This window comes from Streptomyces sp. NPDC058683, from assembly GCF_042716195.1.
Classification (GTDB): domain Bacteria; phylum Actinomycetota; class Actinomycetes; order Streptomycetales; family Streptomycetaceae; genus Streptomyces.
Genome location: NZ_JBHXSK010000002.1, coordinates 169,690 through 227,360 on the forward strand (window position 1 = coordinate 169,690; position 57,671 = coordinate 227,360).

Genomic DNA, 57,671 nt, shown 5'->3' on the forward strand with positions numbered 1-57,671 from the left:
GCGGCTGCTGGCCGCGGCCAAGGAGCGGTACGCCGAGCTGGACACCCCGCCGTTCATGCTCTACATCACGCGCTGCGAGGTGCTGATGGCGGCCGGGCTCGCCCCCGAGGCGCTGGCCGAGGCGGACGCGGCGATCGCGGTCCTGGACCGGATCGGCGGGCAGTCCACCCGCAAGGCCGAGCTGCTGCTGACCGCCGCCCGGGCCGCGCGCTCGGCGGGGGACGCCCAGACCGCCATCGCCCGTGCCGCCGTCGCCGTACGGCTCTTCTCGGGGCAGCGGCGCAGCTGGTGGGAGACGCATGCCCGGCTGGTGCTGATCGAGGCGCGGGTGGCGGGCGGGGCCGCTTCGGGGCGGCTGGTGCAGGACGCGGCGGCGGTCGCCGACCAGCTGGCGTCCTTCGGGGCGCCTGCCGCGCCGGAGGCCTCGCTGCTCGCGGGGCGGATCGCGCTGGCGCTGGGCTGGACGGCGGACGCGGAACGGCATCTCGCGGTGGCCGCGCGCAGCAGACACGGCGGACCGCCGCTGGCCCGGATGACCGGCTGGGCGGCGCAGGCGCTGAGCGCCCGGGCGGCCGGTTCGCGGCGGGGCGTGCTGGAGGCCTGCCGACGTGGCCTGGACGTCCTCGACGACCACCGGATGACGCTGGGTGCCTCGGAGTTGCGGGCCCGGGCCACCGCGCAGGGCGCGGAGCTGGCCGCGCTGGCCCAGCAGGCGAGCCTGGCGCACGGCGGACCGCGCCGGCTGCTGGAGTGGAGCGAACGCTGGCGGGCCACGGTCCTGTCCACTCCCCCGACCCGGCCGCCCGCCGACCCGGCCCTGCTCGCCTCGCTCACCGCGTTCCGTGAGATCGCGTCCCGCGCGGAGGACGCCCGCAGGCAGGGCCGCCCGGTGCCCGCCCTGGAGCGCGAACAGCGCCGTCTGGAAAGGGAGATCCGCTCCCGCACCCACCACATCGGCGGCGACGCCCCCGGCGCGGGCGACCGCTTCGACCCGGCCCGGCTGCTCGACCGGCTCGGCGACGCCCGCCTGGCCGAACTCGCCGTCCTGGACGGGCGGGTGCACATCCTGCTGTGCGGCCAGGGCCGGGTACGGCGCTTCGAGGGCGGCCCGCTGGCGGAGGCCGTCGCCGAGGCCGAGCACGTCCAGGCGGGGCTGCGGCGGCTCGCGCATCCGGGGGCGGAGGGGCGGCTCGCGGTGGTCGAGGCCGCCGGGCGGCGGTTGGAGGAGCTGCTGCTGGGCGCGGCCGCGGACCAACTCGGCTCGGGACCGGTGGTGATCGTCCCGCCGGGGGCGCTGCACCGGGTGCCGTGGGCCCTGCTGCCGTCCCTGCGGGAGCGGGTGCTCAGCGTGTCGCCGTCGGCGGGGAGCTGGCTGCGGGCCCGGGAGACCGAGCCGCCGCCGGGCGGCCGCCATGTGCTGGTCCGCGGGCCGGGCCTGGCGACCGGGGGCGCGGAGGTGCCCGAGGTGGCGGGCCAGTACGCGACGGCCCGGATCCTTGAACACGAGGAGGCCCAAGTCCCCCGTGTCCTCGACGAGTTGGACGGGGCGGCGCTGGCGCACATCGCGGCGCACGGCACCTTCCGCGCCGACAGCCCGCTCTTCTCCTCGCTGCGCATGGCCGACGGCCCGCTGATCGTCCACGACTTCGAGCGCCTGGCCCGCAGCCCCTACCGGATCATCCTCTCCAGCTGCGACACCGCCCGCCTCGCCTCGGTCGGCGCCGACGAACTCCTCGGCCTGGTCACGGCGTTGCTGCCGCTGGGCACGGCCGGCGTGGTGGCGAGCAGCGCGCCCGTCAACGACGCGGCCGTGGTCCCGCTGATGCTGGCCCTGCACAAGGGTCTGGGCGCCGGCCTGTCACTGGCGGAGGCACTGCGGGACGCCCGGGCCGCCCTGCCGGGCGACGCGGTCCACCAGGCGACGGGGTGGGCGTTCGCGGCTTTCGGGGCGGCCTGAGCGTCCGGAGCGCCCCAAAGGGGCGCGGGGAACTGCGCGACCAGCCACGAAGGCGCCGCACCCGAACGACGGCACTGCATTTCACGGCGCCCCCAGCGGAGCGTTCACGCGGATTTACGCTCGGGCTGCTCCACCAGCCACGGCAGCGCCGCCCGGTCGCTCCCGCCGAGGCGGGTGTACGCGCTGTAGAGGTGGTTGCCCACCGTCCGGACGGACAGGGTCAGCCGCTCGGCGATCTGGCGGTTGCTCAGGCCGGCCGCGGCCAGTGTGACGATCTGCCGCTGCCGGGCGGTGAGTTCGCCGAGGACCAGGCCGGACAGCGCCGGGGTGCGGGCGCCCTGGCAGCGGCGGGCGAGGGCGACGGCGCGGGTGCGGGACATCCGGGCGGCCCGCGGGTCCCGGTGCGCGCGGACCGCCTGGGCGTGCGCCTCCGCCGCGAACAGCAGCAGACCGCGCTCGGCCAGCGCCTCGGCGGCCCGGTCCAGGGCGGGCCCGTCGCCCCGTGCGAGGGCCTGCGCGTGCCGTGCCAGGACGCCGTCCAGCCGCCCGGCGGCCCCCGCCGGCTCCCCCAGCCGTACTGCGCCGTAGTGCGCGAGACCCCCGTCCCCGCGCACTACGGCAGCTTCTCCCGCCTCGGCGGCGGCACAGGCGAGTTCGGTACGGCAGGAGGCGTCGCCCGGCGCCGTCCGCAGTCCCTCCCTCGCCCACGCCGCCGCCTCTCGCAGCTCCCCCCGAAGCCGCGAGTACCGGGCACGCACGGCCGCGTACCCGGCCGGTACGGGCAGGCCTCCCGACGCCAGCCACTCCCCCACCGGGGCCGGCACCTCCCGCACGTCCAACTGGTCGACGGCTGTAGCGAGTTGCTCTTGCTCGTCCTTCAGGGCGGGCTCGCACTGGCTCGGGGTGCGGGCCAGGCGGCGAGACCGGAGCCGGCCCGCTCGGGCGCGCAGCGCGGGGCCGTGCAGCGGGTGGGCGAGGCGGACCGCGCCCCGGTCGTCGACCTGGATCAGGCCGTCCGCCTCCAGCCGTTCGAGGATGCCGAGGTCGAGGCCGTCGTCGAGGTGGGGCGGCAGCGGCTCGGCGAAGGCGAGCCGTTCGAGGGCGTCGCGTTCGCCGGGGTCCGGCCGGTCCAGGAGGGGCGCGATCCGGTCCCGTACGGTCGCGGTGAGCGGCAGCGGGCCGTGCCAGGCCCGTTCGCCGGTGTCCGGCACCCGGGTCAGCGCACCGGACTCGCGCAGGGCGCCGTGCAGCTCCCGCAGCAGCCGCAGATCGCCCCGGCACACCCGGTGCAGCCGGCGCACGGTGAGCGGCTCCAGGCCGCCGCCGGCGAGCAGCTGGGCCGTCTCGTCGTACGGCAGCGGCTCCAGGGCGAGATGGGTGAGCAGTTCCCCGGTCCACAGCCGGGAGACCGCGCCGGGGAGGGGGGCCCGGTCGGCGGCGGCCACCACGAGCCGGGTGCGGCCGTGCACGGCGAGCTGGTGGACGAGGGCGGCCGAGGCCTCGTCGAGGAGGTGGGCGTCGTCGACGACGAGGAGCCGTACCCCCGAGAGGTGCTGGATCGCGCCGGGCAGCGAGAGCCGGCCGGGGAGCAGGTGCGCGAACGCGGCGAACGGGAGGGCGGAGGTCTCGGGAGTGCCGGTCACGCGGGCGCAGTCGGTGCCCCGCACGGCCTCCGTGATCAGCCGGGTCTTGCCGCCGCCGGCCGGTCCGGTCACCACGACACCCTGCCGGCCGATGCCCAGCGACCGCCTGACCAGCTCCAGTTCGTCCTCCCGGCCGGTGAACGGCCAAGGGAGTTCGAGGGTCCGCGCGTCCTGTTCGTCACTCGTCACGTGAGTATGAGTCGCGTTACTCAGCTCTGATACAGGGGGACTTGAGTAGCTCCCGACTCAGGCGTCCGGTCGGGGGGAACGGCAGTCTGGGCGCATGACCCGACGCTACTGCTCGCTTCCGCGGCAGTCGGACCCGGCGTTCGCCCCGGGGCTGGCCGCCGAGCGGCTGAGCGCGCTGGCCGGCGGGCGGCGGATGTGGGTCAACGGCACCACCCTGCACTACTACTTCTTCGACGCCGACACCGACGCCTCGGTGATCCCGGTCCCGGGGACCGGGGAGACCCGCCGGGTGCCGTGGGCCGGTGCCAAGGAGCAGCGGGACGTGGTGCGCGAGTGCTTCCGGGAGTGGCGGGACCTGGGCATCGGGGTGATGTTCGCCGAGGTCTCCGACCGGTGCGAGGCCGAGTTGCGGATCGGCTTCCAGCTGGGCGACGGCTCCTGGTCGGCGGTCGGCCGGGACGCGCTCTCGGTGGGCGCGGGCGAGCGCACCATGAACCTGGGCTGGGATCTGACCGAGCCCGGCGAGCGCTGGACGGCCCTGCACGAGATCGGGCACGCGCTCGGGATGCGGCACGAGCACCAGAGTCCGTTCGCCGGTGTCCACTGGGACGACGAGGCGGTCTACACCGACCTCGCCGGACCGCCGAACCACTGGAGCCGGGACAAGACGGACTTCAACATCCTGCACAGGCTGGATCCGGCCGAGGCCAACGGCTCGGTGTGGGACCCGCAGTCCGTGATGCAGTACCCCTTCGGCCCGGGGCTGATCCTGGAGCCGGAGCAGTATCACAGCGGTCTGTATCCGCCGGGCTCGCTGTCCCCGGCGGACAAGGAGTTCGTGCTCCGCTGGTACCCGCCCGCCGCGGCCCCGGCCACGCTGGTGCCGTTCCGCTCGGCGCCGCTCGGCCTCGGCCCGGGCGAGCAGGCGGACTTCGCCGTGGAGCCGCCGGAGACCCGCGTGTACAGCGTGGGCACCTTCGGAGAGAGCGACTCCGTCGTCGTGGTCTTCGAGGAGCGCGACGGGGAACCGCGCTACCTCGCCGGCCACGACGACGGGGGCACCCCGCACAACACCGGGATCAGGGTCCGGCTCGTCAAGGGCCGCCGCTACTTCGTCCGCGTCCGTCTCCATTCCACGTGGGGGTCGGGGGAGACAGCGGTCATGTGCTGGTGACACCGGCACACGACCGCGACGCGGAGGTCGGACCACTGTCCGGCACCGGGGGAAGCGGTCGCGGCACGTAGCCTTCGGGGGAGGGATACGTGCCGCGGCCATACCGGTGCGCCTGCCACTCGCCGGGGATACTCCCCAGGGGCGCGGGACCCTGTCGCTGTGCGGCTCCGGCGCGTGGGCACGACCCGCCCGTGACCTGGACGTCTCACTGATTGGGCAATGACGTCCCATATTTCGGACACAGCTTGCGTGGCATACGGGATCTGCGGTTATGGTTTCGGCCATCTACGCGGGAGCCCCTCCCCGACCGGGCTGAGAGGGCGTCTGGGATCCGTTCGCCGAGCGCGGGCGCGATCCCCATGGGGACGCCGACCGCACCAGAAGCGCTTTGCGCCCCGCGTAGGAGTCCACGTGTCCACAGCAGTAGAGCCGCAGTCCCCGGTGCCCGACCGCGCTGCCCGCTCCTGTTGTTGTCGCACCTGCTGCCGCCGGTCCCGCTGACCGCCACCTCCCGCACCCCGCTCACCCCCGCGCGCCCGCGCACGCCATCTTCGGAGTACCCCCATGCCGCATATACGGGTCATGCTCGACTATTTCCATCCATGGCCCAATTCCGCCGGTCTCTACGTCGCCCGTGCCCGGCGCTGGTACGCCGCCGCGGGTCTGGACGTCGAACTGGTGGTGCAGGATCCGGGGCGCGGGGACACGCTGGAGTACCTGGCCCGGGGCGAGGTGGACTTCGGGATCTTCCCGCCGAACCGGCTGCTCGACCGCCGGGCGGCGCTCGGCCAGCCGCTGGTCGCGGTCGCCGCCATCAACCACCGTGGTCTGGAGGCGATCCAGACCACGACCTCGACCGGCATCCACCGCCCCCGTGACCTGGCCGGCCGCCGTCTCGCCTTCAACCCGACCCCGCGCGGGCGGGCCATGGTCCGCCATCTGGTGGCGGCGGACGGCGGCGACCCGGACGCGGTGATCACGGTCGACGCGGGCGCGCGGGAGCTGACGGTGGACGACATCGAGGCGGGCGAGGCGGACGCGACCTTCGGCAACTACTGGTCCTGGGACGCACTGCGCGGCGACCTGCCCGAGCGGCGGCGCCTGACCTGGCCGGTCGACGAGATCGGCGCACCCCGCTACCACAGCTATCTGCTCGGCACGAGCGAGCGGCTGCGCGACAAGCAGCCGGCCCTGGTGCGGGACTTCCTGACCGTGACGGCCCGTGGATACGCCACCGCCGCCGGGGAGCCCGACGCCACCCTGGAGATGCTGGAGCGGGTCATCCCGTACTTCCCGCGCCCGCTCATCGCCCGCTCCCTCGCCCTGATCGCGCCCACGTGGACCGATCCGCAGGGGCGCTGGGGCGTGATCGACGAGAGCCGTATGGGTCCCTACGCGCACTGGCTCGCCGAGAACGGTGCCATCGCGCACGACCACGACTGGAACCGGTCCTTCACCAACAGCCTGCTGGACGTGACCGCATGACCCTGCTCACCCGGCGGCTCGCCGTCGACTTCAAGCGGGTGGACAGCGCGCTGTGTCGGGCCTGACCGCCCCACTCCGCCGCCCTACTCCCCTCCCCGTACGAAGGACCCCTCCAGCATGCTCCGCCGCACCGCGCTGTCGGCCCTGGCCGCCACGACACTGTTCGCCGTCACCACCGCCTGCTCGGCCGATGCCGACTCCTCGGCCGCCGCCAAGGACGGCACCACCTCGGTCACCCTGGCCCTGGACTGGACCCCCAACACCAACCACACCGGCATCTACGTCGCCCAGGCCAAGGGCTGGTTCAAGGACGCCGGCATCAACCTGAAGATCATCCCCTACGGTTCGACCGCGCCCGAGACCCTGATCGCCAACCACAAGGCCGACTTCGGCATCTCCTACCAGGAGGGTGTCACCACGGCCCGCGCCGCCGGCCAGGACATCACCTCCGTCTACGCCGTCACCCAGAAGACGGACGTGACCGTCTCGGTGCGCGCCGACCGCTCCGACATCACCTCGCCGAAGGACCTGGACGGCAAGACGTACGCCGGGTTCGGCGCCCCCTACGAGAAGCCGCTGCTCCAGAAGGTGATCAAGAACGCGGGCGGCACGGGCGACTTCAAGCAGGTCACCCTCAACACCTCGGCCTACGCGGCGCTGTACGCGGGCAAGGCGGACTTCGCGATGCCGATGCCGACCTGGGAGGGCCTGGAGGCCAAGCTCAGCGGCAAGCCGCTCAAGGACTTCCAGCTCTCCGACTACGGCTTCCCGGCGATCTACTCCACGCTGATCGCGTCCTCCGACCAGTTCCTGAAGAAGAACCCGGCGGTGGCGAAGAAGTTCCTGGCCGCCGTCGACAAGGGCTACCGCTTCGCGGCCGAGAACCCCGACCAGGCCGCCGACCTGCTCATCGCCGCCAACAAGAGCGTGCTCACCAACACCAAGCTGGTGAAGGAGAGTTCGGAGCTGCTGGCCAAGGAGTACTACAAGGGCGCCGACGGCACCACCGGCACCCAGAGCGCCGCGCGCTGGAAGGCCTTCGCCGACTTCGAGTACGACGCCGGGCTGCTCGTCGACGCGAACGGCAAGAAGCTCACCAAGGCTCCGGACACCTCCACGTTCTTCACCGACGCCTATCTCCCGGACACCAAGTGAAGTCCGTACTGCGGTCGTTGTGGCCGCCCCTGCTGGTGCTCGCCGTGGTGGTCGGCGGCTGGCAGCTGTACGTGACGGCGGCCGGGGTCGATCCGACCACCCTGCCCTCCCCCGCCCGGGTGGTGGAGCAGGGCTGGCTGAACCGCCAGGACCTGTGGGACCAGACGCTGCCCACCCTCCAGGAGACGCTGCTCGGCTTCGCGCTGTCGTTCGCGGCGGCCTGGCTGGTGGCGGTGGTGCTGGACTTCTCCGCCGCCGCCCGCCGGGGTCTGTACCCGCTGCTGGTCGCCTCGCAGACGATCCCGATCGTGGCGGTCGCCCCGCTGCTGATCATCTGGTTCGGCTTCGGGCTGCTGCCGAAGATGCTGGTGGTGACGCTCACGACGTTCTTCCCGCTGGCCGCCAACCTGGCCGCGGGCTTCGCGGCGACCGACCGGGAGGCCATGCGGCTGCTGCGCTCGCTGGGCGCCGGGCGGTGGCGGGCGTTCCGGCTGGTGCGGGTGCCGAGCGCGATGCCGTACTTCTTCGCCGGACTGCGGGTGAGCATCACGTACGCCGTGGTCGGTGCCGTGTTCGCCGAGTACGCGGGCGCCGAGTCGGGGCTCGGGATCTACATGCAGGCGCAGAAGAGCGCGTTCCGGACCGACCTCGTCTTCGCGGCGGTCGCGGTGACGGCCGTGCTGAGCATCGCGCTGTTCGGGGCGACCTATCTGCTGCAGCGGCTGGTGCTGCCCTGGGAACGGAAGGAGCGGCGGCCATGAGCGGTCTCAGCGTCGCAGGGGTGAGCAAGTCGTTCGGGGACCTCGAAGTGCTGCGCGACCTCGACCTCACCGTGGAACCGGGCGAGTTCGCCGCCGTCATCGGGCCGAGCGGCAGCGGCAAGAGCACCCTGTTCAACCTGGTGTCCGGCCTCGACCGGCCCACCTCCGGACAGGTGCTGGTGGAGGACGAGCCGGCCGGGGTGGCCTCCGGCAAGGTCGCCTACATGCCGCAGAAGGACCTGCTGTTCCCCTGGCGGACGGTCCTGGACAACACCGCGCTGGGACTGGAGGCGCAGGGGGTACGGAAGAAGGCGGCGCGGGCGCGGGCCGACGCACTGTTCGCCGACTTCGGCCTCGACGGTTTCCAGCAGGCGTATCCCTCCCAGCTCAGCGGAGGCATGCGGCAGCGGGCCGCGCTGCTGCGCACGGTGGTCCTGGAGCGGCCGGTGCTGCTCCTCGACGAGCCGTTCGGCGCACTGGACTCCCTCACCCGCACCGAGATGCAGCTGTGGCTGGCCGGCATGTGGCAGCGCCACCGCTGGACGATCGTCCTGGTCACCCACGACATCCGGGAGTCGGTGCTGCTCGCCGACACCGTCCACGTCCTGTCCCCGCGCCCGGCCACGGTGGTCGACCGCGTCGAGGTCCCGCTGTCCCGCCCGCGTGGCGCCGACGACTTCACCGCACCGGAGTTCGTGGCGACGGAACGGCGGATCCTGGGCGCCCTGCGGGGGACGACGGCGGTGACGGCTCCGTGACCGCGCATCTCGCCCACGGCCTGGGCACCGAGCCGGTCGAGCCGGACTGGCCGCCGCTGACCGACGCCGAGGTCACCGCCGTGACCGGCCCGGCCCGGGTGGTGTGGCGCAGTCCGCGTCCGCTGTCCGCGGCGGCCGTGGTGGAACGGGACGGGCGGCGGCTGTTCGTGAAACGGCACCACGTCTCCGTACGCACCCCGCGGGGCCTGGCGGAGGAGCACGCCTTCCTGCGCCATCTGCGGGAGCGCGGAGCGCCCGTGGTGGAGGTCCTGGACCTGGTGGAGCGCGGCGAGTGGACGTACGAGGTGCACTCGGCCGGGAGGGGCACGGACCTGTACCGGGACGCGCTGTCCTGGTCGCCGTTCCGCAGTACGGCCCACGCCCGGGCGGCGGGCACGGCGCTGGCCCGGCTGCACCTGGCGGCGGAGGGCTTCGCGGCACCGCGTCGCTCACCGCAGCCGCTGGTCGCCTCGTTCACGGTGTTCGGGGCCCCGGACCCCTGGACCGCGCTGCAGACGTACACGGCCGAACGGCCCGGGCTGGCGAGGGCGCTGGCGGACCTCCCCTGGCACGAGGACACCCGCCGCGTGCTGCTGCCGCTCCACGAGCGCCTGGCCCCGCACCTGTCGGGGCTCGCCCCCCTGTGGACCCACAACGACTGGCATGCCTCCAACCTCCTGTGGGGCGAGGACGGCGAGGTCGCCACGGTCCTGGACTTCGGGATGAGCGACCGCACCACCGCGGTGCACGACCTGGCCACGGCCCTGGAACGCAACACCGTGCAGTGGCTGGACCCCGACCGCCCGGTCCAGGAGAAGCACGCGATCGGGCTGCTGCACGGATACCAGTCGGTACGCCCGCTCACCGCCGCCGAATCGGCGGCCCTGCCCGCCCTCCTGCCGCTCGTGCACGCCGAGTTCGCCCTGTCCGAGCTGGACTACTTCCACGGGGTCACCCGGTCACAGGAGAACGCCCGGCTGGCGTACGAGTACTACGTCGGCCATGCCGAGTGGTTCTCGGCAGAGGCGGGCCACCGGCTGCTGGAGCTGGTGGCCGCGCAGGTGTGAGCCTCAGCGCCGACGCCATTCCGCCGCGAGGAGTTCGTACGAGCGGACCCGGTCGGCCTGGTCGTGGGTGATCGTCGTGATGAGCAACTCGTCGGCGCCGGTGGCCTCCTGGAGCTGTTCCAGGCGGTCGGCGACGTGCTGCGGGCTGCCCACGAACTGGGTGTCGAGGCGGTCCTGGACCAGCTCCCGGTCCTCGTCCGTCCAGACGTGGGCCCGGGCCTCGTCGGGGGTGGGGAAGGGGATGGCTCCCTCGGCGGTGCGGATGCTGCGGACCCAGGGGCCGTAGCCGGTGGCGAGTTCGCGGGCGGTGGCGTCGTCCTCGGCGACCACGACGTCGGCGGAGACGCTGACGTACGGCTTGTCGAGGTCGTCCGAGGGCTGGAAGTACGACCGGTAGCCGTCCACCGCCTCCAGGACCGTGGCCGGGCTGACGTGGTAGTTGGCGGCGAAGCGCAGGCCCCGGGCACCCGCGACCTGTGCGCTCTCGCCGCCGCTGCTACCCAGGATCCACAGTTCGAGGTCGGCGCCCTCCCCCGGGACGATGTGCGCCTCGGCGCCGTCCTCGGTGCGGTAGGTGCCGGCGAGCAGCGCGAGGATGTCGTCGATCTGTTCTGCGTAGTCCTGGGACTCGGCGCCCGGGAGCAGGAGCAGCTTGCGGTGGAGCGCGATCCGCGGGGAGCCGAGGAGGCGGGCGAAGGAGATGCGGGGCGGGACGACCAGGCCGTTGGGTGCCCGGCCGTCGACCACCGGGGTCGCCGTCGGGCTCTCCGTCTTCTCCCCGGGCGGGCGGCCGCCGGAGCGGCCCAGGCCCAGGTCCAGGCGGCCCGGGTGCAGGGCGTCGAGGAGGCCGAACTCCTCGACGGTGGCGAGCGCGGTGCGGTGTCCGAGCTGTACGGCGCCGGAGCCGAGCCGGATGGTGGAGGTCGCGGCGGCGGTGAGCGCCAGGACGACCGCCGGGGACGTGCCGGCCACGCCCGGGTTGAGGTGGTGCTCGGCGAACCAGTAACGGGAGTAGCCGAACTCCTCGGTGCGCTGCGCGAGTTCGAGGGAGTTGCGCAGGGCGTCGGCGGCGGTGGCCCCGCTCGGGACCGGCACCAGGTCGAGGACGCCGAGCGGGATGTCAGACATGTGCGGGCTCCTCGGCGGCCGGGAGTACGGGTGCCCACGGGAACGGTGGGTCGGGGATGTCCTTGCGCAGGACCGGTGCCACCGCCGACTGGAACAGCTCCAGCGAGTCGCGGTGCTGAATATCCGTCAGCCCGCCTGCGTCGGCGTGCAGATGCTGGACCGTGTGCCCGAACTGCTCGTGGTAGCGGTGCACTTTCTCGATGACCTGCTGCGGGCTGCCGATCAGCGCCGAGCTGCGCTCGACGAAGTCCTCCAGGGTCTCGAAGACCACCGGCAGCCCGGCCCGCCGGAAGAAGGCCAGGTTCGCCTCGAACACCGGGCGGTAGGCGGCCAGCGCCTGCTGGGTGGTGGGCGCCACCAGGAGGCCGGCCGTGCCCGCGCCGACGGCGATGTCCGCCGGGTCGTGGCCGTAGTGCTCCCAGCGTTCCCGGTAGTAGCGGATCAACTCGGCGTACGGCTCGATGGGGTTGGTGACGTTCGCGGAGAACAGCGGGTCGCCGTAGCGGGCGGCGAGGTCGACGGACTCCTTGCTGGTGGCGCTGCCGTGCCAGACCCGGACCGGCCGCTGGTAGGGGCGCGGCCAGACCTCGGCGTCCGTCAGCTCCGGCCGGAACCGGGTCTTCGCCGTCACCTTGTCCTGCCGCCACAGCTGCCGGAACACCTCGTAGCTCTCGGCGTTGCGGTCCCACTGGTCCTCGGGCGTGACGTGGAACAGCTCGCGCTGGGCGGTGCCGTTGCCCTTGCCGATGATCAGGTCGAGGCGGCCCTCGGAGAGGTGGTCGAGGGTCGCGTAGTCCTCGTAGGCGCGGACCGGGTCCAGCAGGCTGAGCGTGGTGACGGCGGTGAAGAGCCGGATGCGCCGGGTGAGCGCGGCGACATGGCTGAGCACCACCGTCGGCGAGGAGGAGATGAACGGCCGCTCGTGCCGCTCCCCCACCCCGAACCCGTCGAAGCCCAGTTCCTCGGCGAGCACGGCGTTGTCGAGGACCTCCCGGAACCGGTCGTGGGTGGACTTCTGTGTCCCCGTGACCGGATCCGGGCGGTGCACGATCAGGGTGATCGCCAGGAATCTCACGACGCCACCCGCTCGCCCCGCGGTGCGTCGGGGTGCGCGAGGCCCAGGTGGTCGCGCAGGGTGGGGCCCTCGTAGTCGGTGCGGAAGACGCCCTGTTCCTGGAGGAGGGGGACGACCTGGTCGGCGAAGACGTCGAGGCCGCCCGGGGTGATGTGCGGGACGAGGATGAAGCCGTCGCTGGCGTCGGCCTGGACGTACTCGTTGATGGTGCGGGCGACGGTGGCCGGGGTGCCGATGAAGTTCTGCCGGTTGCCGGTCTCGATGACCAGGTCGCGGATCGACCACTTGTTGGCCGCGGCCAGCTCCCGCCACTCCTGGGCGATGGCCAGCGGGTCGCGGTACATCCGCACTTGCGCCCGGCCGCGCGAGATGTGCTCCGCGCTGACGTCCGGGTCGATCTCGGGCAGCGGGCCCTCCGGGTCGTACGACGACAGGTCCCGGTTCCAGACGAACTCCAGGTGCTTGAGAGCCGTGGCCCCGCTGACCTGCTGGCGGCGCACGTGACGAGCCAGCTCCGCCGCCTCTTCGTCGGTGTCGCCGAGGACGAAGCTGGCGGCCGGCAGGATCAGCAACTGGTCGGGGGTGCGGCCGTACTTGGCGAGCCTGGACTTCACGTCCGTGTAGAAGGCCTGGCCGCCTTCGAGGGTGGCGTACCGGCTGAAGATCGCGTCGGCACCGGCGGCGGCGAACTCCCGGCCCTCGTCGGAGTCGCCGGCCTGGAAGATCACCGGGCGGCCCTGCGGGGAACGCGGCACGTTGAACTGCCCGTGGATGTCGAACTGCTCGCCCTGGTGGACGAAGGAGCCGGCCTTGGCGTCCCGCAGGAAGGTGCCGGTGACCTGGTCGGCGAGGATCTCGTCGCCGCGCCAGGAGTCGAAGAGCTCGTGCGCGGTGGCGAGGAACTCCTTGGCGCGGGAGTAGCGCTCGTCCTGCGGCAGGTAGCCGCCGCGCCGGAAGTTCTCGCCGGTGAAGGCGTCCCAGGAGGTGACCACGTTCCAGGCGGCCCGGCCGTCGGAGAGGTGGTCGAGGCTGGCGAACTGGCGGGCCACCTCGTAGGGCTCGTTGAACGTGGAGTTGATGGTGCCGGTCAGCCCGAGGTGCTCGGTGACGGCGGCCAGCGCGGTCAGCACCGTGAAGGTGTCGGGGCGGCCGACGACGTCCAGGTCGTATATCTTCCCGCCCTGTTCGCGCAGCCTGAGCCCCTCGGCGAGGAACAGGAAGTCGAACTTGGCGCGTTCGGCGGTCTTCGCGAAGTGCACGAAGGAGCTGAACTCGATGTGGCTGCCAGCGGCCGGGTCGCTCCACACGGTGGTGTTGTTGACGCCGGGGAAGTGCGCGGCCAGGTGGATCTGCTTCAGGGGCTTGCTCATGTCGGGTGCGGTCCCTTCCGGCTCAGGCGGCGGCATAGCGGTTGGCGGGGCGGGCGAGCCCGAGCAGGCCGCGCAGGGTGTCGGCCTCGTAGGCGGTCCGGAAGCGGCCCCGGCGTTGCAGCTCGGGTACCAGGCCCTCGGTGATGCGCGGCAGGTCGTGGCCGAGGACGGCGGGCCGCAGCCGGAAGCCGGTGAGCCCCTCCGCCGCGAACTCCTCGAGGAGGTCGGCGAGTTGGGCCGCCGTACCGGCGAAGATCCGGGCGTCGCCGGTGTACGGCGTCCCGGCCAGCTCGTCCAGGCGTTCCCGGCGGGCTGTCGCCTGGGCCTCGGTGTCGTCGAGGAAGACCACCAGGTCGCCGAAGACGTGCAGCGGCTCGGCGGCCCGGCCGGCCGCCGCCTGCTCGGCGCGGATCTCGGCGACGATCGCGCGGGCCTGACCGGTGTCGTGCGGGGTGACGTAGCCGAGGTCGGCCTGCCGGGCCACCAGCCGGTACGGGATCGTCTGGTGGGCGAGCGCGGTGACCAGCGGCTGGCCCTGCGGCGGGCGCGGGGTGATGGAGGGGCCCTTCACGCTGAAGTGGCGGCCCTCGAAGTCGATGTAGTGCAGCTTGTCGCGGTCGATGAAGCGCCCGGTGGCCGCGTCGCGGATCTCGGCGTCGTCCTCCCAGCTGTCCCAGAGACGGCGCACGGCCTCCACGTAGTCGGCGGCCTCGTCGAACAGGTCGGCCACCACCGGGCTGTCGTAGGCCTCGGTGCGCGGGATCGTACGACGGCCGAAGTGGCCGGCCTCGTTCGGACGGGCGGTGATCTGGACGCGCAGCCCGGCGCGGCCGGTGCTGACGTAGTCGAGGGTGGCGATCGCCTTCGAGATGTGGAACGGCTCCGTGTGGGTCGCCACCACCGTCGGCACCAGACCTATGTGGTGGGTGAGGGGCGCGATCCGGGCGGCGATGAGCACGGCGTCGAGGCGGCCGCGTACCTGGTCGGTGCGCTCGTCCGGCTCCAGGAAGTGCGAGGACTGCGGGCCGAGACCGTCCTCGATGGTCACGAAGTCGAGCAGACCGCGCTCGGCCTCGGCGGCCAGGTCGGCCCAGTAGCCGGCGGTGAGCAGGTCGCGGGGGCGGGCGACCGGCTCGCGCCAGGAGGCGGGGTGCCAGCCGATGCCGTCGAGGGCGACGGCGAGATGCAGGGGAGAGGGAGATGAAGGAGATGCGGACACAGTGGTGCCTTCCTGGAGGTCCGTACGAGGGCGCGCGAGCAGAGGGGCGCGGCGAGGACAACGGGTCAGGAACAACAGAGCGCGCCGGCCACGCGCACCAGGTCGATGTGCGGCCGGGAGTGCAGGACGGTACGGCGGCTGGGGCTGAGGACACGTGTCACGTCCCGCACCTCCCGGCCTGCTGCGTGTACATCTCGTCGTGACTCACAACAGCCCGGTGTCCGTGGTTGTTCCCGGGCTGCGCACCAGCAGGGTGCGGGTGCGCAGCCGCTCGGTGAAGCCGAGGGACTGGTAGAGCCGGATCGCCGTGGCGTTGCCCGGAGCGGCATGCAGGAACGGCGTGTCACCGCGCTCCCTGATGCCGGCGGCGACGGCCCGCACCAGCCGGGTGGCCAGACCCCGGCCCCGGTGTCCGGGGTCGGTGCAGACCGCGCTGATCTCCGTCCAGCCGGGCAGCCGCAGCCTCCCCCAGCCTTCGGCCGGGGGGACCCCCATCTCGCTTCGCTCGGCGAGGTGGGCGTGCGGACCGGCGAGTGCGGACCAGACGGCGTTGTCCAGGACGCCGCGGGATGCTGCAACGGTCATGGTGACGTTCTCCGCCGGCGACCGGTCAGGAGTTGTCCAGCGGCAGCCCGGGCGGGTTGACCTCGGACTTGGCGACGGCCTCGTTGGAGAGGTTGTAGGCGGCCAGCCACTTGGCGTACTGGCCGTTCTCGATCAGGTAGTTGATGGCGTCGGCGAGCGGCTTGGCAAGGCCGCTGTCCTTCTTCGCGGTGGCCGCGATCAGACCCTGGAGGCTGGCGCCCGCGCCGGAGTAGGTACCCGCGGTGCGGGTGGCGTTGGGCGTGTTGGCGGTCTGCCGGTTGTGGTACGCGATGCCGGGGTTGGGGCCGAGGTAGGCGTCGATCTTGCCGCTGTTGAGGGCCAGGTAGACGCTGTTGCTGTCCTGGTAGTACTTGACCGTGAGCTTCTTGTCCTCCTTGGCCAGCTTGGCCTTCCACTCCAGGAGGATCTTCTCCTGGTTGGTGCCGGCGCTGACGGAGACGGTCTTACCGGCGAGGTTCTCGTAGTTGCCGTCGAAGTTCCAGGTGCTCTTCTTCGGCACCGTGAAGGCGAGGTTGTCCTGCCGGTAGGACGCGAACTCGTACTTCTTCTTGCGCTCCTCGGTGTCGGTGATGTTGGAGAGGGCCACGTCGACCTTGCCGCTGTCGATGCCGACGAACATGTTCTCCCAGGTGAAGCTCTTCACCTCGGGCGTGAGGCCGAAGACCGCGGCGACCAGCCGGGCGAGGTCGGGTTCGGAGCCGGTGAGGGTCTTCTGGTCGCTGCCGACGTAGGCGAGCGGCGGGAATCCGGCGGGCAGGACACCCTCGCCGATGACGAGCTTGCCGCTCTTGCGGACGGCGGCGGGCAGTTCGGCGCTGATGGACTTGACCTCGGAGACCTTGACGGTGGTCTGCTGGGCGGCGCCGTTGGAGACCTGTCCGATGACGACCTCGCCGCTCTTGGCGCTGTCGGTCGTGGTCGCGGCGTCGCTGTCGCCCCCGCAGGCGGCGAGCCCGGTGGCGAGGGTCGCTACGGCGGTCGCCGTGGTGAGGCCGCGGATCAGGCTGCGTCGGGAGAGGAGCGTGGGCATGGCTGTCCTTCGTGTCTCAGTGACAGGTGAAAGGGGGGTGGTTCAGGGGGTTCAGGAGGGGGTGGTTCAGAGGACCTTGCGGAGGAAGTCGCGGGTCCGTTCGTGCTGCGGGTTGTCGAGGATCTCGGCGGGCGGGCCCTGTTCGACGATCCTTCCGGCGTCGATGAAGACGATCCGGTCGGCGACCTCGCGGGCGAAGCCGATCTCGTGGGTGACGATCACCAGGGTGGTGCCGCTGGAGGCCAGGTCCTTGATGACGGCGAGGACCTCGCCGACCAGCTCGGGGTCGAGCGCGGAGGTCGGTTCGTCGAAGAGGATGATGCCGGGGCGCAGCGCGAGAGCGCGGGCGATGGCGACGCGCTGCTGCTGGCCGCCCGACAGCTGCCGCGGGTAGGCGCCGACGCGCTCGCCGAGGCCGACCCGTTCGAGGAGTTCCTTGGCCAGCCGCTGGGCCTCGGGCCTGGTCAGCTTTCCGGTGGCGACGGGGGCGGCCGCGACGTTGTCGAGGACCGTCAGGTGCGGGAACAGGTTGAAGTTCTGGAAGACGAAGCCGATCCGGCTGCGCTGGGCCAGGATGGCGCGTTCGCTCAGCTCCTTGAGCCGGTCGCCGTGGCGCTTCACGCCGACCAGTTCGCCGCCGACGCTGACGTAGCCGCTCTCGGGCTTCTCCAGGTGGTTGACCACCCTCAGCAGCGTGGACTTGCCGGATCCGGACGGACCGAGGATGACGGTGACCTCGCCGGGGCGGACGGTCAGGTCGACGCCGTCGAGGACGCGGTGGGCGCCGTACGACTTGTGGACCTCGTGGATCTCCAGGGCGGCGGGCGCGATGTCCGGTGCGGTGGTCATGCGGCGGCCTCCCGGCGTATCCGTTCCCGCAGGTCGCCGAGGCCGGTGCGGAGTTTCTGGAGGGGGGTCGGCGGCAGCGTGCGGGTGGCGCCGCGGGCGAAGTGCCGCTCGACGTAGAACTGGACGACGGAGACGGCGCTGGTGAGGATCAGGTACCAGACGGTGGCCACCAGCAGCAGCGGCACGATGTCACCGGGATAGGTGCTGCCCATGGACTGCACCGAGCCGAAGAGGTCGAGCAGCGAGACGTAGAACACCAGGGACGTGCCCTTGATCAGCCCGATGAGCTGGTTGACGTAGTTCGGCACGATGGAGCGCAGGGCCTGCGGGAAGACGATCCGGGTGAACTGGTAGCTCTTGGGCAGGCCGAGTGCGGCGGCCGCCTCGTGCTGGCCCTGGTCGACGGAGAGGATGCCGCCGCGCACCACCTCGGCGGCGTAGGCCGCCTCGTTGAGGCTGAGGCCGATCACGGCGACCACCAGGTCGGTGGCGAGTTTCGTCTCGTCGAAGCTGACGAAGGACGGGCCGAAGGGCACGCCCAGGCTCAACGTCTGGTACAGGGCGGAGAAGTTGTAGAGGAAGATCAGCAGGACGATCAGCGGGATCGAGCGGAACAGCCAGGTGTAGGTCCAGCTCACCGCCCGCAGCACGGGGCTGCCGGAGAGCCGGGCGACGGCCAGCACGACGCCGCCGAGGAGGCCCAGCACGGCGCTGAGCGCGGCGACTTCGAGGGTGATGACGAGCCCGTCGAGGATGGTGGGCCGCAGGAACCAGTAGCGGAACCGGTCCCACTGGTAGAAGGGGTTGGTGGCCAGTCCGTGCGCGAACTGCGCGACGACCACCAGGACGACGGCCGTGGCGATCCACCGGCCGGGGCGGCGCAGCGGCTGAACTCGCTGTGTTCTAAAGGGTTTTGACGTCTCGTCAGTGGGCGGCGGTGCCTCGGCGAGGGACACGGTGCCTGGGGGTTCGGTCATGGCGGGCTCCGGCGGAGTCGGTCACCCCGGGTCCCACGGCCGGGACCGCACGACCGGGCCACCTGCGGGCGGGCGGCACGGTGCACGGGGGCGCGCGGGGCAGGGGGGCTGGGCGGACGGCGGCACACCGGGCGGCCGGTGTCTCGACGGGGACGCTGAGGCGCGAAGCTGCGGGAAGCCGGCGAAAAGCCTGGTCAGACCCGGCAGCGGGCACAGCCCGGTGCGGTACACGCGCTACACAGGGCGCTGTTGACACGGAGCAGGTCGACGACGCGGTCCGCGACGAGCGGGCTCGGATACGGGTGTACGCAGCCCGAGGTGCGGCGCTGGGCCGTCCCGGAAACTGCGTACATGTCCGTCACCTGTCACTGTCATGCTGGCCCCCCCGGGGGGCCTCGCGCTTACCGAATCGTCGCTTGCCGAAACGTCATCGGTCCGGTCGTCACCTGGGGCACCCCACCGCGATGCGAGGGTTGCCGGTCAGCAAGCCAGGGCTTGATGCTGACGCTCTTGACCGTTCTGGTCCGCAAGTAACGCAGTTGCCCGAACGAATGTCAACGCCTGTCCGACTGGCGAAACGGTTCGGACCGCTCTCACCTGCGCGGAGCGCCGGGAGCGTCCGCCGCGTGGCCCGCCCAGTCCAGGATCTGGACGGCCGCGCCGGCGGCTTCCAGGCCCTGGCAACGGCCGTGGTGGCGGCGGGCGATGCCGTCGAGGTCGAGGTGGGCGCCGAAGGCCGGATGGGCGGCCAGCCGGCGGGCGTAGGCCCACAGCACCGGGTGGCCGGCGATGCGGTGCACGGCGGAGGCGTCCAGGTGGTTGCGGTGCACGGTGTCGAGTTGTACCAGGGTCACCCACAACTCGACGTCCGCCGCGGTGAGTTGCCCGCCGACCAGGAACTCCGCCCCGGTCAGCCGGCGCTCCAGCTCGTCCAGGGCGGCGAGCAGCACCTCCAGCGCCTCCGGGTCGCCGCCCTCTCGGCCGGCGTGCTGGGCCGCCTGCTCGATGTCCTCGGCGCACAGCCGCTCGACCGCCTCGATCGCGGCCTCGGCACCGCACGGGTACAGCCGGGTGACGCCGTCGCCGAAGTGGCGGTCCAGGTCGCGCAGGATGTCGCGGCTGTGGGTGCTGACGATACGGCCGGACCAGTCGTCGCTGAGCACGGGTGCGAGGGCCGGTCCCGAGTAGTGGTGGGCGCTCGCCTCGTACAGCGGGCGCAGCGCCGTGTGGCTCCCGTCCGGACCGTCCGGGAGGGCGGGCAGATAGGTGACCGGACAACAGTCGTCGAGGGCCAGCAGGCTGTGACCGACGGCGATGCGGAGGCCGGCGGGACAGGCGGTGGCGAGGTGGAGCCGGTAGCGGCGCGGCACGGCGTAGTGGCCGCTGCGCGCGTCCCGGCCGATGCGCCCTCGGAAGGCGGGGGTGGTCCGGACGGACGGGAGGGCGGCGAGCGGAGTGATGGACATACGTCTCCCCGGGGGTGCGGACGCGCGGACGTACGCGCGGCGGAAGCGTTCGTCGGTGGGTGGGCGTTCGGCGGATGCGGCCGACGGCGGGCGCTCGGCCGGTACGGCCGGGAGCGGGGGTTCAGCCGGTACGGCTGATGGCGCTGCACACACGCAGCAGGTCGATGTGCAGGCGGGAGGTGAGCAGCGGGACGGGGCAGGGCGTACGGCTCTCTCGGCGCTGTCTGCCGGTGACCGTGCGCAGCCGACCCATCTTTCCCTACCTTTTCACTAGGATTCCCACCTGGAGTGTCGATCGGCCTCCGCGTGCCGTCAAGAGGGCGTCCACGCCTGGGACACCCGGCCCCGGCTTGCCGCCGGGCGGAAGCGGCGGTCCGCTGGAGACGCAGGCCGAGCGACAGGAGCCGGATGCGATGAGCGAGCCCCCGGGTCCCGGACCCGTGCCCGGTGCCGTGCCCGAGACCTTCGCGTTCGGCTGCGGGCGGTGCGGCGAGGCCTGGGAGGCGACCTTCCAGGCGGTGTTCTTCACCGACCCGATCGCCGACCCGGACCTGCAGAGCACCCTGGAGTACGTCGACGAGGCCGGCCGGGCCGTGCGGTCGCCGCTCACCGACGCGGTGTGCCCGCGCTGCGGCAGCCGGAAGGTGCGGATCACGGCTCCCGGATCATGACGCTCACCCGAACGACACGCGCGGGTGGTCGGCGGCGGTGCCGGATGGTGGCGTGGAGGGACGTACCGCCGTCGCCCGCGGAGTGACGCAGCACCGCTGCCCCGCGGAGCGACGGACCGCGTTCCCGAGGAGGCAGTCGCGATGATCCGTCCGTCCCGACCCGTGCGTGTTCTGGTCTCGGCCCTGGCGGTGGGGACCCTGCTCGCCACGGCGGCCTGTACGGACGGGAGCGGCAGCCCCGAGGCCGTGCCCGTCTCGCCGGCCGGCGAGCACTCCCCCGCGTCCCCGTCGGCGACCCCCGCTCTCACCGGGGCGGGCGCGCAGGCCGCGCTGATCACACCGGCCGACATCGAGGACAACTGGCAGCTGGCCACCGACGCGGCGACCTGGCGCAACACGATGCTGATCGGCAAGGTCGACGTGGCCGACTTCCTCACCGCCAAGTCCGACGCCGCCGACTGCCAGCACCTTCTGGACGGCCTCTACTCCGACAGCCTCCTCGGCCGCGCCTCCGGCGCCTCCGGGCTGCGCGGGTTCACCTCGGAGGACGCCCGGATGCTGTACCAGGTCGGCGACTACGGCTCGGCGAACCTGGACGCCACGCTGGCCTGGCTGAAGACGCTGCCGGACGAGTGCGCCCAGTTCACGGCCACGGGCAAGGACGGCGGGAAGAGGACCGTGCAGGTCGTCTCGGCGAAGGTGCCGAAGTCGGGCGACGCGCGCGAGGCGCTGACGGTGACCGTCCAGGGCAACGCCAACGGCCAGTCCGCCACCTACACCACGGACGTGGCGGTGCTGCGCATCGGCGCCTCCGGGGCGGCGGTCACCAACGGGGGCCTGTCCGGTGTCGACCACGACAGCACCGCGCTGGCCGTGCAGACCGGCGCCCAGCGCCTCAAGGACGTCCTGTCCGGCAAGACCCCGGCACCGCTGCCGAGCCAGTTCGACTAGCTCAGTGCGGCGTCGGGTCCTCGGGGTTGCGCTGGGTGGTGCCCGGCTCGCCGTTGTCGCGGTGCCACTCCACGAGGAGTTCGTCGCGGGCGCCGAAGCGGACCAGATGGCGGCCGACGACGCCCTCCAGGAGATCGAGGTTCTCGGGGTCCGTCTCCACGGTGAGCAGCAGGGCGCCCTCGGTGGCGGTGAGGGTGCCGGTGCCGTTCTGGAAGACGATCCCGCCGGTGCCGGTCTCCTCGTCCCAGCTGGTCCGGGAGCGCCGGCCGAGGTGTGCGGCGAGCTGCTTGGCGTAGCGGGCGGGGCGGTCGGTGGTGACGCGGGCTTCGGAGCGGGCCATCGGGGACTCCCGGTACTGCGGGCGGGCATACGGTGACGGGCTCACGCTACGTCGGGGTGGGGGGTGCGGCGCCGTACCGGAGTCCGCAAGCTATGCATGCCGGTCGCGTCACCTGAACCCCGTCAAGACGCTTGAACCTCATTCACTCGTTCGGATGCACCTCGACCCAACATCACCCTTACGAGTGAATGAGCACATTGATCTACATGTTGGGCCGAGGCTACGGTCGTCGCTCGGGGCGGACTCCCTTCACCCGGGCAGGAGCGGCTGGTGACCTCATCGAATCCCACTCCGGCACCGATCAGGCTGTTACGCGCGGAAGATCTGCTGGACCTGAGGTTCGCCTTTCCCGGGCTGCGCCTCGACGATCCCCTGCTCGGCAGGCGAACACTCCAGCGAGCCGACCCGGCGGTCGAGGGCTGGATCGTGGTCGACCTCGGCCCTCAGCACCTCACCGAGCAGGCGTTCTTCGAGACCTCCCCCGGACTGCCCGCCGAGGGCGGCCCGGTCACGGGGGAACCCCACACCGCACCACCCGTGCGCGCCCGGATCGCCGGGCGCAGCGCCCTGGTCTTCGCCGTCGGCGCGCAGGACCGGATCGACTACTCGGCCGCCGGTCTGCTGACCGCGATGCGCACCCTGCCGTTGCGCGTGGTCGACGCCGCGCGGGCGCCCGCCGCACCCGCCGCCACCGCACGGCTCGCCGAGACCCTGGCCGGCCGGCCTGCCGCACATGTCCTGCGAGCGGTCCGCACGCTGGCCGAACTCACCGCACGGTACGGCGCGGAGAACGCGCTGTCCGCGCTGACCGGAGCCGGCGGCCCGCCGACCGCCGCCCCGGCCCAGCCGCCGCCCGGCCCGCAGAACCCCCTCGCCGACCCCGCCGACCCGCGCACCGGCATCGAACTGCCGTACCGCCTGCTGCTGTCGCCGACCCAGGACGCCCGCTGGACGCACACCGTCGCGCTCGACCCGCCGCAGCCACAGGAGCGGGTCGCCCTCTGGCACACCGGGCTGCGCCAGGAGTCCGCGCGGGCCGTATGGACCCGGGACCCCGGCTTCGCTCCGGACCGGGTCACGCCGCCCCCGGCGGGCCAGTACGAGTTCCGCATGGCGCTGGACTCCCGCGACCGCCACCAACTGGTCCACCTCACCTCGAACTTCGCGCTCACCGGCGACCGGCCGCCGGAGCCGGTGGACCTGACCCGGCTGACCCTGTCCAGCCTCGGCGGCGGCCTGGACTCGACCGGCCGCTGGCCGAGACCGCCGGCCGGTCTCGACGTCACCCAGTGGCGGCACCGCGCGTCCCTCGGCCGCGACCACTACGTGCGGGTCATGTACGCCGGCCGGCTGTGCCCCTTCGGGCACCGGGCCGAACTGGTCAAGGTCACGGAGCGCAAGTTCGACCACAGCCGTCCGGACAACGGCGCCTATCTCTGCCAGCGGATGTACATCGTCGTACGCGAGCCGGTCATCAGCTACGACCGGGAGGTGCTGGGGCCCGGCGAGCCGCCCCGGGACCGGCTGCACCTGCTGTTCCCCTTCACCAGCGTGCAGTTGCTCACCTCGGTGACCCCGGATCTCGCCGAACCCGTCAACCTGGACGGCGTCCTGCCGGGCGAGCACGCCTTCTTCCCGGTGCCGGACGGCAAGGACCCGGAACGCCCCGAGGACGCCTTCCGGTTCTCCGTCAGCGCCGTGGACCGGGACGGCAGGCTGGTGGAGTTCCAGGTCCCGTTGCTGTTCCTGGGGAAGACGGCACACGAGTCCCCGGACGACGTGACCACCGTCGTCGAGCGCTACAACCGGCAGGACACCGGCCCCACCTCGGGGCCGCCGGACGGGACCGGGACGATCGGGCGGGTGACCGCGGCACTGCGCGGCCAGTCGGTGGCGATGGCCCCGAGCACCACACCGGGCGACACCGCGCTCGAACTCGCCGAGACCGTGTGGGGCATGGAGACCACCGCCGAACTGCTGGCCGGGGACAGCGAGGAGGCCCCTCGGTTCGTCCCCCGGCTGCGCTGGGCGCGCGGGGTGCTGCCGCAGGTGCGGTCCCTGAGCGGCTTCAGGTCGGCGCTGCCGCTGCGCTACCCGGCCCCCTACGCGAAGCACGCCTTCGAGGACGGCAACAGCGGTGAGCTCTTCACCGAACTCGCCCTCTACACCGCGCCCATGTCCTTCCACCACTCGGCCGACCAGTCCGGCGCACTGGTGACGCCGAGTTTCGACGTGGCCGGCGTCTCCCGGCTGACCGGCCCGGTCGCCGCCCCACAACTGCCCCGCGCGGCGGGCGCCGACGCATCGGACACCCTGGAGTACGACTGGTCCGCGATCGCGGACGGCCGCTTCGACCCGACGGCGTTCTTCGGCCAACTGCTCGGCAAGAACGCCCGGTTGTTCGGCGTCGTCCCGTTGGCGGACCTGCTCAGGGCGACCGGACTGGACAACCTCCAGGCACCCGGCTTCTTCTCCGAGACGGTCGACGCCGTCACCGGTTTCCTGGGCGATCTGCGCCGGGTGCGCGGACTCACCGCCGCGCTGGAACGGCAGTTCCCGGAGATCGCCGACCTGGTGATCAGAGCCACCGACGCGGCGGCGATCTTCGCCGACACCCTGGTGGACTTCATCGTCGGCCAGCTCAAGGGGGACGAGGAGGCATCCCGGCTCGAGGACGTGGAGAACGCGTTCCATGTCTTCTCCTCGGCGCTGACCGACCTCCGTACCAGCCTGCCCGCCGCCACCGACCCCGGCGTCCGCGCCGTCCTGCAACGGGTGCAGCAACAGGTGGCGACCTGGGACGACACCGTGAGCGGCGCCCTCGCCCTCAAGGAAGCGGTCCAACTCGCCGCCAAGGGGGCCAAGCTGGCCGAGGTGGTGAACGCCCGAATGGAATGGGCGCCCGACCTCCACGACTGGCCGGACGGCACGGACCCCGTCTTCCACCTGCCCGACGGACCTGCCGGGCACCTCACCCTGGTGGTGGACCGGCGCGGGGCGCTGAGCGAGGGCGTGCCCCAGGGCGCCGATGTCACCTGCACGCTCTCCAACTTCGACCTGTTCCTGGTGCCCGGTGTACTGACGGGCCTGGAACTCCACTTCGAGCTGATCCGTTTCACCATGCGGATCGGCAAGAAGCCGGACATCGAGGTGAAGTTCGGGCACGTCCGGTTCGTCAACGAGCTGTCGTTCGTGGAGACCCTGCGGCAGCTGATCCCGCTGGACGGCTTCAGCGACCCGCCGGCGATCGAGGTGACCGCCTCCGGTATCACGGCGAACTACTCGATGCCGCTGCCGAGCGCCGCGGTCGGCGTGTTCAGCCTGGAGAACATCGCGCTCAGCGCCTCCCTCCAAGTGCCGTTCGTCGGCGGCGCGTTGGAGGTCGGCTTCGCGTTCTGCCGACGCGAGGCGCCGTTCCGGCTGACCGTCTCCATGCTGGGCGGCGGCGGATACTTCGGCATCGTGCTCTCCGCCCAGGAGATCACGGTGCTGGAGGCGGCCCTGGAGTTCGGCGCCGCGGTGTCCATGAACTTCGGGGTGGCCAGCGGAAGTCTCTCGGTGATGGCCGGGGTGTACTTCCGGCTGGACGCCGAGAAGGGCGTGAAACTGGTCGGCTATCTGCGGGCCCGCGGCGAGGTCGACGTGCTCGGCCTGGTCTCCGCCTCCATCGAGCTGTATCTGGAACTCGGCTACAGCGAAGGCTACGCGGTCGGCCGGGCCACCCTGAGCATCAGCATCGAGATCGGCTTCTTCTCCGAGTCGGTGGAGATCACCTGCGAGAAGCGGTTCGCCGGCTCGGGTACGGCTCCCGCCCCGCTGCTGCCCTCCGACGCCGATCCGCCGCCGGTCGTCCCACCGTCCTTCGCCGACCTGATGACCGTCTACCCCGACCCGGTGACCGGAGAAGAACGGGACCCCGTGTTCGAGTACTGCACCGCCTTCGCGGGGGTGACCCCGTGACCGTACGACGCGACCTGCGCTGGACCGTGCTCCCCGACGGAGTCGCCGGCAGGGATCCGGCCGGCCAGGACCTCCTGCGCGTCTCCGTCCTGGTCACCCCGCTGCTCACCGGATCCGCACGTCTGGGTGACTACGAGGGGATGGGCGACTGGCCGACGGCACTGCGCGGTCTCCTCGACCACATCTCCCTCGACTTCTACGGCGGTTCGGGGGACTCGGTGATCGCCACGGTCACCTCCGTCACCCCCGCGGACCGGTTTCCGGCCGCGGACAGCGGCGCCTGGACCGCGCTGTTCCGCGACAGCACCCCGGTGCGGGCCCCGGGCCGGAAGACGGCCACCGCAGTCCCTGGCCGGCAGACCCTCCGCTCCTACCCGGCCGCCGCGGTGCACACCGAGGTCACCGGCCTGTACCGGGAGGTCGCGGTCGCCACCACGGCGCAGCGCCTGCGGCTGGAGGCCGCCGCGGAGGAGCTGAGCGAGTGCGGCCCGCCGGACCCGGACCTCGACCAGGGCTGGAAGTTCCCCTCGACCGGTGCGGTCCTGGACCTGATCGGCCAAGGGGTGAAGGACCTCGCGCTCGACCCCGGCGAGGCCTACCGGGCCCTCGACACCCTGCTCGGCGCCGGTCCCCCTACCGCCGCCGACGAGTCGCCGTACACCCCGAGGGTCATGCGGCGCACCGGCAATCCGGACTACGAGGCGCGGGCCAAGACCTTCGCGTTCGCCGAGGCCCACCGCTTCTTCGACCGCACACCGCCGTCGGCGGCACGCCCGGCCGCGCCGGAACCCGCACCCGAGCCGCACCGCGTCGACTTCCACGAGGCGTGCACCCTGCTCGCCGACTACCCCGAACTGCAGCGCAGGTTCGGGCTCGTCGTCGACCTGGTCTTCACCGCGCCGCCCGGCCTGGCCGACGAGGGGGCGGTCCAGGTCTCCTTCGCCGGACACCCGGACCAGGACCGGCTGCACGCCCCCGGGCTGCGCCCGGCGACCAGGGTGCGCTACCGGCCGGGAAGCCGGTTCGAGCCGCTGCCCGCCGACGAGGACGTCCTGCGCACCCGGATGCTGAACCTCGGCTCCGACGCCTTCCAGGTCACCGACCTCGACGTGGACGGCGCGGCCCTGAAGTACGTCGACTACGCCCGGGCGGTCCACGGCCTGGACCAGGGCGCCCTCGACGACACGGCCCCGGCCCGCAAACAGCTGGGCACCGGCACCCCGGCGGCGCGCGGCAGCGGGCTCACCGTGCTGTGTGCCGAGGGCGACCACCGGCTGGCGGGCCGGATCGGCGCCGACGGCGAGCGCGTCGCGACCGCCGCCGACCCCCGGCTGTACGCCGAGGACCTGGTGCGCGGCTACCGGGTGGATGTCGGTGTCGCCGACCCGACCGGGGAGGTGCACAGCTGGCACTCGCTGTGCCGGCGGCAGGGCACCTACACCGTCCGGCGGCCCGGCGAGGCGCCCGTGCCGCTCGCCGTCCGGCCCGACGAGGGCCAGGTGAAGACCAGCGCGGTGACCAAGCGGTCCCCCGGGGCCGACGAACTCTACGGCCATCAGGCGCTGTTCGGCTGGGAGGGCTGGAGCCTGGTCGCGGCCCGCCCCGGCAGGACGATCAACCTCCAGGACCAGCCGGAGGCGGTGGCGCCCGAGGTCTCCCCGGACGTGCCGCTGGAGACCCGGTTCACGGCCCGGCCCGGCAGCCTGCCCGCCCTGCGCTACGGGCGGACCTACCGGCTGCGGGCGCGCGCCGTCGACCTGGCCGGCAACAGCCTGGACGGTACCGACGAGATCCCCGACGAGCTGGCCACGCCCGCCCTCGCCTACCGGCGCTGGGAGCCGGTGCCACAGCCCGTGGTCGTACCGAAGAAGCCCTTCAACGAGGGCGAGTCCACGGAGCGGCTGGTGATCCGGAGCACCGTCGAGGACGACGGTACGGAGATCTCGGCGCTGTCGTACAGCGTGCGGCGCGCCCAGGTCCCGGACCATGGCACCGACACCGGTGTGGACCATCTGGACCGCGGTTACGGCTACCGGGACGAGCGGCACATCGCACCGCCCAAGTGCGCGCTGCGCATGGCCGAGGAACACGGCTGCTACGACCCGGCGTTCGGCCCGGACGTCGCCGAGGAGGTGCGCCGGCGCTACTTCGCCTCCGCCGCCCGGGAGTCGGGGTCGTTCCTGGACACCGTGGTCAGTGACCCCGAGGACCCCGACGACACCACCGACCTGCTGCGGTTCCACGAGATCCGGGTGGCGAAGCACAGCGTCCACGACACCGAGCCGTTGACCGCGCTGCCGCTCGCCCATCGGGGCGCGGGCCTGAAGACCGGCGAGTTCGTGATCCACGACCGCGACCAGCTGCTGCTGCCCTACCTGCCGGACCCGCTCGCCCGGGGTGTCTGCCTGCGCGGTCTGCCCGGCACCACCGGCAACTACCTCTTCCCGTTCACCGGCCCCTGGCCGCAGGCCAAGCCGTTCGTGCTGCGCGTCGAGGAGGGCGACGACGAACCGCGGGCCGAGGACACCCCGCTGTGGCGCCGGCTGACCGTGTACCTGACGAAGAGCGAGACCGCCCGTGTCTACCTCAGCTGCTACCTCGACCCCGCCGATCTGCCGCTGCTCAACCAGTGGACCCTGCTGACCCGCTCCGAGTACTGGGCCGGGCTCCCGCAGCGCGACCGGGACCTGATCACGCGGCTCAGCGCGGCCGGCGAGAACTGGCTGCTCACCCCCTGGGTACGGCTGGACCTGGTGCACGCGGTGGAGAAGCCGCTGCGGCCGCCGGAGCTGGACAGGCCGCACGCCGACCGGGATCCGGAACAGACGTCCGCGCTGATCGACGGCGCCCTGCTGGTGCACGGGGAGAGCACCGCCACGGTAGCCGTGGAGGGCACCTGGAGCGAGTGGGTGGACGACGTCACCCAGGCGGGGCCGCAACGCTTCGGCCATCTGGCCCATCTGGCGGACACGACCGTCCCGGCGGACTCCGACTTCGTTCCCGCCTCGGTCTCCCACGAGTTCGGCGACACCCGGCACCGGAACCTCACCTACACGCCGATCGCGATGACGCGGTTCCGTGAGTACTTCCATCCGACCATCACCGACGACCCGAAGCTGGTCACCCGGACCGGACCGGGCGTCGCGGTGCCCGTGCCCAGCTCGCGGCGCCCCGAGCCGCCCGACGTCAGCCATGTCGTGCCCACGTTCCGCTGGTCCACGGCGGTCGACCGGGACACCCGCACGGTGACCCGGACCCGGCAACCGGCCGGTCTGCGGCTCTACTTGAACCGCCCGTGGTACTCCTCCGGCGACGACGAGATGCTCGCCGTACTCCTGGATCCGGGCGGCCGGCTGCCGGACGAGTACGCCACGCGCTGGGGCATCGACCCCGTATGGGCGGACACCACGGCCATGCCCGCGCCCTCGGCGGCCAACTTCCCGAACCCCGCCGCCACGGCGACCGGCCTGCCGCTCGCCGAGTCCACCGGCGCCACCCCGCTCACCGTGTCCGTCGCCGCGTACACACCGCGATACGACGCGGACCGCCGCCTCTGGTACGTCGACGTCGACGTGGACCTGGCCGCCGCCGGGCCCACCGCCTACTTCCCGTTCCTGCGCCTCGCGGTCGCCCGCTACCAGCCCTTCGCCCTGCCGGGCCTGGAGCTGTCGAAGGCGGTGGTCGCCGAGTTCGGCCAGCTGCCGCCGCCCCGGACCGTCACCGCCACCACGGTCGGCAACCGGGCACGGCTACAGCTGTCCGGCCCGACCACCTGGAACGACGTCGGCCGGCGGACCGGCACGGGGCCGGCCGCAGTGGCCGGTAGCCGGCGGGTCCGGGCCACCCTGCAGAAGCTGGCGGCCGGCGGCGAACTCGACTGGGTTGCGGTCGGCGACCCGGTCGAGCTGACCTGCCGGCCGGACGGCGCCGGCTTCGCCTGGGCGGTGGACTTCCCCGACCGCCCCACCGAACTGCTCGTCCGCTACCGGTTCCTGGTCGAGGAACACGAGCTGCACCAGAGCGACCCGGACACCGCCACCGAGACCGTGACCGCGGGCGGCACATCCGTCCCGGTGGGCCGCCGCCTGGTGCACGCCGACTATCTGCCGGCCAAGCGCGGACTGCTCGGCGGCATCGTCATCGACATCGACATCGACATCGCATTGTGAGGCAGCCCATGCGGACGCGAGCACGCACCGCTTACGCCGTCGCCCTCGCCGCCGTGGGCTGCCTCAGCCTGGTGCCGTCGGCGCTCGACACCCCACGCCCGCTAGCCGATCCGCTGCCGTACGGCCGGGCCAACGACGTACAGCCGCACTTCGGCGGGGCCGCCCTCTCCGTCTTCCCGACCGTGCAGGAGAGCGACTACCACTGCACCTCCGGGTTCGCCGTGCAGCTCAAGGCCAACCCCAGGAAGAAGGGCATGGTGACCGCCGGGCACTGCTTCAAGCAGGACACCGATCTCGGCTCCGGCCACGATCGGACCGGCGGCGACATCGACTTCGGCACGGTCACGGTCGTGAAGTTCGACGCAGGTGTTCCCGACGGAAAACACGACATGGAGCTGATCACCGGTGTGCTCGGACAGTCCGGAGCGCAGACGTACGCCGCCACCATCTGGGTCGATCCCCAGGTCCCCAGCGCGGTGAGGGTGGTCGGCAAAGGCTCCGTCGCGCAGGGCGACATGGTCTGCTACAGCGGGATGGTCACCAAGGCGAACTGCGGATTCGAGGTCCGGACCCCGGACAAGGGCACGTTGTGCAGCACGGAGCCGGGGCACACCGACGACTGCACAACCGGCCTCGCCGCGGCCACCAAGCCGGTCTCGTCCGGTCCTCGGAAGGGCGACTCCGGCTCGCCGGTGTACCGGCTCGACGACCAGGGCAACGCCGTCCTGCTGGGCATGCTCGTCGGGGGCGGCCCCACCACGGACCAGCCCCAGCACCAGGACGCGGTCATGTACTTCCACACGCTCCGGCAGATCGAGTCCGCCGACGGCCTCGACGTCACTGCACTCACGCAGAAGCCGTAGCCGCGGCCCGTGGCCTACTCGTACCCGACGACCTGGAAGTCCTTGCCGACGAACACATGGTGCGGCCAGTTGACGCTGATGTTGTGCACCTCGTACTCGCCGTCGGCCAGTTGGACGACCCGGTCGTCGATACCGCCCGGGACGACGGCCTGCGCGGCCGCGACCGCCTTGTCCGCGGTCCTGCCGCCGATGATCGTCCCTTCGCCCTCGGTGTAGTCCGGGATCCGCCCGACCGACTTGTCCGGTGACGGGGTCCCCTGCTGGAAGGGGATCACTCCGGCCGCCTCGGCGGCCGCCGCTCCGCCGTCGCCGTGGCGCTGCACGACGACCCGGGTCGCCGTGACGGTCGCGCTGTCCACCGTGCCGAGGACGAGCACGCTCGCACCGGCCTTCACGGCCCTGGCCGGGCCGCCGACGGTCTTCGTGGCCGAGGTCTCGTCCACGGTCACCTTGACGCCGGTCGCCGTCGTCAGGGTGAAGCCCGACGAGGACGTGGAGTCGACGATGCCGGTCGCACCGCCCTCGGCCGGACCGGCCGCGGGGGCCGCCGAGGCGGACGTGCCGCCCAGCGTGACGGCGACCAGCACACCCGTCAGTCCGGCGGCCATGACCCATTTCCTGCCGTACGCGCCCATGTCGGCGCTCCCTTCGTAGGGGGTAGCTGCCACCGAGCCTGCGAGCCGTTCCTTTAATGACGCTCACGCGCGCCTTAAGACATCCTGAAAACAGGACTAGACCATTCCGCACATGGCACGCATGCCGCACACTCGCCTTGACCCCCCACCGACTTCGCCTCTTAACTCACGCCTTGAGCTATCCCCCCGGCTCAACCTCCCCCTTCTTCTCCCCCGTCTACGGAGTTCCCGCATGCCCAAGTCCCACCGCACCTCCCCCTGGACGCGCCGCAGGGTGCTCGGCGCGACCGCCGGCGGCACCGCGGCCGCCGCGCTCGGCACGTTCGCCGTCACCCGCACCGCGTCGGCGGCCACCACCGCGAGCGCTCCCGGTGACGTCGTCGGGAAGGTCACCGTCGGCTACCAGGGCTGGTTCGCCTGCAAGGGCGACGGGGCGCCGATCAACGCCTGGTGGCACTGGGCCCCCAACAGCGCCTCGACCCCCTCGCCGTCCAACAACGGCATCAAGGCCTGGCCGGACGTCCGGGACTGCACGAAGACGTACGCGACGGCGTTCGCGAACCTCGGCAACGGCCGCACCCCGGGGCTGTTCTCGTCGTACGACCAGCAGACCGTGGACACCCACTTCCTGTGGATGCAGCAGTACGGCATCGACACCGCCGCGCTCCAGCGCTTCAACCCGACCGGCGGTGAGGGCCCGACGCGGGACGACATGGCGCAGAAGGTGCGCAGCGCCGCCGAGGCGTACGGCCGGAAATTCTACGTCATGTACGACGTCAGCGGCTGGACGAACATGCAGTCGGAGATCAAGACCGACTGGACGAACAAGATGTCGGCGCACGCGGCGAGTTCGGCGTACGCGGTGCAGAACGGCAAGCCGGTCGTGTGCATCTGGGGCTTCGGGTTCAACGACGACAAGCACGCGTTCAGCGCGGACGCCTGTCTCGACGTCATCAACTGGTTCAAGGACCAGGGCTGTTACGTCATCGGCGGGGTGCCGACCTGGTGGCGGCTGGGCACGAGCGACTCCCGCTCGGGCTTCTCCGACGTCTACCACGCGCTCGACATGATCTCGCCGTGGCTGGTCGGCCGGATCGGCAGCTCCTCGGACGCGGACAACTTCTACACCAACGCGACCGTGCCGGACGTCGCCGACTGCGCCGCCAACGGCATCGACTACCAGCCGTGCGTGCTGCCCGGCGACGTCAACGAACGCCAGCGCGCTCACGGCGACTTCATGTGGCGGCAGTTCTACAACATGGTCCGGGCCGGGGTGCAGGGCATCTACATCTCCATGTACGACGAGTACAACGAGGGCAACCAGATCGCCAAGACCGCCGAGTCGCAGGCCTGGGTGCCGACCGACTCGGGGCTGCTCGCCCTCGACGAGGACGGCACCGCCTGCTCCTCCGACTACTACCTGCGCCTGACCGGCGACGGCGGCCGCATGCTCAAGGGCGCCCTGGCCCTCACCGCCACCCGCCCCACCCAGCCCTACGTCAACGGCGCCTCGGCCGGAACCCCGGCGACCGCCACGGTCACCCTCAAGGCGCGCGCCAACGGCAGGTTCGTGACGGCGGAGAACGCGGGCGCCGCCGCGCTGATCGCCAACCGTGACACGGCCGGCACCTGGGAGCGGTTCGACCAGATCGACCTGGGCAACGGCGACATCGCGCTGCGCTCGCGGGCCAACGGGCAGGTCGTCTGCGCGGACGACGGGGGCGCCTCCGCGCTGATCGCCAACCGCACCGCCATCGGCAGCTACGAGACCTTCCAGCTGGTGAAGAACTCCAACGGCACGGTCAGTCTGCTGGCCGCCGCCAACGGCAAGTACGTGACCGCCGAGAACGGCGGCGCCGCCGCGCTGATCGCCAACCGGACGGCGATCGGGACCTGGGAACAGTTCGACCTGGCGACGGTCTGAGACGGCGTGGAGGCCCCGCGGGTGCTCGCCCGCGGGGCCTTCGTGGCGTCGGGAGGTGTCAGCCGTTCACCGGGCCGCGCGCGGTGCGGGCCGCCTTCGCGAGGTCCAGGTCGGTGGTCTCGGGGGCGAGGAACTGGGAGACCAGACCGCCGAGCGCGAGCACTCCCGCGCCGATGAGCAGGACGAACTCCACGCCGAACCGGTCGAGGCCCATCGGCAGCAGGAAGGTGCCGACGGCCGCGCCGACCCTGCTCATCGCGGTGGCGAAGCCGACGCCGGTGGCGCGCAGCGAGGTCGGGAACACCTCCAGCGGATAGACCGCGGTGAGCGCGCTGGAGGCCGCGTTGAGGAAGATGAAGAAGAGGAAGCCGGCCACGATGACGGGCGTCGAGTGCGGCCACACCGCGACCAGTGCCAGACAGCCGGCGGTGATCCAGAACGGCGGGATCAGCAGCCTGCGGCGGCCGATGCGGTCCACGACCAGACAGCCGGCGGTGACACCGGCGACCGCCGTGAACGAGTAGACGAGCAGCGCCGCGACCGCGTTGTCGCCCATGTGGAGGGCGTCGAAGACCTGTGTCCAGAAGGTGCCGATGGCGAAGTACGGCAGCACCAGCGCCGCCCAGAAGACGCTCGCGAACACCGTGCTGCGCAGGTGCTCCTTGCTGAACAGCGCCCAGAACCCGGCCTGTCCGCTCGCGCCCCGCTCGTCGAGTTCGGCGTCGACGTCGATCTCGATGCCGTACCGCTCGATGAGCGCCTCGGCCTCCTCCCGGCGGCCCTTGCTCAGCAGCCAGCGGGCCGACTCGGGGATGCCGCCCCGCAGCGACACGCAGATCACCGCGAGGACCGCGCTGCTGGCCAGGGACCAGCGCCAGCCGCCGTCGACGTGCGCGAACAGGGCGCCGACGACCGTGGCCAGCGCGTAGCCGACGTACCAGCTGATCTCCAGGCTGGCCAGCAGCCGGCCCCGGCCCTGTTTGGGGGCGTACTCGGAGAGCAGCGGGGCGCCGATGGCGTACTCGCCGCCGATCGCCACGCCCATCAGCAGCCGGATGAGGAAGAGCTGGAGCCCGTCGGTGACGAAGAACTGGAGCACCGAGCCGACCAGGAAGATCACCATGTCGGCGAGGAAGACCGGGCGGCGTCCGAAGCGGTCGGCGAGGCGGCCGAAGAGGGGGCCGCCGACGAAGATGCCGATCAGCGGGGAGGCTCCGACCAGGCCCTCCATGAGGGTGGAGAGGTGCAGGTCGGCGGTGAGGGCGGTCATGGCCATGCCGATGCCGCCGATGATGTAGCCGTCGATGCCCTCGCCTATCTGGGTGGCGAGCTTCAACTTCGTGTGCAGACGGCGGCGTTCGCGCGTGTGGTCGGCGGCTTGCGGGGTGCCGGGCGGTTGCTGGGTCGCAGGCGTCATTGCCATGTGCGGTCCTCGGGGTGAGCGGGTGAGCGGGCGGGGACGGGCAGCGGTCGAAGAGATCAGAGGGGCCAGTCGAGGGCGATGTACTGCGTCTCCAGGAAGGCCTCGATGCCCTCCCGGCCGCCCTCCCGGCCGAGGCCGGACTGCTTGACGCCGCCGAAGGGCGCGGCCGGGTCGGACAGCAGACCGCGGTTGACGCCGACCATGCCGGCCTCCAGGCGTTCGGCGATGCGCAGCGCCCGGCCGACGTCACGGGAGTAGACGTAGGAGGCCAGGCCGTGGACGGTGGCGTTGGCGCGGGCCAGCATCTCGTCCTCGTCGGTGAAGGTGGTGATCGGCGCGACGGGCCCGAAGACCTCCTCGTGCAGGACGCGGGCGTCGTCGGGGACGTCGACGAGGACGGTCGCGGGGTGGAAGTGGCCGGGTCCGCCCGGGACTTCGCCCTGCGCGGCGATCCGCGCGCCGCGCGTCAGGGCGTCGGCGACCAGGTCGCGGATCTTGGCCACGGCCGCCTGGTTGATCATCGGGCCGAGGGTGACCCCGTCGGCGAGGCCCGGACCGGTGCGTACGGCGGTCATGGCGGCGCCGAACTTCTCGGTGAACTCCGCCGCGACGTCGGCGTGCACGTAGAACCGGTTGGCGGCGATGCAGACCTCGCCGCCGCCGCGCATCTTGGCGTCCATCGCGCCGAGCACGGCGGCGTCGACGTCGGCGTCCGCGCAGACCACGAAGGGGGCGTTGCCGCCCAGTTCCATGGTCACGTTGACGACGTTCGCGGCGGCCTGCTCCAGGAGCAGCCTGCCGGTGGCGGTGGAGCCGGTGAAGGAGAACTTGCGGACCCGTTCGTCGCCGAGCCAGGCCGAGACCACCTCGGGGGCGCGGTCGGTGGGCAGGACGTTCAACAGGCCCTCGGGCAGGCCGGCTTCGGTCAGCAGCGCGGCGATCGCGAGGGCGGTGAGCGGGGTCTCCGGGGCGGGCTTGAGCAGCACCGGGCAGCCGGCCGCGAGCGCGGGGGCGATCTTCCGGGTGGCCATGGCGGCCGGGAAGTTCCAGGGGGTCACGAACGCGGTGACGCCGACGGGGTGTTTGCGGACGACGTGCCGGTAGCCGCCGGCCGGGGCGTCCCCGAAGGCGGAGCCGACCCGGACCGCCTCCTCGGCGAACCAGCGGAAGAACTCGGCGGCGTAGCCGACCTCGGCCGCCGCGTCCCGGTAGGCCTTGCCGTTCTCCAGCACGATGAGCCGGGCGAGGGTGTCGGTGTGTTCGCGCATCAGCGCGAAGGCGGTGTGCAGGATCTCCGAGCGGCGCCGGGGCGGGGTCGCCCGCCAGCCGGCCGCGGCCGACTCCGCGGCCTCGATCGCCGCGCGGGCGTCCTCCGGTCCCGCCGCGGAGACCTCCCTGATCAGCCCGCCGGTGGCCGGGTCGGACACGGGGTAGGTCCGTCCGTCGGCGGCCGGGAGCCAGTGGCCGCCGACGAACACATCGCCTTCCGCGAGCGGCGCCTTGGCCAGGAGGTCGATGCCGGCGAGGTTCATGAGCTGCTCTTTTCTCCGTTCCGGACGGGGCTCGTCCGATGCGCGGTGAATTTACGAGCGCGTCATGGGGCCGACAAGGCACCCTCGGCGGATCGCAACGGGGGTTGCTCTGAGGGCAACTCGCCGATCTTGGGCGGGAGTACGGCGGTCAGGTGAGCCGGGCGCGTTGCGGCGGGGTGCGCCGGGGTTCCCAGCCGAGCAGTGACGACACCCGGGCCGCGGCCCGTGCCGTGGTGCGCCCCGCCTCGTCGAGCCGGTCGCCCAGCCGGGACTTCGGGGCGGAGATGTTGATGGCGGCGACGACCCGGCCCCGGAAGTCCCGGACCGGCGCCGACACCCCGACCAGCCCCTCCTCGAACTCCTCGCTGACCCGCGCGTAGCCCTGCCGTCTGCCGTCCTGGATGAGGGACCACAGCTCCTGCACCGGCATCTCCCCGCTGGTGCCGAAGCGGACGTACAGCTCGTCGGGGGTCGCGTCGGCGAGCAGCACGCGGCCCGCGGACAGCCGCCAGGCGGGCACCCCGCGTCCTTCCCAGCCGTGCACGCGGAAGGAGTGCCCGGAGACGGAGAGCAGGGTGAGGACGTCACGGTCGCTGAGCACGCACAGGTGGCTGGTCTCCTCCAGGTCCGCCGACAGGGCGTGCATGACCGGCTCGGCCACCCGCACGAGGCGGCTCTCGGAGGTACGGGCGACCAGGGAGAACAGCCGCCAGCCGAGCCGGTACTCCAGGGTGTCGGGGTCGCGCTCGATGATGCCCTCGGCCGCGAGGGCCTTCAGGGCCCGGGAGATCTGGGTCTTCTCCCGGCCGACCAGCTGGGCGAGGCGGACGACGCCGAGGCCGCCGGCGTTCTGCGCCTCGTCGGAGGCGAGGGCCTCCAGGAGGTCGATGTCACGGCGCAGGCCGTGGCCGCGGGAGGCCGTGGAAGAGTCGGTCACAGAGGTCATCGTATGCGTGCATACGGCCAGAGGAACCCCAGGTCAGCCCTGAAGTTGTCAGGAGAGCAACCGGCATTTCGATTCCCTTGACCGCCTTGCGAGGGGGTGGTGGCGGACCTAGATTCGCCGCATCGGGCCGAGTGAACCGCACCGAATACGAGGTTCGTCCCTTACGGGGTTCATCCCGTACGAGGTTCGTCCTTCCGCGCCCGTCGAATCACGCTTCCCAGGTCCAGGAGAGATCCGATGCCCACGCCGGCTTCCCCCACCAGCCCGCCCGGCTTCGCCCCGACCGCGCTCATCGGCGAGTCCTTCGTCGGTGCCGGGGCCGACGCCGCGCACACGAACATCGTGATCGGACGCAAGGGCGGCCCGGTCGAGACCGCGTGGGCGACGGCGCTGGCCACCCCGAGCGCCGGGCACGTCCCGTTCCTGACGGTGGTACGGCCGTCGGTGCCGGTGAAGCCGCTGACGCTGTTCGTGACCAAGGCCGCCGCCGCGGGCGAGCTGCACGAGCGTGCGACCTGGGGATCCGCGCAGGCGGGGCTCGCGCAGGGGGTCGCGGACGCGGTCGAGGAGGGGCTGATCCCCGCCGGGGAGGCCGACGAGCTGCTGATCATCGCCGCGGTGTGGGTCAACCCGGCCGTCGCCGACCTGGACGCCTCCTTCCGCAACCAGCGCGCCGCCGCGTACGGCGCGGTCCGGGCGGCCGTCACCGGCACGCCGACCGTCTCCGACGTGCTGGCGGCCGCCAAGGAGGGCCCGGCGAACCCGTTCTACACGCCGACCGCCGAGGTGCTCGCCCGATGAAGATCACCGACATCATCCTGGACCGGCTGCGGCTGGAGCTGGACCCGCCGTTCCGCGCCGCCTGGGACCCCGAACCGCGCCGCGCCTTCGACGCCACGATCGTCCGTGTCCACACCGACGAGGGGATCACCGGCATCGGCTCCGGCGATCTGATGGACGGCTTCGAGACGTACAAGCACCTGTTCGTCGGCGAGGACCCGCTCGACATCACCCGGCACGTACGGGCGATCGAGACCGCCAACTTCCACGGCGCCCACTACTGGCCCCTGGAGGCCGCACTGTGGGACGTCATCGGCAAGGTGCACGGCCGCCCGGTGTCGGAGCTCTTCGGCAACGCGGCGAAGAAGCTGCCCGCCTACGCCTCCTCCGGTGAGCTGAAGTCCCCGGCGGAGCGCGTGGAGACCGCCCTGAAGGTGCGCGAGGCCGGTTTCCGCGCCATGAAGATCCGCATCGACCGCAACCGGGTCGACGAGGGCATCGCGGCGGTCCGTGCGGTACGCGAGGAACTCGGGCCCGGCTTCGAGATCATGGTGGACCTCAACCAGTCCTGGCGGATGGCCGGCGACACCGCGAACGCCTCCGACCTCGCCAGGACCCGCAAGACCGTCGCCCGGCTCGCCGAACTCGACGTCTTCTGGGTCGAGGAGCCGCTGCCGTACGCCGACCTGAACGGCTTCAAGCAGCTGCGGGCCGAGAACCCGGGGCTGCGGATCGCCGCCGGCGAGATGCACCACTCCCCCACCGAGCTGCTGCGCTACCTCGAAGAGGACGCCCTCGACGTCTACCAGATGGACGTGGTGCTCGCGATCGGCATGCACCGCGCCCGCACCCTGGCCGAGCTGGCCCAGCTGAAGCACCGTCAGTTCACCCCGCACAGCTGGACCAACGGCATCGGGGTGCTCGCCAACCTCCATGTGGCGGCGGGCGTCGGCGGCGGCCCGTTCTTCGAGTTCCCCTACGACCCGCCCGGCTGGACCCCCGAACGCCGTGACTTCATGCTCGCCGAGCCGGTCCGGGTGAACGCCGAGGGCGACCTGGAGATCCCGGACCTGCCCGGCCTCGGCGTCGAGCTGGACGAGGACGCGATCGACCGCTGGAGGATCAAGTGACGTACACGATCGACGAGTTGCTGGCGCGCTCGTACGACGACTGGCTGGCCGCGGCGGGCAAACTCGCCTTCGAGACCCGGCCGTTCATCGACGGCGCCTTCACCGACGCCGCCTCCGGCGACTCCTTCACCAGCGTCTCGCCGCGCGACGGCGCGGTGCTGGCCGAGGTGCGGGCCGCGGGGGCCGAGGACGTGGACCGGGCGGTACGGTCCGCACGGGCCGCCTTCGAGGACGGCCGCTGGCGTGGCCTCGCGCCGAAGGAGCGCAAGCGGATCCTGCTGCGCTGGTCCGAGCTGATCCTGGCGAACGCCGAGGAACTGGCGCTGCTCGACACCCTGGAGATGGGCAAGCCCATCACCGAGTCGGTGCGGATCGACGTGGCCAAGACGGCGGAGACCATCGCGTGGTACGCCGAGACGATCGACAAGACCTACGACGAGGTGGCCCCGACCCCCGGTGACGCGCTGGCGCTGATCACCCGCGAGCCGCTGGGTGTCATCGGCGTGGTCGTGCCGTGGAACTACGCTTTGCTGATCGCCAGTTGGAAGCTGGGGCCGGCGCTCGCCACCGGCAACAGCGTGGTCCTGAAGCCCGCCGAGCAGACCTCGCTCGCCGCCCTCCGGCTGGCGGCGCTGGCCACCGAGGCGGGACTGCCCGACGGTGTGCTCAACGTGGTCCCGGGCCGGGGCGAGGTCGCCGGTCAGGCCCTCGGCCGTCACCCCGAGGTCGACAAGATCGCCTTCACCGGCTCGGCGGAGGTGGCCCGGTTCTTCCAGGTGTACGCGGGCGAGTCCAACGGCAAGCAGGTCGCCGTGGAGGCGGGCGGCAAGTCGCCCCAACTCGTGCTGGCCGACGCCGACATCGAGGCCGCCGCGTCCGCCGTGGCCTGGGGCATCTTCTACAACGCCGGGCAGACCTGCAACGCGGGCTCCCGGGTCGTCGTCCACGCCTCGGTCAAGGACCGGCTCCTGGACGCCGTAGGGAGGATCACCGCCGAGACGTTCCGCGTCGGCGACCCGCTCGATCCGGCCACCGTCATGGGGCCGATCGTGGACGAAGGCCAACTGGCCAGGATTCTGGGCTACATCGAGCGCGGGAAGGCGGACGGGGCCCGGGTCCTGCTGGGCGGCGGGCGCACGCGCACCGACACCGGCGGCTCCTTCGTCGAACCGACCGTGCTCGACGGCGTGGTGAACACGTCCGTCGTGGGCCAGGAGGAGGTCTTCGGCCCGGTGCTGGCCGTCGTGTCCTACGACGGTGACGTCGACGAGGGCGTACGGCTCGCGAACGAGAGCGACTTCGGGCTCGTCGCCTCCGTCTGGACCCGGGACGTGACGGTCGCCCACCGCACCGCGAAGCGGCTGCGGGCCGGCACCGTCTGGATCAACACCTTCGACGCCAGTGACGTCATCACGCCCTTCGGCGGCTTCAAGGCCACCGGCGCGGGCCGCGACAAGTCCCTGCACGCGCTGGACGCGTACACGGCGCTGAAGACCACCTGGATCAACCTGGCCTGAACGGCCCCTTCCCCACTTCACCCGTATCTAGCGAGGACAACGATGAGGATCGGTTTCATCGGCCTGGGCAACATGGGACGCCACATGGCCCGCCACCTGATCCACGCGGGACACCTGGTCACCGTGTACGACACCCGGCCCGAGGCCGCCGTCGAGCATCTGGCGCTCGGCGCCCGCTGGGCCGACACCCCGGCCCAGTGCGTGGCCGACGCCGAACTGCTGATCACGATGCTGCCGAACCCGCGCGTCGTCGAGGAGGTGCTGCTGCGCGGCGGGGCCGCCGAGACGCTGCCCGAGGGCGCGCTGTGGATCGACATGTCGACCTCCACCCCGGCCGTCGCGGACCGGATCGCCGCCGACGTCCTGGACCGGCGCGGGGTGCGCCGGCTGGACGCCCCGGTGAGCGGCATGGCGCACGGCGCCGAGGCCGGGCGGCTGCAGATATTCGTCGGCGGGGCGGCGGACGACTTCCGGATGTGCCTGCCCGTCTTCGAAACCCTGGGCGACCCCGACAAGGTGCTCCATGTGGGCCCGCTCGGCGCCGGCTACACGGTCAAGCTGATGATCAACCTGCTGTGGTTCAGCCACCTCGTGGCCACCTCCGAGGTGCTGGCGATGGGCACGAAGGCGGGGGTGGACCTGGGTGTGCTGCGCAGTTCGCTGCTGGCCAGCCCGGCCGCCTCGCACTTCCTGGAGAGGGACCTGCTGTCCGTGCTGGTCGACGGCGACTACGACGACTCGTTCGCCATGGTCCTCGCCTGCAAGGACCTCGGGCTGGCCGTGGACCTCGGCCGCGACCTGGGCGTCGCCACCGAACTGTCCGCGCTGGTGGAGCAGATCTACCGCCGCTCCAAGGCCCAGCACGGCGACCTGGCCGGTGAGATGAGCCCGGTGCGTCTCTACGAGGACCTGGCCGGACGGGAGTTCCGCCTCCCGCACCCGGAGGAGGCCCTGCTGAGCACCCCCGCCTGAGCCGAACCACACTCCCTCTTCCCCGCGTCTCCAGGAGCCGAACGCCATGGGCGAGTCCCTCACCAGTCAGCTGACCGTCGACCCCACCTGCCGTATCGAGTTCGGCCCCGGCCGCCTTACGCACCTCCCGGACCTGATCGCCTCCCTCGGCATGGGCCGCGCGTTCGTGGTCACCGACCGCGGGCTGCGGGCCGCCGGGATCGTCGGCCAGGTGCTCAAGGTGCTGGACGCGGCGGGCGTCGAGCACGGGGTGTACGACGGGGTCGGCGCCAACCCCTCCACCGGCAACGTCGACGAAGGCGCCGCCCGGGCACGGGAGTTCGGCCCGGCCGTGGTCGTCGCTCTCGGCGGCGGCTCGGTCCTGGACGCGGCCAAGGGCATCTCGCTCCTGGTCGGCAACGCGGACGCGGCGGCGGCCGACGCGGACACGCTGTGGGAGGCGTCGGACGGTCTGCCGCTGATCGCGATCCCGACCACCTCGGGCACCGGCGCGGAGACCAACGGCTTCGGTGTCATCGAGGACACCGGAGCCCGCCGCAAGGTGTACATCGGCCACCCCTCGGTCAAGCCGCGGATCGCGCTGCTCGACCCGGAGCTGACGCTCGGGCTGCCGGCCCGGATCACCGCCGCCACCGGTATCGACGCCCTGGTGCACGGCATCGAGTCGCTGGCCTCGCGGGGCGCGAACCCGGTCTCGGTGGCGTACGCGACGCAGGCGGTGGCCATGGTCGGCCGCTGGCTGCCGGCCGCCCACCGGGACGGCTCGGACCTGGAGGCGCGGGCCCAGCTGATGCTCGGCGCCCATCTGGCGGGCCAGGCGCTGACCATCTCCGGACTGGGTCTCGTGCACGGCATCGGGCACGCGCTGACCGCCCACACCGGTACCCCGCACGGTGTCGCGCTGGCCGCCGTCCTGGAGGAGGTGCTGGAGTTCGGTGCCCCGGCGGCCGGGGACGCCTACGAGCAGACGGCCCGCGCGCTGCGCCTCGCCCCGCCCGCCGACGGCGACTGGGCCCGCGCCACGGTCGACGCCGTCCGCGAGATCTCCGGCGCCCTCGGCATCAAGCAGCCCCTGCGCGACCTCGGCGTCGGCCCTGACCTGCTGCGCCCGATCGCCGCGGGCGCCCTCGCGGACGCGGTGACCGCCAACGCCCCGCGGCAGCCCACCGAGGAGCAGATCCTCGGGATCCTGGAGGCGGTGTACTAGGGGGTTCCGCTGCGGCCGCGAGAGCCGGACGGGGCCGTCACCACCGCACGTGCAGGCTGGGTGGTTTGCGGAACACCAGTCCGTACGGCGCGGCGGGCCGTTCCGGGTCGAGGCGCAGTGCGGGGAGGCGTTCGAGCAGGCGCTGGAGGGCGATGCGGGTCTCCAGGCGGGCGAGGTGGGCGGCGAGGCAGTGGTGCGGGCCGTGGGCGAAGGCCAGTTGGAGGCGGGCGTTGCCCCGGCGGACGTCGAATCGGTCCGGGTCGGGGAAGACGGCCGGGTCACGGTTGGCGCCGGTCAGGGAGACGGTGACCAGGTCGCCGCGGCGGACGGCGGCCGGGCCGAGGGCTGTGTCCCGGGTGGCGTAGCGGTCCACCACCGCCGCGCCGGGCTCCAGGCGCAGCGACTCCTCGACCGCGCCGTCCAGCAGGGTCGGATCGGCCCGGACGAGGGCGAGTTGGCCGGGGTCCCCGAGCAGGTGGAGCAGCGCGTTGGTGATCATCGCCTCGGTGGTCTCGATGCCGCCGAACATCAGGACCGCCGCGTTGGACGCCACTTCGGGCGGTGTCAGCCGGCCGGCGGCGGAGACGAGGAGCGAGGACGCGTGCCGGTCGGCGACCGTGGCCTCGACGGCGGCTCGCAGCTCCGCGTAGGCGGCGGCACCCGCGGGGCCCGCTTCCAGTCCTTCGGTGATGTCCGAGACGGACCGTACGATCGCGTCGTACCAGGCAAGGACCGTGTCCGTGGTCGCCCCGACCAGTCCGAGCGCCTCGGTGACCACGGCGACGGCGAGCGGTCCGGCGAAGGTACGGCGCAGTTCGGCGGCGCCGGACGGCTCCAGTGCGGTGATGAGGCGGTCGGTCTCCCGCTCGATGAACGCGGCGAACCCGTCGTGCACCTCGCGGGGCCGGAAGGGCGCGGCGAAGGGCTCGCGGTGGCGGGTGTGTGCGGTGCCGTCCAGGGAGAGCATGCTGGGCCCGACGACCTGGGCGGTGGAGAAGCGGGGGTCGTCGACGGTGAAGGTGGCGGAGTCCCGCATCACGTCGAGCGCGAGGTCGCGGCGGGTGACCAGCCAGCCGTTCAACTCGGGCAGCCAGGACACCGGTTCGTGGGCGCGCAGCCGTGCCAGGCGCGGGTGCGGATCGCGGGTGAGTTCGGCGAGCGTGGTCGAGGCGCCGAGCGGGAAGGCGTCGACGGTGCTCATCACGCGGTCCGGCCGGGGAGAGGGAATCCGTTCACCTCCCCACCTAAGCACGGCACCCCGACCCCCGGTTCGGCGCCCCGGACCTGACGAACCACCGGCACACCGCCCACGGGGATCAGTCGTCCTCGACCGAGACGGCAACGGGCGTTCCGGCCTCGATCGTGCGGCTGACGGTGCACAGCCGGTCGTGGGAGACGGCGACCGCCCGGGGCAGGATGGCGCGGGCCCGGTCGCCCGACGGGCCGTCCGGGAAGGTGACGGAGAAGGCGACCGCGAGGTCCGTCATCCGGTTGCCGCCCTCGTCGCCGGCCTTGTGGCCGCTGACGGTGACGGTGAAGGCGGTCGGCTCGGTGTGGCGGCTGGTGGCGACGTCGACGTCGGCCGCGGTGCAGCCGCCGATCGCGGCGAGCAGGAGTTCCACCGGGGTGAATTCCGTGCCGTCGGCGGTACCGAAGACGATCGTGCCGCCTCGTGCGTTCGTCGCGGTGAAGCGGCCGGTGGCGGTGCGCTCGACCGTCACCAGGCGCAGGGAGTCTTCGCTCATACCGCCGAACCTAGGGCAGCCCGGCCGTCAGTGCAGGATGTTCACGGCCCGCGCCACCACCAGGACCACGGTCACCAGGGAGACGGAGGACTGCAGCATCATCAGCATCTTGGCCCAGCGCGACAAGGGCATCACGTCGGTCGGGCTGAAGGCGGTGGAGTTGGTGAAGGACAGGTACAGGTAGTCGAGGAAGGTCGGCTCCCAGTCGCGCGGCGCGGTCTCGGGGCTCTGCATCTGCACGAAGAGGAAGTCCGCGTACTGGTGGTGGCCGCGGACCCGCGCCATCGGTCCGCCGCGGTCCCACTCCCAGTACCAGAGCGCGAAGACGATGACGTTGGTCAGCCAGATGCCGCCACCGGTCAGCAGCAGCGGTCCGGCGTCCTCGCCCTCGGTGCCGTTCACCAGGCCTGCCACCAGCCGGACCGCCGCCCAGCCGTTGGCGAGGCTGATCACGCACATCAGGACCAGGCCCAGCACGCGCAGCCACCGGGTGCGGGGCTCCACCCGCCGGGGGTTGCCGGCGATCAGGCCGGCCAGCAGCGCCAGTTCGAGGGCCGGCAGGGCCCAGTACGGCTGGAGGGCGAACCGGTGCGGCAGCGCCAGCTGGAGCGCGACGGCCACCAGGATCACGGCGGTCACGGCCCACCGCGGCTCGCCGCGCGTGGCCCTGCGCCACGCGGGCACCACTTCGCGCTCGCCGTCCGCCAGCAGCCGCTCAAGCCTGGCCAGCCGGTTCTCGGCATCGCTCATGCGGTCGTTCATGGCGCCGATTGTCCCCGAGCCCGCCTGCCGGCCGCCCGTCCGGCATCGAGATCCTCCCCGGCTCCGGTCACGGACGCGCCGGACCCGCCGGGAGCAGGGGCTGGGCGCGGGCGACGAGCAGCGCGACGTCGTCCTCGCCGCCGGGCGGCCTCAGCGTCTCCAGGATGCGTTCGCAGGTCTCCTCGAGATCGCGGCCGCGGGTCGCGGTGAGGGCGTCGAGCAGGGTGTCCAGGCGGGCGTCGATGGGTTCGCTGCGGGTCTCGACCAGGCCGTCGGTGTAGAGGACCAGTTCGTCGCCGGGCCGGAAGGCGAGGGTGACGGCCTCGAAGGGCACCCCGCCGACGCCCAGCGGTACGCCCGTCGGCAGGTCGAGCAGCCGCGCCGGGTGGCCGGCCCGCAGCAGGGCCGGGGGCAGGTGGCCGGCGAGACACATCCGGCACTCGCCCCGGTGCGGGTCGCAGACGCAGTAGAGGCAGGTGGTGATGGCCTGCTCGCCCCCTTCGGTGAGGTGGTCGAGGTGGTACAGGGCCTCGTCCGGGGCGAGATCGAGTTCGGCGAAGGCGCGGGCGGCGCTGCGCAGTTGCCCCATGGTGGCGGCGGCGTTGATGCCGCTGCCCATGACGTCTCCGACGACCAGGGCGGTCTTGTCCCCCCGCAGGGGTATGGCGTCGTACCAGTCGCCGCCGATCTCGCTCGTGGCGCCGGCGGGCTGGTAGCGGCAGGCCACCTCCAGGCCCGGCAGGTGCGTCGGAAGCTGGGGGAGCAGACTGCGCTGGAGGGTGAGGGCCGCATGGCGCTGGGCCTGGTAACCACGGGCGTTGTCGATGCAGACCGCGGCCCGGGCGGCCAGTTCACAGGCGAGGAACACATCGTCGTCGTCGAAGGGCGCGGGGTTGTTCCGGGTACGGGCGAGGGCCAGGGCGCCGAGGACCTCGCCCCGGGCGGGCAGCGGTACGGCCAGGTAGGAGTGGACGCCGACCGCCGCGAGGAGGGCGGCTGCCGCGTCGTTGCGGGCGATGCGGTCCAGGTCCCGGCGCGTGGTGCGGGGCAGCAGGACCGGTTGACGGGTGCGCACGCACTGGGTGATCAGGCGGTCGCTGTCGTAGGTGGCGAGTCCCCCGGGCGGGTCGGCCACGCAGGCCGCCTCGCCGGCGTGGAACGCGCTGACGGCGAGGGTACGGAAGCACGCCGGGCCCTCGTGCGGCTCGGTCCGGCCGTCGAGCGCGCATTCGAGCACGTCCACGGCGGCCACGTCGGCCAGGTCCGGTACGACGACGTCGGCCAGCTCGCATGCCGTCGTCTCCAGATCGAGGGTGGTGCCCACGTAGGCCGAGGCCCGGGCGATCAGGGCCAGCCGTTGCCGGGCGTCGGCCGCCTCGGCGGCCGCCCGGTGGCGTTCGGTGACGTCGATGACGGAGTAGGCCAGGCCCAGCACCCGCCCGGCGGAGTCCTCCAGCCGGTAGTACGAGACGGACCAGGCGTGGTCGTGGTCCGGGTCGCCGGGCGGCCGGCAGACGATGTCCCGGTCGACGACCGACTCGCCCGTCTCCAGGACACGGCGCAGCCGCGCCTCGGGGTCCGTGTCCAGGAAGGTCAGGATCTCGCCGACCGGCCGGCCGAGACGCTCGGCGGCCGACTGGCCCGTGATGCGTTCCAGGGCGGGATTGACGGCGAGGTACCGGAGGTCCGAGTCCAGGATGGCCAGCCCGACCGGGGACTGGGACACCAGCCGCATGGCCAGGGCGGCATCCCGTTCGACCCGCTCCACCGCGGCCTGGTCGGCGGCCAGACCCAGGGCGTAGAAGCCGCCGAGGTCGTCCAGCAGCCTCATGTTGCGGAACTCCACCAGGCGGGTGCTGCCGTCCTTGTGCCGGACCGGAAAGACCCCGGCCCAGTCCTGGCCGGATTCCATGACCTGCGTGAACAGCTTGACGACCTCGTCCCGGTGCTCCTCGTGGACCATCAGCCGGGCCGCGTACTGCCCCAGCGCCTCCGCCGCGCTGTGGCCGAACAGTTCCTCGGCCTTCGGGCTCCACAGGACCACCTGGCCCTCCGCGTTCAGCACCACCGCGGCCACGCTGAGCAGATCCAGCAGGCCGCTGGGCGGCGCGGCGGAACCGGCCGCCGGCCGGCCGGCCACTGCTCGGGAGGAGTCCGTCGTGCCCATCCCTCATCTTCCCTCCCGCCCGGTGCCCTGGCTCGTGAAGCATCGGCGGGCGTGCTGTCTTCATCCATGGTCGCCCCAGACCGAGGCGGCCCACATCCGGACCTGCCTGCGCGAGCCGCTGTGCGAAGCTGGAGTCGATCACAGGCGCCACCTCCCCGTGCGTCCCGCCCGGGGAGCGGAGAACGGTGAGTACCGATGACCTCGAAGTCCGCCGCTGCCCCCGATCCCCCCGGGCCCGGATCAGCCGTCACCGGCAACGGGCCCGCCGTCTCCCGCCGGGAGTTCGACGCGCTCTTCGATGCGGTCCGCACCTGGGGCCGCTGGGACCCGGCCGACCGCGGTGCCTGGAACCGGGTGACCGCCGACCGGGCCCGGCGGGCCACGGCGGGCGTGCGGTCCGGGGTGGTCGTCCCGTTGGCGCTGCCGTGGAACACCCGGCCCGGCCCGGACAACCGCAGGCCCGCGCTGCACCACATGACCGACCTCGGTGACGTGGAGAGCCCGGAGCCCACCGCCCACAAGGACTTCATCGCCGCCGACTACCACGGCAAGGGCGTCACGCATCTCGACGCCCTGTGCCATATCGCCTACCGGGGGCAGCTCTACGACGGCCGGACGGCCGCCGACGTCGTCGGCGCCGCGGGCGCCCGCTTCGGAGCGGTGTCGGCGCTCGGGCCCCTCGTCACCCGGGGTGTGCTCCTCGACCTTCCCGCCGTTCTCGGTACCCGCTGGCTGGAGCCGGGACGAGCGGTGCACGCGCGGGACGTCACCGAGGCGGAGCGGGCGCTCGGGGTGACGATCGGCGAGGGCGACGCGGTGCTGCTGCGGTCCGGGCACGTCCGCCGCCGCAGGGAGCTGGGCGCCTGGGACCCGGACACCGCGAGCGCGGGCTTCCACGTGGACGCCGTACCGCTGCTCGCGGAGCGCGGCATCGCGCTGCTCGGGGGTGACGGCGACAGCGATGTACGGCCCTCGCCCGTCGAGGGTGTGCATTCGCCGGTGCATGCCCTGGCACTGGCCGCGATGGGCGTCCCGCTGCTGGACAACCTCGATCTGGAGGCCCTCTCGGCCGCCGCCGCGGAGGCCGGGCGGTATGAGTTCCTGCTGGTCGTGGCGCCGCTGAACGTCCCGGGCGGGACGGGCTCGCCCGTCAACCCGGTGGCGGTCCTGTAGCAACCCGACGAACGACGCGCACATGACAAGAATGTCACCCCGTGACGCGCGCCCTTAATGTCCGTATCCTCATTGATGCCAGATATTTACGAAAAGTGGACTATCGCGAGCGAGGCGAAGCGTGGTGCTGTTCGGCGGGGCACCGACGCCCACGGGGCGTGCGACAGGCGGCGCAGGGCCCGCGCGTTCGCGTGAGCGTTTCCTGGAGGGCGAACCCGTCGCGGCGGGCGTGCGCACCTCGATCCTGAACTCGTGGCAGCGCTGCCGGTCCCTGGGGCTCTCCGCGGACCAGTCCGACCTCCCCTTCCGCGACGATTTCGAGCGGGACGCCCGGATCGTCCGCGCGGCCGTGCCGGTACTGGACCGGCTGCAGTACAGGTTCGCCGGCAGTCGGCTGAACATCTCCGTCGCCGACGCGAACGGCACCGTCCTGCTGCGCCGTTTCGGCGAGGCGTCCCTGGCCAGAAGCCTCCCGGCGATCCAGTGCGTGCCGGGGTTCGTGTTCGCCGAGCAGGTCGCCGGCACCAACGGCATCGGCCTGGCACTGGCGGAGCGGCAGCTGATCCGGGTCTACGGCGCCGAGCACTTCGCCGAGCGGGCCCAGAACAGCGCCTGCCGTGCGCTCCCGGTCCGCGACCCGCTCAGCGGCCGTATCGAGGGCGTGCTGTGCTTCGGCTATCCACGCACCTTCGACGATCCCCGGCTGGCCACCGTGATCCGCAAGGCGGCGCGCGCCATCGAACGGCGGCTGCTGAGGCAGAGTTCCGCACGCGAGCAGGCGCTGCTGCGGGCGTACGTGGAGACCGAGGCCGAGGCCGCCGTCGGCCGTCACCACACCATCGGGCTGGACGAACTGGCCCTCGGACAGCACCCGCAGGACCGCGCGATCCTCATGGAGCAGGCCACCGAGCTGCTCTCCCGCGCACAGCGGGCCGCTCTCCACGTCTGCCTGTCCGACGGCCGGCGTGTCACGCTGCTCAGCCGTCCGATGACCAGTGCCACCGGGGTCGAGGGCGTGGCCATCGAGGCCGTCCTGCCCGGCCCCGCGCCACGAGACCCCCTCGCCGCCCCATGGCAGTTCGACGAGCTGCCCGGCTTCCCCGCCGAGCCCGCCTCCCCCGGCATCGTGCTGCCGTCCGGGGCCGTCACCGCACCCGTCCAGGTCGCCTCGGGCGGCAGGGGCGTCACGGTCGTGACGGCGCAGGGCGGTCACCCCGCCGCCGCGCCCCCGTCGCGAGGACTGCTGCTGGTGGGGGAGCCGGAGGTGGGACGGTACGCCCTCGCCGCACGACGCCGGCTGGAGCTGCTGTCCGAGGCCAGCACCCGCATAGGCACCACCCTGGACGTGCGCCGCACCGCCCAGGAACTGGCCCGGACGGCGGTGCCGCGGCTCGCCGACTACATCACGATCGACCTGCCCGAGGCGGTACTGCGCGGCGAGGAGGCCGCCGACCCGCACGGCGACCTGCGCCGTACGGTGGTCCACGGCATCCGCGACGACTGCCCCTTCCACCCGGTCGGCAAGCAGGTCGACTACGGCCCGACCACTCCGCAGCTGCGCTGTCTGACCGGCGGGGAACCGGTGCTGGAACCGGATCTGGAGGCTGCCGCGGGCTGGCTGGCCCACGACCCCGAGCACACCGCGGAACTGCTCTCCCACGTCCACTCCCTGATCGCGGTCCCGCTGATGGCCCGCGGTGTCGTCCTGGGCGTCGCCGCCTTCTACCGCGGACAGGACCCCGCGCCCTTCGGCGACGACGACCGTTCGCTGGCCCAGGAACTCGCCGCCCGCGCCGCCCTGTCCATCGACAACGCCCGGCGCTACACCCGCGAACGCACCATGGTGCTGGCCCTCCAGCGCAGCCTGCTCCCCCACGGCCTGCCCGACCAGGACGCCGTCGAGGTCGCCCATCGCTACCTGCCGGCCGAGTCCGACGTGGGGGGCGACTGGTACGACGTCATCCCCCTCTCCGGGACCCGGGTCGGTCTCATGGTCGGGGACGTCGTCGGCCACGGCATGCTCTCCGCCGCCACCATGGGGCGGCTGCGTACCGCCGCCCTCAGCTTCGCCGAACTCGACTTCCCCCCGGACGAAGTCCTCACCCACCTCGACAACCTGGTGGGACGGCTGGACCGGGAGGACTTCGCCGCCGAGGCGGACATCCTCGGCGCGACCTGCCTGTACGCCGTCTACGACCCGACCACCCAGCGGTGCACCATGGCCCGTGCCGGGCATCCCCCGCCCGCGCTGGTCAGCCCCGACGGCACGGTGTCCTTCCCCGAGCTGCCCGCCGGACCTCCGCTCGGCCTGGGCGGCCTGCCCTTCGAAGCCGTCGACGTCGACCTCCCCGAGGGCAGCCTGCTGGTCCTCTACACCGACGGGCTCATCGAGGACCGGTACCACGACGTCGACGTGACCCTCGGCCGGCTGCGCGAGGTCCTGGCGCAGCCGGGGCGCACACCGGACGAGACCTGCCAGGTGATCCTGAACAGCGTGGCGCCCGTCCACCCGGGGGACGACATCGCCCTGCTCGTCGCCCGCACCCGTGCCCTGCCCCCCGACCGGATCGCCGCCTGGGACCTGGAACCCGACCCGGCGCTCGTCGGCGAGGTCCGGGCCGGCGCCATGCGGCAGCTGGCCGACTGGGGACTCGACGAAGCCGCGTTCGCCGCGGAACTGATGCTGAGCGAGCTGGTCACCAACGCCATCCGCCACGGTTCCGGCCCGATCCGGGTACGGCTGCTGTTCGACCGCAGCCTGATCTGCGAGGTCTCCGACACCAGCAACACCGCCCCGCATCTGCGCCGGGCGGCCAGCACCGACGAGGGCGGCAGGGGCCTGTTCCTCGTCGCCCAGCTGGCACAGAGCTGGGGGACGCGCTATCTGCCCCAGGGCAAGGTCATCTGGGCCGAGTGCGGCCTCGGGAGCGGCCTCGGAGGCGGCCTCGGAGGCGGCCTCGGGGGCGGCTGAGACCGGCGACGCCACTGACCCGTTGGTGTCACACGGTGCGACAGATGCCCGAAATGATGCAGATAGTCGCATTAGGATCGCTGGCGACAGTCGGGAAGAACTCGTCAGGCCGACCCTCGGAGATGTCCGTGCACGACCCTCCCGACACCTCTGCGCACCCGCTGGTCCGCATCCGCGGGCTCACCAAACGGTTCGGCGGGACCCTCGCGCTGGACGGGGTCGACCTCGACGTCCACGCGGGCAGCGTCCTCGCCCTCCTCGGCCCCAACGGAGCCGGGAAGTCCACCCTCATCAAGGTGCTCGCCGGGATCCACCGCGCCGAGGCGGGACAGGTCACGGTGGACGGGCACCCGCTCGGCAGCGACGCCGCCTGCCGCTCCATGTCCTTCATCCACCAGGACCTCGGTCTGGTGGAGTGGATGACGGTCGCCGAGAACATCGCCCTGAGCACCGGATACCCGCGCCGTGCCGGACTGATCTCCTGGCGGCGCACCCGGGAGCGGTGCACCGACGCCCTGCGGACCGTCGCCGGACACCTCGACCCCGCCGCGCCGGTCTCCCGGCTCTCCCCCGCCGAGCGGTCGCTGGTCGCCATCGCCCGGGCCCTGGCCACCCGGGCGGGACTCATCGTCCTCGACGAGCCGACCGCCCGGCTGCCCGCCGCGGACTGCGCCCGCCTGTTCCGCGTCCTGCACACCCTGCGCGACCAGGGGCACGGCCTGCTCTACGTCACCCACCGGCTGGACGAGGTGTACGAGGTCGCCGACGCCTTCGCCGTCCTGCGCGACGGCCGGCTCGTGAGCCACGGCGACCTGGCGGGCCACAGCCCCGCCCGTCTGGTGCGTGACATCGTCGGCGCGGAACTCACCCGCTACCGCCCCGCCACCGTCCCCGCCGACGGCCCGGCCGTCCTGACGCTCGACGGCGTACGGACCGCCGGTGCGGGACCGGTCGGCCTGGACCTCGGGGCCGGCGAGGTCCTCGGCCTGGTCGGCCTCTCCGGCGCCGGGCACGTGGAACTGGGCCGGGCCCTGGCCGGTGCCCGGCCCCTCCTCGACGGCCGGGTGCTGCTCGGCGGCCGGCCGTACCGCCCCCGCTCGGTCGCCGACGCCGTCCGTCTCGGGGTCGGCCTGGTGCCCGGCGACCGGCAGCGGGAGGGCTGCGCCGCCGAACTGACCGTGCGGGAGAACCTCCTGGCCAACCCGCGCGCCGCGGGCGTGCCGGCGCTGCGCTGGATCGCCCCCCGCCGGGAACGCGCGGTGGCCGCCGGTCTGATCGAACGGCTCTCGGTGCGCCCCCGGGACAGCGAGGCCCCGATCGGCACGCTGTCCGGCGGGAACCAGCAGAAGGTCATGATCGGCCGCTGGCACCCGGTGGGCCTGCGCCTGCTGATCCTGGAGGAGCCGACCGCGAGCGTGGACGTCGGGGCCAAGTCCGCCGTCTACCGGCTGCTCGACGAGGCCCTGGCCGCCGGCCTCGCGGTGCTGCTCGTCGCCACGGACTTCGAGGAGGTCGCGGGCGTGTGCCGGCGCGCCCTGGTGTTCGTCCGCGGCTCCGTGACGGCCGAGCTGAGCGGTCCCGCCCTCACGGTCGCCGGGCTCACCCGGGCGGCCTCGGCCAGGCCTCCCGCCGGAACCGCGACGGCCTCATGACCGCCTCGCCCAGGTCCCCGTCCCGGCCGCGCCGAGGCCCCGCCGGACACCACGTCGGTGCCTACGGCCTGCTCGCCCTCACCGCGCTGCTCTTCCTGGTCTTCTCGCTCACCCTGCCCCGCACGTTTCCCACCCGGGACACGGTCGACTCGATCCTGTTCAACCAGTCGATCCCGGCCGTCCTCGCGCTCGCCGCCACGGTCCCCATCGTGACCGGCGCGTTCGACCTCTCCCTCGGCTACGGCCTCGGCCTGGCGCACGTGATGGCGATGCACCTCGTGGTCGACGAGCGGTGGCCCTGGCCGTGGGCCTGCCTGGTGGTGGTCGCCGGAGGGGCGGTCGTGGGCGTCCTCAACGGTGTGGTCGTCGAGTTCGGCCGGATCGACTCCTTCATCGCCACCCTCGGGACCGGCAGCATGATGTACGCCGTGACCGGCTGGATCACCGACGGCGGCCGGATCGTCCCCGGCCCGCTCGGGCTCCCCACCGCCTTCACCGACCTCTACAACTCCAGGTTCCTCGGGCTTCCGGTTCCCGCCTTCTACGTGCTGGCCCTCGCCGTCGTCCTCTGGCTGGTGCTGGAGCGGCTGCCGCTCGGCCGCTACCTCTACGTCGTCGGCTCGAACCCGCGCGCGGCCGAGCTCGTCGGCATCCCGGCCCGCAGGTACACCGTCTACGCGTTCGCCGCATCGGGGCTGCTGGTCGGTTTCGCCGGTGTGCTGCTCGCGGCCCAGCAGCAGATCGGCAATCCCAGTGTCGGCCTCGACTACCTGCTGCCCGCCTTCGCCGGCGCCCTCCTCGGCTCCACCGCGATCAGGCCCGGCCGCCCCAACGCCCTGGGCACGCTGGTCGCCGTCGCCGTGCTCGCGGTCGGCCTCACCGGCATCGGCCAGCTGGGCGCGGACTTCTGGACGATCCCGCTGTTCTACGGCGGCACGCTGCTGCTCGCCGTCGGGCTGGCCGGCTACTCCGCCCGCCGTCTGCGCACCGGGACCGACGCGTCCGCGGTACCCCCCGAGCCGCACCCCTCGGCCCGGGACGGTGACACGGCGGGCCCGACGCCATGAGTCCCCTGCGTCCTTCTCCTCCGCCTTCTCTTCCGCGAGGAGCCCCCGTGCACCGCAGCCGCAAGGCCTCCCCCGCCCGATGCGTCTCCCTCGCCCTGCTGGCGGCGGTGACCGCCCTCGCGGGCTGCGAACGCGGCCTGCCGGACAGCCCCGCGGCCTCCGCCACCGGTCCGAGCGGCTGCCCCGCGGTCCAGGCACGGGCCAAGGCCGCCGTCGCCCGGGCGGAGCGGACCGACGTCCCCTGGAACGGGCCGACCAGCGGCCCCAGGGCGGTGTCCGGCAAGACGATCGTCTTCGTCGCGCAGACCATGACCAACCCCGGAGTCGCGGGCGTCGCCAAGGGCCTGCGGGAGGCCGCGAAGGTCATCGGCTGGAACGTCCGGGTGATCGACGGCGAGGGCACCCCAGCCGGGATCCAGGCGGCGCTGAGCGAGGCGGTGGCCCTCCGGCCCCCGGGCATCGTCATCGGCGGCTTCGACCCCGACTCGACCTCGCAGCAGGTCCAGCGGGCCAACGCGGCGGGCATCCCCCTCATCGGCTGGCACGCGGTCACCTCCCCCGGCCCCAGTACGAAGCCCAAGCTCTTCACCAACATCACCACAGACGTCGGCGACGTCGCCGCGATCAGCGCGCAGTGGGTCGTCGCGCACTCCCGGGGCAACGCCGGGGTCGTCCTGTTCACCGACGCCTCGATCCCGTTCGCCCGCCACAAGTCCGAGCTGATCAGGAAGGGGCTGGCCACGTGTGCGGGCGTGCGGCTGCTGGCGTACGAGAACATCCCGATCCCGGACACGAGCAGCCGTACCGCCAGGGAGGTCTCCACCCTCCTCGCCCGCTTCGGAAGCCGGTGGAGCTACTCCGTCGCGATCAACGACCTGTACTTCGCCGACGCCGCCCCCGCCTTCCGCGCGGCCGGCGAGAGGGGCGCAGGCCCGCCCTTCAACATCGGCGCCGGTGACGGCGACCCGTCCGCCTTCCAGCGCATCAACGGCGACCAGTACCAGGCGGCCACCGTCCCCGAGCCGCTGACGCTGCAGGGCTGGCAGATCGCCGACGAGTTCAACCGCGCCTTCTCCGGCCGTCCGGCCAGCGGCTACGTCGCACCCGTGCACGTCTCCACGGCGGCCAACAGCGAAGGAACCTCGTCCTGGGACCCGTCGGGCTACCGGCAGGCGTACCGAAAGATCTGGGGCAGGTGACAGACGCCCAACACCTCGCGGCGGGGCCTCGGTTGAGCCCGCCCGGCCAGCAGGGCGACGACCACGGTCGCGACGAGGGCCACCGTCGTGAGCGGCATGCGGTGTCGGCGCCGGCGTTCGCGAGGTGATGCCACAGCATTGTGGGGATGCACGAACGGGTAACCGTCCGGTCCCCGTTGGAGGTTGCCACACCGCGGGAACCCACTTCTCGCCGAGCATCTCAGCCGGTGCCCTGACGCTCCTGGGCTGTCGTCGGCTCAGGGATTCCAGAAGAACGAAACGTGCGCGCGGTCGAAGCGTCGTTCGGCCAGGTCCTGTCGCGCGATCACCCAGTGCAGGGTGGATCCCTCCCGCCCCGTGAGACCGATGTCCCACTGGGCGAGCAGCGTCCAGTCCTCGGGGGCGGGCAGTTCCACAGCGTCGACGGGCTCGCCCGGCTCCGCGGTTCGGTGCCGTCGATGCTGCGCCGCCTCCTGTGCGGCGTCCAGGACAGGGTCCGTTTCCGTGCACTCGTGGCAGGCATACCCGCCGATGTGCAGCGGGCCGTCGACGATGATGTCGCCGCACGTGTCCGTCCACGCTTCGGCCAGTTCCCAGGCGCGGGGATGGTCTGGCAGCGGAGCGGCCTCCTGGCCGGGCTCAGGGGACGGGATCAGGAAGTGGTACGGCAGGCAGACGTCGGCCGACAGGCGCAGCTCGTCCTGCGGGAACTGCTCGTAGATGCGCACCATCTGGTCGTCGTCGAAGGCGTCTCCCTCCTCGCCGTAGACGCAGGGGTACTTCGTCTCCCGCTCCTCGACGGGTGTCCCGGCGGGGACGTACACGACCTCGCCGGCACTGGCGCTGTAGTACGTCATCTCGGGAAAGCCGAAGAGCAGCAGATGGCCGTCGGCCGGCAGCGGAAGGCCCGTCACCTCCTCGGGGAGGGCCGCGCAGTCGAGGGTGGCGAGCAGGGGGAACCAGGGGTCGGGGGCATCCGCGGGCAGCATCAGCGGGCCGCCGAACCGGCCGACGACCGGTCCGTCCCCGCTCGTGACGAGTGTCCCGGACCGGCGGGCCATGGCGATCCACCGCTCGATGTCCTGGGACGGTATGCCGCGGCTCAGCGCTTCCTCACGGAACGGGGCGAGCCGGCGGATCAGGTCAGGAGTCATGGGCGACAACATATGCCCGAGGTCCGACAGCCGGGGCGGCCGAACGACGGTGCGTGACGGGCGTAGTTGGCGATCGGTACGGCCACCCCCGGTGTCAGCGCCCGCGCGAGGGCGGGCGCTGACGTGGCTGGGGCAGGTCGCCGGCGGTGGCCGCGACTCGGCCGGCGGTCGGTTATGCGTGCATTCCTGTCGAGCCGGCGATCAGCTTGAGCAGTCTCTCGTTCTGAGCCGCGTAGTGCTGATCGGCGGGGTGTTCGGCGAACGCCGAGAAGGCCACGAAATAGGCGTCGGACACGGTGTCCGCCGCATACACACCGCGGGCCGCGGCCACGGCCGCGGCATGTGCGACGGCTCCGGCAGCGGCGGCTGTGTGCGCGGCGGCTGCCGCGTGATCAGCGGCACGCGTGGCCGCGATAGCTGCTGCGACATCGTGCACCGCCGCGTACGAGGCCGAAAGGTCGCCGGCCGCCTTGATGGCATCCGCGGCGGCTTGTGCAGCGTACGCAGCCCCTGCCGCGGCGGCCGCCCAGTCCGCGGCATTCCCGTCTGCGGCACGAGATGCGGCGATCGCGGCAGCTACGGCGCGTCCGGTGTCGGCACCGGCGACCACCCCGGAGGCCAGCGCATCGCCGACGGCTTCGCGCCCTTCCAGCATTTCCTCCTCCCGGAGTTCGCCGTCAAGATAACCCTGTGCGGCCTCGATGCATCGACGTATTCGAATATCGACCGATTTCCGCTGCTCGATGTAGTCGAGGCTGCCTTTCGCGCATTCGATGGCGAACCGGCGCAGAACGACAAGGGGAATCTCTTCGACGAGCCTCATTTCCCTCGCGGCGAACTTATTGCCACGCC

Annotated in this window: 45 protein-coding genes, 1 pseudogene and 1 riboswitch (2 of these 47 only partly in view); of the genes and pseudogenes, 23 read left to right on the plus strand and 23 right to left on the minus strand. The window is 72.5% G+C overall.

The window, feature by feature from the left end:
• Window positions 1-1,957 carry the 3' portion of a CHAT domain-containing protein gene (locus ACFWXC_RS02865; RefSeq protein WP_384472528.1) on the plus strand. It extends 608 nt beyond the left edge of the window, so 1,957 of the gene's 2,565 nt are visible here — the last part of the coding sequence; the start codon falls outside the window, past its left edge; its stop codon occupies window positions 1,955-1,957.
• A 104-nt stretch (window positions 1,958-2,061) separates the two neighbouring features.
• On the opposite strand, the gene ACFWXC_RS02870 is transcribed toward ACFWXC_RS02865, so the two are convergent.
• Window positions 2,062-3,789: a LuxR C-terminal-related transcriptional regulator gene (locus ACFWXC_RS02870; protein WP_384471968.1), complete on the minus strand. Its 1,728-nt coding sequence runs from the start codon at window positions 3,787-3,789 to the stop codon at window positions 2,062-2,064.
• Window positions 3,790-3,883: 94 nt separating this feature from the next.
• Here ACFWXC_RS02870 and ACFWXC_RS02875 point away from each other — a divergent pair, with 94 nt between their 5' ends.
• The 6 genes from ACFWXC_RS02875 (at window position 3,884) to ACFWXC_RS02900 (ending at window position 10,189) form a co-directional block, all read left to right on the plus strand.
• Entirely contained in the window at window positions 3,884-4,963 is a 1,080-nt protein-coding gene (locus ACFWXC_RS02875; RefSeq protein WP_384471971.1) for a M12 family metallopeptidase, read from the plus strand.
• Between the two features lie 564 nt (window positions 4,964-5,527).
• Window positions 5,528-6,448, plus strand: coding sequence for an ABC transporter substrate-binding protein (locus ACFWXC_RS02880; RefSeq protein WP_384471974.1), 921 nt, complete (start codon window positions 5,528-5,530; stop codon window positions 6,446-6,448).
• Between the two features lie 117 nt (window positions 6,449-6,565).
• Entirely contained in the window at window positions 6,566-7,603 is a 1,038-nt protein-coding gene (locus ACFWXC_RS02885) for an ABC transporter substrate-binding protein (protein WP_384471977.1), read from the plus strand.
• Entirely contained in the window at window positions 7,600-8,364 is a 765-nt protein-coding gene (locus ACFWXC_RS02890; protein ID WP_384471980.1) for an ABC transporter permease, read from the plus strand. Before ACFWXC_RS02885 ends, ACFWXC_RS02890 begins: the two co-directional genes overlap by 4 nt.
• Complete coding sequence (locus ACFWXC_RS02895) at window positions 8,361-9,122, plus strand: ABC transporter ATP-binding protein (protein WP_384471983.1); 762 nt, start codon at window positions 8,361-8,363, stop codon at window positions 9,120-9,122. The genes ACFWXC_RS02890 and ACFWXC_RS02895 overlap by 4 nt, the downstream gene beginning before the upstream one ends.
• Window positions 9,119-10,189: a phosphotransferase enzyme family protein gene (locus ACFWXC_RS02900; RefSeq protein ID WP_384471986.1), complete on the plus strand. Its 1,071-nt coding sequence runs from the start codon at window positions 9,119-9,121 to the stop codon at window positions 10,187-10,189. The genes ACFWXC_RS02895 and ACFWXC_RS02900 overlap by 4 nt, the downstream gene beginning before the upstream one ends.
• Window positions 10,190-10,192: 3 nt before the next feature.
• Here ACFWXC_RS02900 and ACFWXC_RS02905 read toward each other — a convergent pair whose 3' ends face one another.
• The 11 genes and pseudogenes from ACFWXC_RS02905 to ACFWXC_RS02955 form a co-directional block, all read right to left on the minus strand.
• Window positions 10,193-11,317 (minus strand): LLM class flavin-dependent oxidoreductase, encoded by a 1,125-nt coding sequence (locus ACFWXC_RS02905; RefSeq protein WP_384471989.1) that lies wholly within the window; start codon window positions 11,315-11,317, stop codon window positions 10,193-10,195.
• Entirely contained in the window at window positions 11,310-12,392 is a 1,083-nt protein-coding gene (locus ACFWXC_RS02910) for an LLM class flavin-dependent oxidoreductase (RefSeq protein WP_384471992.1), read from the minus strand. Before ACFWXC_RS02910 ends, ACFWXC_RS02905 begins: the two co-directional genes overlap by 8 nt.
• On the minus strand, window positions 12,389-13,762 hold the full coding sequence (locus tag ACFWXC_RS02915) for an NtaA/DmoA family FMN-dependent monooxygenase (protein WP_384471995.1): 1,374 nt from the start codon (window positions 13,760-13,762) through the stop codon (window positions 12,389-12,391). The genes ACFWXC_RS02910 and ACFWXC_RS02915 overlap by 4 nt, the downstream gene beginning before the upstream one ends.
• A 22-nt stretch (window positions 13,763-13,784) precedes the next feature.
• The gene (locus tag ACFWXC_RS02920; RefSeq protein WP_384471998.1) at window positions 13,785-14,981 is read right to left on the minus strand and encodes an LLM class flavin-dependent oxidoreductase; all 1,197 of its coding nucleotides are present in this window, start codon (window positions 14,979-14,981) and stop codon (window positions 13,785-13,787) included.
• A gap of 65 nt (window positions 14,982-15,046) precedes the next feature.
• Window positions 15,047-15,142: a putative leader peptide gene (locus tag ACFWXC_RS02925; protein ID WP_351703418.1), complete on the minus strand. Its 96-nt coding sequence runs from the start codon at window positions 15,140-15,142 to the stop codon at window positions 15,047-15,049.
• 43 nt (window positions 15,143-15,185) lie between these two features.
• Window positions 15,186-15,446 (minus strand): annotated as a pseudogene (locus ACFWXC_RS02930) (GNAT family N-acetyltransferase); the annotation flags it as partial.
• Between the two features lie 145 nt (window positions 15,447-15,591).
• Window positions 15,592-16,617: a transporter substrate-binding domain-containing protein gene (locus ACFWXC_RS02935; protein ID WP_384472001.1), complete on the minus strand. Its 1,026-nt coding sequence runs from the start codon at window positions 16,615-16,617 to the stop codon at window positions 15,592-15,594.
• 66 nt (window positions 16,618-16,683) lie between these two features.
• Window positions 16,684-17,466 (minus strand): amino acid ABC transporter ATP-binding protein, encoded by a 783-nt coding sequence (locus tag ACFWXC_RS02940; protein WP_384472004.1) that lies wholly within the window; start codon window positions 17,464-17,466, stop codon window positions 16,684-16,686.
• Complete coding sequence (locus ACFWXC_RS02945; RefSeq protein ID WP_384472007.1) at window positions 17,463-18,443, minus strand: amino acid ABC transporter permease; 981 nt, start codon at window positions 18,441-18,443, stop codon at window positions 17,463-17,465. The genes ACFWXC_RS02940 and ACFWXC_RS02945 overlap by 4 nt, the downstream gene beginning before the upstream one ends.
• Window positions 18,444-18,835: 392 nt before the next feature.
• Window positions 18,836-18,959: riboswitch (SAM riboswitch) on the minus strand.
• A gap of 77 nt (window positions 18,960-19,036) precedes the next feature.
• Entirely contained in the window at window positions 19,037-19,909 is an 873-nt protein-coding gene (locus ACFWXC_RS02950) for a glutathione S-transferase C-terminal domain-containing protein (RefSeq protein WP_384472010.1), read from the minus strand.
• Between the two features lie 121 nt (window positions 19,910-20,030).
• On the minus strand, window positions 20,031-20,162 hold the full coding sequence (locus ACFWXC_RS02955) for a putative leader peptide (protein WP_351745813.1): 132 nt from the start codon (window positions 20,160-20,162) through the stop codon (window positions 20,031-20,033).
• A 160-nt stretch (window positions 20,163-20,322) separates the two neighbouring features.
• Between ACFWXC_RS02955 and ACFWXC_RS02960 the strand changes: the two genes are divergently transcribed.
• Window positions 20,323-20,580, plus strand: a complete 258-nt coding sequence (locus ACFWXC_RS02960) for a hypothetical protein (RefSeq protein WP_384472013.1) — start codon at window positions 20,323-20,325, stop codon at window positions 20,578-20,580.
• Between the two features lie 141 nt (window positions 20,581-20,721).
• Window positions 20,722-21,531, plus strand: a complete 810-nt coding sequence (locus tag ACFWXC_RS02965) for a hypothetical protein (RefSeq protein ID WP_384472016.1) — start codon at window positions 20,722-20,724, stop codon at window positions 21,529-21,531.
• A gap of 1 nt (window position 21,532) precedes the next feature.
• On the opposite strand, the gene ACFWXC_RS02970 is transcribed toward ACFWXC_RS02965, so the two are convergent.
• Window positions 21,533-21,871 carry a DUF2218 domain-containing protein gene (locus ACFWXC_RS02970; RefSeq protein ID WP_384472019.1) on the minus strand — a complete coding sequence of 113 codons (339 nt, stop codon included), beginning with the start codon at window positions 21,869-21,871 and terminating at the stop codon, window positions 21,533-21,535.
• A gap of 270 nt (window positions 21,872-22,141) precedes the next feature.
• On the opposite strand from ACFWXC_RS02970, the gene ACFWXC_RS02975 reads away from it, so the two are divergent.
• From ACFWXC_RS02975 to ACFWXC_RS02985, 3 genes are read left to right on the plus strand one after another with little or no spacing between them, the layout of a single operon-like run.
• Complete coding sequence (locus tag ACFWXC_RS02975; RefSeq protein ID WP_384472022.1) at window positions 22,142-25,831, plus strand: hypothetical protein; 3,690 nt, start codon at window positions 22,142-22,144, stop codon at window positions 25,829-25,831.
• Window positions 25,828-30,000 (plus strand): hypothetical protein, encoded by a 4,173-nt coding sequence (locus ACFWXC_RS02980; protein WP_384472025.1) that lies wholly within the window; start codon window positions 25,828-25,830, stop codon window positions 29,998-30,000. The genes ACFWXC_RS02975 and ACFWXC_RS02980 overlap by 4 nt, the downstream gene beginning before the upstream one ends.
• A gap of 8 nt (window positions 30,001-30,008) precedes the next feature.
• Entirely contained in the window at window positions 30,009-30,863 is an 855-nt protein-coding gene (locus ACFWXC_RS02985; protein ID WP_384472028.1) for a hypothetical protein, read from the plus strand.
• Between the two features lie 14 nt (window positions 30,864-30,877).
• On the opposite strand, the gene ACFWXC_RS02990 is transcribed toward ACFWXC_RS02985, so the two are convergent.
• The gene (locus ACFWXC_RS02990) at window positions 30,878-31,471 is read right to left on the minus strand and encodes a hypothetical protein (protein WP_384472031.1); all 594 of its coding nucleotides are present in this window, start codon (window positions 31,469-31,471) and stop codon (window positions 30,878-30,880) included.
• 259 nt (window positions 31,472-31,730) lie between these two features.
• Between ACFWXC_RS02990 and ACFWXC_RS02995 the strand changes: the two genes are divergently transcribed.
• Window positions 31,731-33,422 carry a xylosidase gene (locus tag ACFWXC_RS02995; RefSeq protein ID WP_384472034.1) on the plus strand — a complete coding sequence of 564 codons (1,692 nt, stop codon included), beginning with the start codon at window positions 31,731-31,733 and terminating at the stop codon, window positions 33,420-33,422.
• A gap of 58 nt (window positions 33,423-33,480) precedes the next feature.
• Here the strand turns inward: ACFWXC_RS02995 and ACFWXC_RS03000 are convergent, their stop codons facing one another.
• The 3 genes from ACFWXC_RS03000 to ACFWXC_RS03010 form a co-directional block, all read right to left on the minus strand.
• A complete protein-coding gene (locus ACFWXC_RS03000) occupies window positions 33,481-34,845 on the minus strand; it encodes an MFS transporter (RefSeq protein WP_384472036.1) in 1,365 nt (454 codons plus the stop codon).
• A 56-nt stretch (window positions 34,846-34,901) separates the two neighbouring features.
• Window positions 34,902-36,377, minus strand: coding sequence for an NAD-dependent succinate-semialdehyde dehydrogenase (locus ACFWXC_RS03005; RefSeq protein WP_384472039.1), 1,476 nt, complete (start codon window positions 36,375-36,377; stop codon window positions 34,902-34,904).
• A 148-nt stretch (window positions 36,378-36,525) separates the two neighbouring features.
• The gene (locus ACFWXC_RS03010; protein ID WP_384472042.1) at window positions 36,526-37,323 is read right to left on the minus strand and encodes an IclR family transcriptional regulator; all 798 of its coding nucleotides are present in this window, start codon (window positions 37,321-37,323) and stop codon (window positions 36,526-36,528) included.
• A gap of 237 nt (window positions 37,324-37,560) precedes the next feature.
• On the opposite strand from ACFWXC_RS03010, the gene fae reads away from it, so the two are divergent.
• The 5 genes from fae to ACFWXC_RS03035 are packed head-to-tail and all read left to right on the plus strand — an operon-like array spanning window position 37,561 to window position 42,929.
• The gene (gene fae / locus ACFWXC_RS03015) at window positions 37,561-38,124 is read left to right on the plus strand and encodes a formaldehyde-activating enzyme (RefSeq protein WP_384472045.1); all 564 of its coding nucleotides are present in this window, start codon (window positions 37,561-37,563) and stop codon (window positions 38,122-38,124) included.
• A complete protein-coding gene (locus tag ACFWXC_RS03020) occupies window positions 38,121-39,233 on the plus strand; it encodes a mandelate racemase/muconate lactonizing enzyme family protein (protein WP_384472048.1) in 1,113 nt (370 codons plus the stop codon). Before fae ends, ACFWXC_RS03020 begins: the two co-directional genes overlap by 4 nt.
• Window positions 39,230-40,750: an aldehyde dehydrogenase gene (locus ACFWXC_RS03025; protein WP_384472050.1), complete on the plus strand. Its 1,521-nt coding sequence runs from the start codon at window positions 39,230-39,232 to the stop codon at window positions 40,748-40,750. Before ACFWXC_RS03020 ends, ACFWXC_RS03025 begins: the two co-directional genes overlap by 4 nt.
• A 42-nt stretch (window positions 40,751-40,792) precedes the next feature.
• Window positions 40,793-41,722 carry an NAD(P)-dependent oxidoreductase gene (locus ACFWXC_RS03030; RefSeq protein WP_384472053.1) on the plus strand — a complete coding sequence of 310 codons (930 nt, stop codon included), beginning with the start codon at window positions 40,793-40,795 and terminating at the stop codon, window positions 41,720-41,722.
• Window positions 41,723-41,768: 46 nt separating this feature from the next.
• Window positions 41,769-42,929, plus strand: a complete 1,161-nt coding sequence (locus tag ACFWXC_RS03035) for an iron-containing alcohol dehydrogenase family protein (protein WP_384472056.1) — start codon at window positions 41,769-41,771, stop codon at window positions 42,927-42,929.
• Window positions 42,930-42,966: 37 nt separating this feature from the next.
• Here ACFWXC_RS03035 and ACFWXC_RS03040 read toward each other — a convergent pair whose 3' ends face one another.
• From ACFWXC_RS03040 to ACFWXC_RS03055, 4 genes are all read right to left on the minus strand, one after another.
• Window positions 42,967-44,130 (minus strand): cytochrome P450, encoded by a 1,164-nt coding sequence (locus tag ACFWXC_RS03040; RefSeq protein WP_384472059.1) that lies wholly within the window; start codon window positions 44,128-44,130, stop codon window positions 42,967-42,969.
• Between the two features lie 115 nt (window positions 44,131-44,245).
• Complete coding sequence (locus ACFWXC_RS03045) at window positions 44,246-44,674, minus strand: OsmC family protein (RefSeq protein ID WP_384472062.1); 429 nt, start codon at window positions 44,672-44,674, stop codon at window positions 44,246-44,248.
• Window positions 44,675-44,701: 27 nt separating this feature from the next.
• Window positions 44,702-45,436: a hypothetical protein gene (locus tag ACFWXC_RS03050; RefSeq protein WP_384472065.1), complete on the minus strand. Its 735-nt coding sequence runs from the start codon at window positions 45,434-45,436 to the stop codon at window positions 44,702-44,704.
• Between the two features lie 67 nt (window positions 45,437-45,503).
• A complete protein-coding gene (locus ACFWXC_RS03055) occupies window positions 45,504-47,603 on the minus strand; it encodes a SpoIIE family protein phosphatase (RefSeq protein WP_384472068.1) in 2,100 nt (699 codons plus the stop codon).
• A gap of 195 nt (window positions 47,604-47,798) precedes the next feature.
• On the opposite strand from ACFWXC_RS03055, the gene ACFWXC_RS03060 reads away from it, so the two are divergent.
• From ACFWXC_RS03060 to ACFWXC_RS03080, 5 genes are all read left to right on the plus strand, one after another.
• Window positions 47,799-48,776: a cyclase family protein gene (locus tag ACFWXC_RS03060; protein ID WP_384472071.1), complete on the plus strand. Its 978-nt coding sequence runs from the start codon at window positions 47,799-47,801 to the stop codon at window positions 48,774-48,776.
• A gap of 121 nt (window positions 48,777-48,897) precedes the next feature.
• Window positions 48,898-51,747, plus strand: a complete 2,850-nt coding sequence (locus ACFWXC_RS03065; protein ID WP_384472074.1) for a SpoIIE family protein phosphatase — start codon at window positions 48,898-48,900, stop codon at window positions 51,745-51,747.
• Between the two features lie 122 nt (window positions 51,748-51,869).
• Entirely contained in the window at window positions 51,870-53,399 is a 1,530-nt protein-coding gene (locus tag ACFWXC_RS03070) for a sugar ABC transporter ATP-binding protein (RefSeq protein ID WP_384472077.1), read from the plus strand.
• Window positions 53,396-54,466, plus strand: coding sequence for an ABC transporter permease (locus tag ACFWXC_RS03075; protein WP_384472080.1), 1,071 nt, complete (start codon window positions 53,396-53,398; stop codon window positions 54,464-54,466). The genes ACFWXC_RS03070 and ACFWXC_RS03075 overlap by 4 nt, the downstream gene beginning before the upstream one ends.
• 47 nt (window positions 54,467-54,513) lie before the next feature.
• Window positions 54,514-55,665 (plus strand): substrate-binding domain-containing protein, encoded by a 1,152-nt coding sequence (locus ACFWXC_RS03080; RefSeq protein ID WP_384472083.1) that lies wholly within the window; start codon window positions 54,514-54,516, stop codon window positions 55,663-55,665.
• Window positions 55,666-55,922: 257 nt separating this feature from the next.
• Here the strand turns inward: ACFWXC_RS03080 and ACFWXC_RS03085 are convergent, their stop codons facing one another.
• Both ACFWXC_RS03085 and ACFWXC_RS03090 read right to left on the minus strand, forming a co-directional pair.
• Complete coding sequence (locus ACFWXC_RS03085; RefSeq protein WP_384472085.1) at window positions 55,923-56,819, minus strand: DUF1963 domain-containing protein; 897 nt, start codon at window positions 56,817-56,819, stop codon at window positions 55,923-55,925.
• Between the two features lie 172 nt (window positions 56,820-56,991).
• A protein-coding gene (locus ACFWXC_RS03090; protein ID WP_384472088.1) for a hypothetical protein crosses the window boundary here: on the minus strand, window positions 56,992-57,671 show its 3' portion. Its footprint extends 211 nt past the window's final position; the window shows 680 of its 891 coding nt (coding positions 212-891); its start codon lies off the right edge, out of view — the gene reads right to left on this strand; it ends in the stop codon at window positions 56,992-56,994.

What these genes read in the sequence shown, in the direction of transcription:
- ACFWXC_RS02955 (WP_351745813.1), bottom strand. Translation starts at nt 20,162, where the DNA reads ATGGGTCGGCTGCGCACGGTCACCGGCAGACAGCGCCGAGAGAGCCGT.
- ACFWXC_RS02885 (WP_384471977.1), top strand. Translation starts at nt 6,566, where the DNA reads ATGCTCCGCCGCACCGCGCTGTCGGCCCTGGCCGCCACGACACTGTTC.
- ACFWXC_RS02875 (WP_384471971.1), top strand. Translation starts at nt 3,884, where the DNA reads ATGACCCGACGCTACTGCTCGCTTCCGCGGCAGTCGGACCCGGCGTTC.
- ACFWXC_RS03060 (WP_384472071.1), top strand. Translation starts at nt 47,799, where the DNA reads ATGACCTCGAAGTCCGCCGCTGCCCCCGATCCCCCCGGGCCCGGATCA.
- ACFWXC_RS03040 (WP_384472059.1), bottom strand. Translation starts at nt 44,130, where the DNA reads ATGAGCACCGTCGACGCCTTCCCGCTCGGCGCCTCGACCACGCTCGCC.
- ACFWXC_RS02915 (WP_384471995.1), bottom strand. Translation starts at nt 13,762, where the DNA reads ATGAGCAAGCCCCTGAAGCAGATCCACCTGGCCGCGCACTTCCCCGGC.
- ACFWXC_RS03000 (WP_384472036.1), bottom strand. Translation starts at nt 34,845, where the DNA reads ATGGCAATGACGCCTGCGACCCAGCAACCGCCCGGCACCCCGCAAGCC.
- ACFWXC_RS03050 (WP_384472065.1), bottom strand. Translation starts at nt 45,436, where the DNA reads ATGAACGACCGCATGAGCGATGCCGAGAACCGGCTGGCCAGGCTTGAG.
- ACFWXC_RS02990 (WP_384472031.1), bottom strand. Translation starts at nt 31,471, where the DNA reads ATGGCCGCCGGACTGACGGGTGTGCTGGTCGCCGTCACGCTGGGCGGC.
- ACFWXC_RS02960 (WP_384472013.1), top strand. Translation starts at nt 20,323, where the DNA reads ATGAGCGAGCCCCCGGGTCCCGGACCCGTGCCCGGTGCCGTGCCCGAG.
- ACFWXC_RS03045 (WP_384472062.1), bottom strand. Translation starts at nt 44,674, where the DNA reads ATGAGCGAAGACTCCCTGCGCCTGGTGACGGTCGAGCGCACCGCCACC.
- ACFWXC_RS02940 (WP_384472004.1), bottom strand. Translation starts at nt 17,466, where the DNA reads ATGACCACCGCACCGGACATCGCGCCCGCCGCCCTGGAGATCCACGAG.
- ACFWXC_RS02985 (WP_384472028.1), top strand. Translation starts at nt 30,009, where the DNA reads ATGCGGACGCGAGCACGCACCGCTTACGCCGTCGCCCTCGCCGCCGTG.
- ACFWXC_RS03035 (WP_384472056.1), top strand. Translation starts at nt 41,769, where the DNA reads ATGGGCGAGTCCCTCACCAGTCAGCTGACCGTCGACCCCACCTGCCGT.
- ACFWXC_RS03020 (WP_384472048.1), top strand. Translation starts at nt 38,121, where the DNA reads ATGAAGATCACCGACATCATCCTGGACCGGCTGCGGCTGGAGCTGGAC.
- ACFWXC_RS02895 (WP_384471983.1), top strand. Translation starts at nt 8,361, where the DNA reads ATGAGCGGTCTCAGCGTCGCAGGGGTGAGCAAGTCGTTCGGGGACCTC.
- ACFWXC_RS03005 (WP_384472039.1), bottom strand. Translation starts at nt 36,377, where the DNA reads ATGAACCTCGCCGGCATCGACCTCCTGGCCAAGGCGCCGCTCGCGGAA.
- ACFWXC_RS02970 (WP_384472019.1), bottom strand. Translation starts at nt 21,871, where the DNA reads ATGGCCCGCTCCGAAGCCCGCGTCACCACCGACCGCCCCGCCCGCTAC.
- ACFWXC_RS02965 (WP_384472016.1), top strand. Translation starts at nt 20,722, where the DNA reads ATGATCCGTCCGTCCCGACCCGTGCGTGTTCTGGTCTCGGCCCTGGCG.
- ACFWXC_RS03030 (WP_384472053.1), top strand. Translation starts at nt 40,793, where the DNA reads ATGAGGATCGGTTTCATCGGCCTGGGCAACATGGGACGCCACATGGCC.
- ACFWXC_RS02995 (WP_384472034.1), top strand. Translation starts at nt 31,731, where the DNA reads ATGCCCAAGTCCCACCGCACCTCCCCCTGGACGCGCCGCAGGGTGCTC.
- fae (WP_384472045.1), top strand. Translation starts at nt 37,561, where the DNA reads ATGCCCACGCCGGCTTCCCCCACCAGCCCGCCCGGCTTCGCCCCGACC.
- ACFWXC_RS02945 (WP_384472007.1), bottom strand. Translation starts at nt 18,443, where the DNA reads ATGACCGAACCCCCAGGCACCGTGTCCCTCGCCGAGGCACCGCCGCCC.
- ACFWXC_RS02880 (WP_384471974.1), top strand. Translation starts at nt 5,528, where the DNA reads ATGCCGCATATACGGGTCATGCTCGACTATTTCCATCCATGGCCCAAT.
- ACFWXC_RS03075 (WP_384472080.1), top strand. Translation starts at nt 53,396, where the DNA reads ATGACCGCCTCGCCCAGGTCCCCGTCCCGGCCGCGCCGAGGCCCCGCC.
- ACFWXC_RS02935 (WP_384472001.1), bottom strand. Translation starts at nt 16,617, where the DNA reads ATGCCCACGCTCCTCTCCCGACGCAGCCTGATCCGCGGCCTCACCACG.
- ACFWXC_RS03010 (WP_384472042.1), bottom strand. Translation starts at nt 37,323, where the DNA reads ATGACCTCTGTGACCGACTCTTCCACGGCCTCCCGCGGCCACGGCCTG.
- ACFWXC_RS03055 (WP_384472068.1), bottom strand. Translation starts at nt 47,603, where the DNA reads ATGGGCACGACGGACTCCTCCCGAGCAGTGGCCGGCCGGCCGGCGGCC.
- ACFWXC_RS02905 (WP_384471989.1), bottom strand. Translation starts at nt 11,317, where the DNA reads ATGTCTGACATCCCGCTCGGCGTCCTCGACCTGGTGCCGGTCCCGAGC.
- ACFWXC_RS02950 (WP_384472010.1), bottom strand. Translation starts at nt 19,909, where the DNA reads ATGTCCATCACTCCGCTCGCCGCCCTCCCGTCCGTCCGGACCACCCCC.
- ACFWXC_RS03085 (WP_384472085.1), bottom strand. Translation starts at nt 56,819, where the DNA reads ATGACTCCTGACCTGATCCGCCGGCTCGCCCCGTTCCGTGAGGAAGCG.
- ACFWXC_RS03070 (WP_384472077.1), top strand. Translation starts at nt 51,870, where the DNA reads ATGTCCGTGCACGACCCTCCCGACACCTCTGCGCACCCGCTGGTCCGC.